This is a genomic window from Streptomyces pilosus (assembly GCF_014649835.1).
Classification (GTDB): domain Bacteria; phylum Actinomycetota; class Actinomycetes; order Streptomycetales; family Streptomycetaceae; genus Streptomyces; species Streptomyces pilosus.
The window spans coordinates 1-57,443 of sequence record NZ_BMTU01000009.1; the positions used below are offsets into that span (position 1 = coordinate 1).

Here is a 57,443-nt window from a genome sequence, read left to right on the forward strand (position 1 = left end):
TGCACCGACCTCACTCGCGAGGAGATGCCGGGTGCGCTGGCGGCCGCGGAGGTCGAGCGCCCGCCCAAGCGGCGCGACCTTTCCGTCGCTGCGATCCAGGAAAGGGTTGGGGACGCCCGGACCAACCCCGACGCGGAGTACGGCGTCCGCCTGAACCGGGCCCTCTTCATGTGAGCCCCTCCGGGGGTGCCCCGACTCGCACGTCGACCGTCGAGCAGCACGCCCCCCACTCCCAATGCCTTGGCCCCGACGTCGCCGACGTCGGGGCCAAGGCATGCGGGCAGCGCAAGGTGTTACGGCGCTGCCCTGACACGCGCTGTCAGAAGGTGCGCGCGGCCACCTTCACCCGCTGGGCCGTCCGCAGCGCCTCCTGGAGCTTGCCAGCGGGCAGCGGCGCCGCAGGGGCCTGCATGATGCGCTCGGCCGGCACATCGGGATCTGCCAGGTAGATGTGGGTGTAGGCGCCGGCCTCGGGCTCGAAGCGCCAGCTCTCGTCCAGGGTGCCGGCGTCCACCGTGTCGAAGCCGAGCCGACCGATCAGCTCGGCCGCCCGGACCTTCGCGTCGGGGTTGTTGCCGGCGATGGGCAGGGTGCTACGGTCCGGAGCCCCGGCGGGCCGGGCCAGCTGGGGGATGTGGTGGGCCAGGATGTTGTTGAACGCCTTGACCAGCAGCGCGCCGGGCAGGAGCTGCTGCTCCAGCTCGGCCGTGGTCACTTCCTCGGAGTCGAGTTCGGCGATCCGGCCGTCGCGGTGCGGGTAGTAGTTGCCGGTGTCCAGCACGGTCCTGCCCGTCAGGAGGCCGGCGGGCAGGTCGTGGTACGCGGTCAGGGGAATGCTGAGTACGGTCGCCTCTCCGGCGCGGGCGGCCTCTTCGACGGTGCCGGCCGTGGCGCGCGGCCCCAGTTCCCCGACGAGATCTGTCAGGCTTTCGGGGCCGCGTGAGTTGGCGATCACCACGTCGATGTCCGCGGCCACCGCCAGTCGTGCGATCGCGGCCCCGATGTTGCCGCTTCCGATGATTCCCAGGGTCGGCATCGTTGCTCCTTGCTTCGTTGGTGTGCCCGGTACCGAGCGGTCCGGTCAGGTTCTCGGTGATGATCGTCCGCGGCGCTGCGTGCTGGACGCAGCAGGGCACGCAGCGTCGCCCCATGCCCAGGGCCCGCGATCAGGCCCTGTATCCCATGCCTTCCTCGACGTGCCGCACGGTCACTGGGTCAGCGGTGTGTGGGTGCCGAAGGAACGCCGGTGATACGTGAGCGGTCTCAGGGATCCCTCGCCCGGCTCCGCGGCCGTCACGTGGGCGAGCAGGACGGTGTGGTCGCCGGCGTCGACGCAGTCGGCCACCTCGGCGGCGATCCATGCGGCGGCGCCCGGCAGCCGTGGCAGTTCCCCGCTCGGCGCCCAGTCGATTCCGTCGAACTTGTCGGGTGCGGAGCGGGCGAAGACGGAGGCCAGATCGGCCTGGTGCGCACCGAGGACGTTGACGCCGAAGCGGCCGCTGCGGCGGACGATCGCCAGCAGACGCGAGCGTTCGTCCAGCGACACCAGCACCATGGGAGGCGTCAGGGACAGGGACGCGAAGGCGCTGACCGTGGTGCCGTGCGGGCGGCCGCCGTCCAGGGCGGTGACCACGGTGACCGGAGTCGCCACGGCGGCCATGACGTCCCGGAACGCCTGCTGCGCCGTGGCGCCGGATCGCAGAGACGCGCTGGTGGACATCACCGGGCCGCCGTTTCCGAGACGCGCGTGTCGAGACCGTACTGCTCGCGGGCGTGGAGGTGGTCGCGCAGGGTGGGGCCTTCGTAGTCGAGATGGAACAGGCCGCGTTCCTGCAGGAGGGGGACGACCTGGTCGACGAAGGCGTCGACGCCGTCGTGGTAGCCGTCGATGGCCAGGGAGAAGCCGTCGCAGGCACCGGCCTCGAACCACTGCTGCATGTGGTCGGCCACGTCCTCGGCGGTGCCGGCCACGACCGGGTGGTAGTCGATGACGCCGTGGGCGAGTACGTCACGCAGGGTCCAGCCCTCCCGTGCCACCTGAAGGGCGCGGGCGGAGCGCGGGTCGTGCGGGCTGGGTACGGCGTCGGCCAGCTGGCCCGCGGTCAGCGGCTCGTCGATCTGCCCGTGGTCGAGCGGCAGGCCGATCATGGCGCCGAGGTAGCGGACGCGTTGGCGCAGGTCCACGGATTCGTCCAGGAACCGCCGCCGGTCGAGGGCGGCCCGGCGGGAGGCGGCGATGGCCGGCATGAAGCCGGCGAACATCTTCACCTCGTCCGGGTCGCGTCCGGCGCGTTCGGCGGCATCGCGCAGTGCCTGGCGCTGGGCCCGGCCGTCCTCGATGGTGTAGGGATTGGCGTAGACGCCGTCGGCGTAGCGGCCGGCCAGCTCCAGGCCGTGGCTGCCGCCGCCCGCCTGGAAGATGACCGGCTGGCCCTGCTCGGAGGGCGGGATGGGCAGTGGGCCGCGGGAGGCGACGTGGCGGCCCTGGAGATTCACCGGCTGGATCTTGTCCATGTCGGCGAACCGCTTGCCGTCCACGTCCAGAACCCAGGCGTCCTTCTGCCAGCTGCCCCACAGCGCCTGCACGATCTGCACGACCTCGTGGGCCCGCTCGTACTTCTCCGCCCGCGGCGGGACAGCGCGGCCGAAATTCGCCGCGGCGGCGGGGTCGGAGGTGGTGACCGCGTTCCAGCCGGCCCGGCCGTGGCTGATCACGTCCAGCGCCTTGAACTGGCGGGCGAGGTTGTAGGGCTCGTTGAAGGTGGTGGAGGCGGTGGAGACCAGCCCGATCCGCTCCGTCTCCCGCGCGATGGACGTCATGACCAGCAACGGATCGATCGCGAAATGCGGGACCTGGTGTTCGAGGTCCACATCCAGAACCGGAGTGTCCGCGAAGAACAGCAGCTGAATCTTGCCTCGCTCGGCTGCCTGCGCGTACCGCACGAACTGGTCCATGTCCGTATAGCTGCGCAGGTTCGCCCCAGGAAGACGCCACGCCCCGGGTTCGGCTCCGTAGCCGCTGGTGAACTGCATGCACAGGAGCATCTGACGGCTTGACACGACTGGCCCTCCAGATGAGACATAAAACGGAGAGCATCTCCGATTAGGCCTCGACAATACGGAGACTTCCTCCGTATTGTCAAAGCGGCCAGGCCGGGCAAAGAAGGGAGCAGCCGAGATGCAGGAGTCCTGGGTGTACAGGCCAACGACGTCCCTCTGAGCCCGAGTGGCGAGGGTGGCGGGCAGTTGTGTCCCTGGACTCGATCGCCGACGCTTGCGAGTCAGCCGGAGGGCCGCGGCGTGCGGTGCCGGAAGGGGGGCCGCCGAAAGTGTCCTGGTAGGTGGCAGCGGAGAACGTATGGGACCCCGGCGGGTGAGACCCGCCAACAGTCATAACCTTCATCGTTCGCATGGTCATCGTGCCGGCGATACTGTTCCTGCTCGGCGGCCGGGTCAGCTCGCAACCCACAGCGGTCGCCCCAGGAGGGGCAGGGCGGTCCACGTCAGGTGTGCCGCTCCCGTCAGCATGCCGGAAGCGGTCGACCGGAGGTGAGGGAGCGCTCGTCAACCCGGATGCCGACGCTGTCGGCTCGCCGCCAGCGGGGGAGCCGCGCTCCGAAGAGGAGCGCGGTCCGGACAGATTTGGCTTCGATGCGAGGCTCCTGGCCCTCTCCATGCGCGGCAAGGACAAGATCGCCCTGGACGGCCGAGTGCGGAGCTCCGGGGAGCAGTGGGCGGACCACCGCAGTCCCACCAGTGGGGCTGGCACGCGCATGGACACTTGCGGGACTGCGGAGGGCCGGTCCCGGCCGACGGTGAGCGGAACATAGACCGTGATCGCCGGTTGGCCAAACCGGCGATCACGGCAACCCTTGGAGTGGTTCGTCAAGCCCTGGCGACTTCTCTGTTCCAGAGAAGCTCCGACACTGAAGGAAAGCGGGCAGTTCTGTCTTATCCGATCAAGAAGCTCGTCCCTGATGCCAAGGGGAAGGTTCGGTACCGTTTTGTGGTCGACGCAGGCCCTGATCCGATCACCGGGAAGCGAAAGCAGGTGACGCGTACCTTCGGCACGCTGAGGGAGGCGAAGGCGGAGTACGCGAGCATCGTGCATCGTCGCTACGAGGCAGAGCGGGCACCGTTCAGTCAGGTCACGGTGGACGAGTGGCTCGATCAGTGGCTGGCCATGAAGGCCGAGGATCTGGAAGAGAGCACTGCCTACAGCTACACCATGACCTTGGCCCGCGTCCGCGGAAGGCTCGGGCGCATCCGGCTCCAGGACCTCACCGAGGACCATGTCGAGGCATGGATGCGATGGGCGCTCCAAGAGGGGCGCGTACGGAGAGGGAAGACGGGCACCGGCCTGGGGGCGACCTCGGTCGAGATGTCGCTGGCCCGGCTGAAGGAGGCGCTCGACCGGGCGGTGACACGGGGTCTGGTCGAGGTGAATGTCGCTCGTGAGGTGACCGTTCCCCGTAGGGCACGGAAGGCAGAGCGCAGGGCCAGGGAGGCTGTGCCGCCGTGGAGCGTCGCGGAAGTACGCGCCTTTGTTCGTGCGATCGCAGGTGACCGCCTGCAGGCACCGTTTCTTCTGGCTCTGATGGGGCTTCGGCCGGCGGAGATCTGTGGCATGCGCTGGGCGGACGTCGACCTGGACGAAGCCACGGTGTCCATCACCAACACCCGGACGGTCATGGGGAACGACATCGTGGTGGAGAAGGACGCCAAGTCGCTTGCCGGTGAGCGGCAGCTTCCTCTGCCGGCTCCGGTTGCGGCTGCTTTGACCGCGTTCCGGGCTGATCAGGCAGCCGAAAAGACGGCGGCCGGGCAGGGGTACGAAGACAGCGGCTACGTTCTCGTGGACGCTCGGGGCAGAGCGCTCAACGGACGGCAGCTGCGTGAGCGGGCCTACAAGGTCATGGACCGCAGCGGGCTGCGCCGGGTCCGTCTGTACGACGCCCGTGCGAGCTGCCTGACGTACCTGGCGAACCACGGGGTCCCGGACCACCTCCTCGCCCGGTGGGCCGGTCACGCCGACATCCGGACCACGAAGCGCTGGTACGTGAAGCCGGATGTGGAGGATCTGCGGCCGGCGGCGGAGACGTGGGGAGGTCTGGCGGGTGGCTCCGCCCCCGTTCACGAAGAGAATGTGAGATGTGGGAGCGTGAACGGGTGAGTGAGAAGAACGTCGACAGCATGCAATACCGCTTTGACGGGCCGGAACAGGCCCCGGTCCTGGTCATGGGGCCGTCCCTCGGTGCTACATGGCACATGTGGGACCGGCAGGTTCCCGAGCTGACGAAGCAGTGGCGTGTGTTCCGGTTCGACATGCCGGGACACGGAGGCGCCCCCGCCCACCCCGCGGGCTCCGTCGCCGATCTCACCGCGCGGCTGCTCGCCACCCTCGACAGCCTCGGCGTCCAGCGGTTCGGGTACGCGGGCTGCGCGCTCGGCGGCGCGATCGGCATCGAGCTGGCGCTGCGCCGCCCCGAGCGGCTCGCGTCGCTCGCGGTGATCGCCGCCTCGCCCCGCTTCGGCACGGCGGACGAGTTCCGCCGCCGCGGGGTGATCGTGCGGACCAACGGCCTCGACCCGATCGCCCGCTCCGCGCCCGAACGCTGGTTCACCGGCGGGTTCGCCGCCGCCCAGCCCGCGATCACCGAGTGGGCCGTGCAGATGGTGCGCACCACCGACCCCGGCTGCTACATCGCCGCCTGCGAGGCGCTCGCCTCGTTCGACGTGCGTGCCGAACTCGGCAGCGTCGGCGTGCCGACCCTGGTGCTGGTCGGCTCCGAGGACCAGGTCACCGGCCCCGCCGAGGCCCGCACCCTGGTCGCCGGCGTTCCGGACGCCCGGCTGGCCGTCGTGCCCGGCGCCTCCCACCTGGTGCCGGTGGAACAGCCGGCCGCCGTCACCGACCTGCTGGTGCGGCACTTCTCCACCGCCTGGCAGCCCGCCTTCGAGTCCGCCACCGGTCAGACCGCGCTGCCGGCGACGGCCGTCGCGGTGCCCGGACAGCCCGCCCCGGCCGTCGTCCCCGCGCAGCCCGCCCCCGTCGCCGAGATCGCCCCGGCGGCGGTGCCGCAGCAGCCGCACGGCAGGCCCGACCCGTACGACAGCGGGATCAAGGTCCGCCGGGAGGTGCTGGGCGACGCGCACGTCGACCGGGTGCTGGCCGGGACCGACGACTTCTCCGGCGACTTCCAGGAACTCCTCACGCGCTACGCCTGGGGCGAGGTCTGGGACCGTCCCGGGCTCGACCGGCGCACCCGCAGCTGTGTCACCCTCACCGCGCTCGTCGCCGGCGGCCACGCGGAGGAACTGCCCGTGCACATCCGGGCCGCCCTGCGCAACGGGCTCACACCGGCCGAGATCAAGGAGGTGCTCCTCCAGACGGCCGTCTACTGCGGCGTCCCGGCGGCGGACCGGGCCTTCCGGGTGGCGCAGCAGGTGGTCCGCGAGGAGACCACGCCCCAGGAGTGAGCCGGGGCGCTCCGCCCCGCCGCGCGCGGGGGCAGGATGGGGGGATGAAGCTCACGAAGAAGTCGCACTCCTGCGTCCGGCTGGAGAAGGACGGCCGCGTCCTCGTCGTGGACCCCGGAGGGTTCAGCGAGGAGGACGCCGCCCTCGGCGCGGACGCCGTCCTGGTCACGCACGAGCACCCCGACCACTTCGACGAGGGCCGGCTGCGGGCGGCGCTGGAGGCGAATCCCGCGGCCGCGATCTGGACGCCGAAGTCCGTCGCGGACCGGATCGCGCCGGCGTTCCCCGGCCGGGTGCACACCGTCGGGCACGGCGACACCTTCACGGCGGCCGGCTTCGACGTGGAGGTCCACGGCGAACTGCACGCCGTGATCCACCCGGACATCCCGCGCGTCACCAACGTCGGCTACCTCGTCGACGGCGGGAAGCTCTTCCACCCGGGCGACGCGCTCACCGTCCCGGGCCGTCCCGTCGAGACGCTGATGCTGCCCGTCATGGCCCCCTGGAACAAGATCTCCGAGGTCATCGACTACGTCCGCGAGGTGAGGCCGCGGCGCGCCTACGACATCCACGACGCCCTGCTCACCGACCTCGCCCGCCCGATCTACGACCGTCAGATCGGTGCTCTCGGCGGTGCGGAGCACCTGCGGCTCGCCCCGGGCGGCGCGGCCGAGCTGTGACCGGGCCGGCGGCGGTCGGGCGTTGTCGGACCCTCCGGGTAGGTTGGAGGACATGCGCATCGCCACCTGGAACGTGAACTCGATCACCGCCCGCCTGCCGAGGCTCCTGGCCTGGCTGGAGAGCAGCGGCACCGACGTGCTGTGCCTCCAGGAGGCCAAGGTCGCCGAGGCCCAGTTCCCGGTGGAGCAGCTGCGCGAGCTGGGCTACGAGTCGGCGGTCCACGCCACCGGCCGGTGGAACGGCGTGGCGGTGCTCTCCAGGGTCGGCCTGGAGGACGTCGTCAAGGGACTGCCCGGCGACCCCGGTTACGACGGCTCCGTGGAGCCCCGCGCCGTCGCGGCGACCTGCGGCCCCGTGCGCGTCTGGTCGGTGTACGTGCCCAACGGCCGCGAAGTGGACCACCCCCACTACGCGTACAAGCTCCAGTGGCTGGAGGCGCTGAAGGCGTCCGTGGCCGGGGACGCGGCGGGCGCCCGCCCGTTCGCGGTCCTCGGGGACTACAACATCGCCCCGACCGACGACGACGTCCACGACCGGGCCGCGTTCGAGGGCTCCACCCACGTCACTCCCGCCGAGCGTGCCGCCCTCGCCTCCCTGCGCGAGACCGGCCTGTCGGACGTCGTGCCGCGCCCCCTCAAGTACGAGCACCCGTTCACCTACTGGGACTACCGCCAGCTCTGCTTCCCCAAGAACCGCGGGATGCGCATCGACCTGGTGTACGGCAACGAGCCGTTCGCGAAGGCGGTCACCGACTCCTACGTCGACCGCGAGGAGCGCAAGGGCAAGGGCGCCTCGGACCACGCGCCGGTCGTGGTGGACCTCGACGTGTGACGGAGCGCCGACGCCCGACCCCGCGCGCCTGTGGTGCACACGGCGGTACGAATGACAGGCTGGAGGTATGAACATCCCTTTCCTGGGCAGCAGGCGCCGGAAGGGCGGGGTTCCCGGTCCCGAGGGCATCGCCGAACTCCTGGCCGAGTGCGAGCTGTTGCGCTCCCAGGCGTATCGGGCGGGGGTCCGGCTGGACGACTCCCCGGCCTCGTTGGAGGCTCTGGACCAACTCGAGCCGGGCTGGCGGGACGACGAGGAGCGGTCGGCCTGGCTGGGCAACGACGCGGGGCTGTACCTCGGCACCGTCATCGTGCGCACCGTGCCGGGAGCCGCCTGGGAGATCCGCGCCGACGGACAGCCGGTCGTACGGCTCGCCTCCGGCCGGGAGTTCGACGTCGTGGACTCGGGACACCAGTGGGCGGCCAGCGGCGTGCCCGAGCTGTCCCAGCTCTACGCGGAGGTCGCCGAGGACTGAACGCGCGGCCGGCCGGCCCGTGACCGGTCCGTCCCAACACCCGCCGCGCGCACGGCCGATGGCGGCCGACCGCACGGCGCACGCCCCCTCCCGCGACCACCGCGCCCGGACACCTCACGGCGACGACCCCGCGGGCCGCGACCCGTGGGGGTCGGGGCACCGCCGCCGGCCCCGGGGGCGGCGCACACCTCCCGGACGCCCCGCGCCACGCCCGGCGATCGCTCCGCCGGTCCGGTCGGCGACCGCACCGGGAACGTCCCCCGGCGGCCCCCGGACACCGAGCGGGTGACGCCCCGCGACCCGCCCGCGCGGACCTCGACTACGATGTTTCCTCCGTCCCCTCGGGGGAGGGGACTTCGCGCGGCAGGAGCGCGGACGCCGGTTCCGGAAGGGGTCCACCACGGACCTCGCCCGCGAGGCGGCGGTCACATCGGCCAGTCCCGTCCGGCGGCAGCCGGAGATCACTGCCCGGGTGGCGAACCGTCGTCATGACGGGGCGCCCGCCCCGGGACAGAAGGTCAGCTGCGCGCCGGACGGGGGGTGCCGGCCCGTGTCACTCCGCCCGGTGCGTCGCGCGCGCCGCCGGAGCGGCGAGCGGGGTCCGCGCCTGTTTGGTGACGTCGCCGACCAGTTCGACCACATCCGGGCCGTAGGCCTGCGAGTTGATCACCTTCAGCAGCAGCACGAAGGAGTTCGCCCCGTGCTTGCGGGCCAGCCGCTCGTGGTGCTGGGCGAGATAGCGGGTGGCGGCCTGGTTGGTGATCGCGCGCTGGCCGCAGAAGAGGAACACCGGCCGCGCCTCCCGCCGTTCACCGGCGGTCAGCCGGGCCAGCAGGACGTATTCGGTGACGCCCGGCTCCATGCGGTAGCGGTCGGGGCCTATCTGGAAGGCGCCCCGGTCCGGGCCCGGCTCCGGATCGACGTTGACCCGCACCCCCGGCAGCATCGCCGCCATGTGGGCCACCATCCGCCGGTTCGAACCGGGACCGCCGACGCAGAACTCGGTCCGCTCGCCGAAGCCCTGGTGCGCCGCGTCCTGCGTGACCACCTGGACGTGCGCCCCGCAGTCCTTGATGAGCGCGGAGAGTTCGAGCAGCGCGAACACGTCGAAGCGGTGCACCGCCGGTTCCGCCGTCGCCGGATCGCGGTTGACGACGAGCAGCGACTCGGAGTTGTCCGGCAGGCCGAGGAACGCCTGCTTGCGCCGGAGTCTGCGCTTCCACAGGGAGGTGCGGGCGAGCCAGCCCAGCGCGGCACAGAGGCCCGCGGCCAGCACACCCAGAACGATGGTGCCTACGTCGTCGGTCATGGGCGCGCATGGTAGCGGTCCGGCGCGAACCCGTGTTCGGTACACGGGTGGCGGAATCGCCCCCGGCCGCAGGCGCGGCACACCCCCACGACGTACCTGACGCGGGCATGGCGGCGAACTAAGCTGCACGGACGGCCCTTTTACGGAGGTGCGGATGCGTCGTCCCGTGGCACGGAAACTCGCAGTCCTGGCGGCCGGTGCCGCCGTGATGTCGGTGGGGGCCTTCGCGCCGCCCGCCGGGCACGACAGACCCGTCCGGCCCGCCCCGCACGCACCCAAGACCCCGGTGGCGGTCGGGTACGGGGGCGCGGTCTCCAGCGTCGACGCCGACGCCTCGGCCGCCGGGATCGAGGTCCTCAGGAAGGGCGGCAACGCCGTCGACGCGGCCGTCGCCACCGCCGCCGCGCTCGGCGTCACCGAGCCCTACTCGGCCGGCATCGGCGGGGGCGGCTACTTCGTCCACTACGACGCCCGGTCCCGCACCGTGCACACCCTCGACGGACGCGAGACCGCCCCGCTGACCGCCGACTCCCGACTGTTCCTGGAGAACGGCGCGCCGATCCCGTTCGCCGAAGCCGTCAGCAGCGGTCTCGCGGTCGGCACCCCCGGCACGCCCGCCACCTGGCAGCGGGCGCTCGACCGATGGGGCAAGCGCGGCCTGAGCACGGTCCTGGAGCCCGCCGAACGCCTCGCCCGCGAGGGCTTCACCGTCGACGACACCTTCCGCGCGCAGACCGCCGCCAACGAGACGCGCTTCCGTCACTTCCCCGACACCGCCGAGCTGTTCCTCCCGGGCGGTGAACTCCCGGCCGTCGGATCCACGTTCAAGAACCCCGACCTGGCCGGCACCTACCGGGAACTGCGCCGCGAGGGCGTCGACGCCCTGTACCGGGGCGCCATCGGCCGGGACGTCGTCGACACGGTCAACGCGCCGCCCGTGGCCCCCGGCTCCGGCTGGAACGCCCGCCCGGGCGACCTGTCCGCCCGCGACCTCGCCGCCTACCGCGTCAGGTCCCAGCCGCCCACGAAGACGTCCTACCGGGGCCTGGACGTCTACTCCATGGCGCCCTCCTCCTCCGGCGGCACCACGGTCGGCGAGGCCCTCAACATCCTGGAGCGCACCGACCTGTCCCGGGCGAGCGAGGTGCGGTACCTGCACCGCTTCCTCGAAGCGAGCCGCATCGCCTTCGCCGACCGGGGCCGCTGGGTCGGCGACCCCGCCTTCGAGGACGTACCGACGAAGGAACTGCTCTCCCAGCGGTTCGCCGACTCGCGCGCCTGCCTCATCGAGGACGACGCCGTCCTCACCAGTCCCGTCGCCCCCGGCGACCCCCGTGACCCGAAGCCCTGCGCCACCGGCGGCACGGCCGTGCCGACGACGTACGAGGGCGAGAGCACCACGCACCTGACCACCGCCGACCGGTGGGGCAACGTCGTCGCCTACACCCTCACCATCGAGCAGACCGGCGGCAGCGGCATCACCGTGCCCGGGCGCGGGTTCCTGCTGAACAACGAACTGACCGACTTCTCCTTCGCCCCGGCCGACCCGGCCGTGCACGACCCGAACCTGCCCGGCCCCGGCAAGCGGCCGAGGTCCTCGATGGCGCCGACCATCGTGCTCGACCGGCACGACCGGCCGGTGGTGGCGCTCGGTTCGCCCGGCGGCTCGACCATCATCACCACGGTGCTGCAGACCCTCACCGGCTTCCTCGACCGCGGGCTGTCCCTGCCCGACGCGATCGCCGCGCCGCGCGCCAGCCAGCGCAACACCGCGCAGACGGACCTCGAACCCGGCCTCCTCGACAGCGAGGTGCGGCACCGTCTGGAGGCGATCGGGCACTCCTTCCGGGCGAACCCGGAGATCGGCGCGACCACCGCCGTCCAGCGGCTGCCGGACGGCAGGTGGCTCGCGGCGGCCGAGAAGGTCCGCAGGGGCGGCGGATCGGCGATGGTGGTCCGCCCGGCACGCTAGCCGCGCCGGGGGCGCCCCCGCCCGGGAGGCGCCCCCGCCGTCCGGCTCACAGTTCGGGCGTCGGCGTCTCCTGCGTACGGAACGTCAGGCGCCCGTCCTGCGCGTCCACCGTCACCCGGCCGCCGTCCTGGACGCGGCCGTCCAGGAGCAGCCGGGAGAGCTGGTTGTCGACCTCCCGCTGGATGGTGCGGCGCAGCGGCCGGGCGCCGTACTCGGGCTGGTAGCCGCGCTCGGCCAGCCAGTCCACGGCCGCGTCGGTGAAGTCGATCGCGATGTTCTGCCCCTTGAGCCCGCGGCGGGTGCTCTCCAGCAGCAGGTCCGTGATCTGCCGCAGCTCCTCGGAGGTGAGCTGGCGGAACACCACGATCTCGTCGATGCGGTTCAGGAACTCCGGCCGGAAGTGCTCCCGCAGCGGCCGCAGGATCTGCTCGCGCCGCGCCTCCTCGTCGGCGTCCGCCCCGCCGGACGCGAAGCCGAGGGTGGCGCCGCGCCGGGTGATCGCCTCGGAGCCCAGGTTGCTGGTCATCACGATGACCGTGTTGGTGAAGTCCACCGTGCGGCCCTGCGAGTCGGTCAGCCGTCCGTCGTCCAGCACCTGGAGCAGGATGTTGAAGACGTCCGGGTGGGCCTTCTCCACCTCGTCCAGCAGCAGCAGCGAGTACGGGTGCCGGCGGACCACCTCGGTGAGCTGACCGGCCTCCTCGTGCCCCACGTAGCCGGGCGGGGCGCCCACCAGCCGGCTGACCGTGTGCCGCTCCTGGTACTCGCTCATGTCGAGCCGCACCATCCGGTCCTCGCTGCCGAACAGCGCCTCGGCGAGCGCCCGCGCCAGCTCCGTCTTGCCGACGCCCGTCGGCCCGAGAAAGAGGAAGCTGCCGATCGGCCGGTCGGGGCTGGCAAGCCCCGCGCGGGAGCGCAGCACGGCGTCGGAGACGACCCGCACCGCCTCCTCCTGGCCGACGACCCGCTGGTGCAGGTGCTGCTCGAGACCCAGCAGCCGGTCCTTCTCCTCCTCGGTGAGGCGGCTGACCGGGATGCCCGTCTGCCGGGCCACCACCTCGGCGATCGCCTCGGCGTCCACCCACAGGCTCTGGCCCTCGTCGACCTCGTCGCCGCCGCCGGCCTGGGCGATCCGCTCCTTCAGCTCCCCGATGCGGTCCCGCAGCCGCATCGCCTGCTCGTAACTCTCGTCGGCGACCGCCTGGTCCTTGTCGCAGGTGAGCTGCTCGACCTCGCGCTCCATGGCGCGCACGTCGGTGCCCTTGGTGCGGGCCCGCAGCCGCACCCGCGCACCCGCCTGGTCGATGAGGTCGATGGCCTTGTCCGGCAGCCTGCGGTCGCTCAGGTAGCGGTCGGACAGCTCGACGGCCGCCACCAGCGCCTCGTCGGTGTAGCGCACCTGGTGGTGGGCCTCGTACCGGTCCCGCAGGCCGCGCAGGATCTCGATCGCGTCCGCGGGCGTGGGTTCCGGCACCATGATCGGCTGGAAGCGGCGGGCCAGCGCGGCGTCCTTCTCGATGCGGCGGTACTCCTCCAGCGTGGTCGCCCCGACGACGTGCAGTTCGCCGCGGGCGAGGGCCGGTTTGAGGATGTTCCCGGCGTCCATGGAGCCGCCTTCGCCGCCGCCTCCGGCGCCGACGACGGTGTGCAGCTCGTCGATGAAGACGATCAGCTGGTCGGAGTGGGAGCGGATCTCCTCGACGATGTTGTTCATCCGTTCCTCGAAGTCGCCCCGGTAACGGGTCCCGGCGACCACCGCGGTGAGGTCGAGGGCGATCACGCGCCGGCCGAGGAGCACGTCGGGCACGTCCCCCTCGGCGATCCGCTGGGCCAGCCCCTCGACCACCGCGGTCTTGCCGACACCCGCGTCACCGATCAGCACCGGGTTGTTCTTCCCGCGCCGGGAGAGCACCTCGACGGTCTGCTCGATCTCCTCCTCCCGTCCGATCACCGGGTCGATACGGCCCTCCCGGGCCATCGACGTCAGGTCACGGCCGTACTTGTCCAGGGTCGGGGTGCCGGTGGCGGGCCGCGGGCGCTCGGCGCGCGGCTGCCGGTCCTCCGGTGTCTCCGGCGGGGGAGAGGGGGCGTAGCGGGCAGCGTGCAGGATGTGCCCGGCGGCCGAGTCGGGATTGGCGGCGAGGGCGCTGAGCACGTGCTCCGGGCCGATGTAGCCGACGCCGCTCGCCCGGGCCATCTCGTGCGCGTCCAGGAGCGCGCGCTTGACGGCGGGGGTGAGGGACAGCGAGGTCGGCGGCGGGGCGTCGCCCGGGGCGTGCTGGGCCGGGCCCGACCGGTCGTCGATCTCGGACGCCAGCGAGTCCGGATCGGCGCCCGCCCTGCTGAGCAGACTCCGGGTCGGCTCGGCGGAGAGGGCGGCGCGCAGGAGGTGCTGGGTGTCCAGGTCACGGCTGCCGTGCTCGGCGGCGTACTGCGCGGCGCCGCGCACCAGTTCCCGTGCGGGCTGGCTGAGGAGCCTGCCGATGTCGATCTGGCGGGGGCGCTGTCCGCCGAAGAAGCGGGCGAGGAATTCTGCGAACGGGTCACCCTCCGGGCCGACGAAACCACTCGTCATCGTCATCCGTTCCTTCGCTGGGTCGACGTGCCGGAGCCGGGTGACCCGGCAGGGGCTCGCTCATGCCCACGATGACACGATCCGTGGGGGCGGGCATGTTCGCCGGCGCGGGCACCCCCGCCGGGGCCGTCGGGGCGTGCGGCTCCCCGCCGGGCCGCGCGGCTGCGGCACCCGGGCCGTGAGGAGACGGTGGCCCGCTCGGGCGATCGCCACCACCAATTACTATACCGGTATTAGAATGGTGCCCATGGTGCGTACCCCCTTGACCCCCGAAGAGCGCGAACGCGGCGAGCGGCTCGGCCGGCTGCTGCGCGACGCGCGCGGCAGCCGCAGCATGACCGAGGTGGCGGCGGGTGCCGGCCTCTCCGCGGAGACCCTGCGCAAGATCGAGACGGGCCGGGCCCCGACCCCCGCGTTCTTCACGGTGGCCGCCCTGGCGAGCGAGCTCGGCCTGTCGATGGACGAACTCGTGGGCCGCTGCGCGCCGCCGAGCGCGTCGATCGCCGCCTGAGCCGGGCCGGCCGCATCCCGCCGGAAAACTCTCCGTAGCGCCGCCGTAACACGGCGGGTGTTGTCTACGGGTCCGAGTACTCCGGATCTGACGGGGAGTGGGGTATGGCGTCGGAGCAACTCCCGGACGGCATGCGGGAGTTCGCGGACCTTCTGCGGGCCCTGCTGGCGCGCGTCGACCGGCACGGAGGCTGGTGCCTGGTGTTCCGGCAGCGGGACCCCGAGGGCATGCGGGCCTGCGCCGAGGGGCGGGAACCGCCGCCCTGGGACGTGGTGGAGTCCCTGCTCCACGACCTCGCCGCCGCCCACGGCCCGGCGGCCGCCGAGGCCGAGGTGCCACGGGCCCGTGCCCTGTACGCGGCCGCGCTGGCCGCGTACGACGCCCGGCCCGGTGCGCGGGAGGCCCTGCGCGGGCGGCTGGACGTCGTGCTGCGCGAGCAGCGCCACGCGGCGGAGCGCAGGACCGGACTCGCCCGCAGGCTCGCCGCCGCCGCCACCGCCGAGGGAGCCCGCGCCCTGGGCACCGACCTCGCGTGGGCCGACGACGACCACCGGCGCGCGGCGGCCCGCTGCGCGGAGATCACGGCCCGCCTGCGCGCCCTGGACCGGCACGCCGCCCGGGCCGAGCCCTTACCGCCGTCGCCCGCACGCCACGAGAGCCACTTCCGCGCCCCCGACCCCGACCGTGCGCCCGCCCCGGACCGAGCCCCCGCTCCCGGCCGTGCGCCCGCTCCGGACCGCGCTCCCGCCGCCGGCCGTGCGCCCGCTCCGGACCGCGCTCCCGCCGCCGGCCGTGCGCCCGCTCCGGACCGCGCTCCCGCTCCGGACCGCGCTCCCGCTCCGGACCGCGCTCCCGCCGCCGGCCGTGCGCCCGCTCCGGACCGTGCCCCCGCTCCCGGCCGTGCGCCCGCCCCGGACCGTGCCCCCGCTCCCGGCCGTGCGCCCGCCCCGGACCGTGCCCCCGCTCCCGGCCGTGCGCCCGCCCCGGACCGCGCTCCCGCCCCCGACCGTGCGCCCGCCCCCGCACCGGGCCGGGCCGGCGCCGGTTCCGCGAGTGCCCCTGCCCCGAAGTGGCCCTCGGCCGGGGCGCGCGGGCGGCGGCGGGGCGGCGCCCGGTTCGCCGGGGTGGAGGAGGAGGCGGGAGCCGTCACCGTGCCGCCCGTCGCCGTCCCGGCCGTCACCGCCTCGCGCGGGGCGCGCTTCGCCGGGGTCGCCGAGGGGCCGGGGGAGGGGACGGAACCCGGGAGCGGGACCCCCGGCGGCGCGGCCGACCGGCAGGAGGTCGACCGTGCCGTGGCCGAACTCGTGGGTGCGGCTGCGCCGCGCGGGACGTAGCGGGGAGGCCCACGCGCTGCTCACCGAGGCCGCGGCCTCGCCCGCCGCACGGTTCCCGCTGTTCGCCGAGGCGATGCCGGCGGCCGGGCTCGGCGCCGACTGGACCACCCTGCTGTGGGAGGCCGCGGCCGCCCTGCCCGCCGACCGGCTCGTCGCCGCCGCCGACGCCCTCACCGGGGCGGGCCGCGCGGCGGACGGCGGGCAGCTCCTCCGGCACGGTGTCGTACGCCCGGCCGACGAGATCGGGCGGGCGGCGCTCACCCTGGACGCGCAGGCACGGCACCGCGAGGCGCGGGCGCTGCTCGACGCCTGCGTCCGCATGCGCACCCCGGCGGACGCGGCCCGCACGGCCGCCGCCGACCCGCGCAGGCTCGTCCCGCTGCTCCTCGCCGTCTCCCGGGGCGTCTCCGAGACACGGCACCGGGACCTGCTGCACGCCCTGCGCGTCGCGGGACTCGCCGTCTGACCGGGAGCCGGCCCCCGGCCGGCTCACCCACCGGGGTGTCAAACACGATCGACTCGCGCGGCCTCGGCGACGATGGTCTTGGCAAGGCCGTCCGAGGGGCTTACGTTCGTCCCTCTACGACCTGTTTCTACGGGTGTGGAGGCGCTGACGTCGCGTCGAAGGAGCAGCTCATGACCCACGTCGTACGTGCCGCTCTGGTCCAGGCGACCTGGACCGGCGACACCGAGTCCATGCTGGCGAAACACGAGGAGCACGCCCGCGAGGCGGCCCGGCGGGGCGCGAAGGTCATCGGATTCCAGGAAGTGTTCAACGCCCCCTACTTCTGCCAGGTGCAGGACCCCGCGCACCACCGCTGGGCGGAGCCCGTCCCGGACGGTCCCACCGTTCGCCGGATGCGGGAGCTGGCCCGCGAGACGGGCATGGTCCTCGTCGTGCCGGTCTTCGAGGTCGAACAGCCCGGCCACTACTACAACACCGCCGCCGTGATCGACGCCGACGGCACCGTCCTCGGCAAGTACCGCAAGCACCACATCCCGCAGGTCGAGGGGTTCTGGGAGAAGTTCTACTTCCGGCCCGGCAACCTGGGCTGGCCCGTCTTCGACACCGCCGTCGGCAAGGTCGGCGTCTACATCTGCTACGACCGCCACTTCCCCGAGGGCTGGCGACAACTCGGCCTCAACGGGGCACAGTTGGTCTACAACCCGTCCGCCACGCACCGCGGTCTGTCGTCCCACCTCTGGCGCCTGGAGCAGCCGGCCGCGGCCGTCGCCAACGAGTACTTCGTCGCCGCGATCAACCGCGTGGGGGTGGAGGAGTACGGGGACAACGACTTCTACGGCACCTCGTACTTCGTCGACCCGCGCGGACAGTTCGTCGGGGACGTCGCCGACGACAGCAAGGAGGAACTCGTGATCCGCGACCTGGACCTCGGCCTCATCGACGAGGTGCGGCAGCAGTGGGCCTTCTACCGCGACCGCCGCCCCGACGCCTACGAGGGGCTGGTGCGGCCGTGACCGACGATCTGCTGGGCCGCCACCGCTCCGTGCTCCCCGACTGGCTCGCCCTCTACTACGAGCACCCCATCGAGATCACCCACGGCGAGGGAAGGCACGTCTGGGACGCCGGGGGCAACCGCTACCTCGACTTCTTCGGCGGCATCCTCACCACCATGACCGCCCACGCCCTGCCCGAGATCACCAAGGCGGTGAGCGACCAGGCGGGGCGGATCGTCCACTCCTCCACCCTCTACCTCAACCGGCCGATGGTGGAACTCGCCGAACGCATCGCCAAGCTGAGCGGCATCCCGGACGCCCGGGTCTTCTTCACCACCTCCGGCACCGAGGCCAACGACACCGCCCTGCTGCTCGCCACCACCTATCGGCGCAGCAACACGGTCCTGGCGATGCGCAACAGCTACCACGGCCGCTCCTTCAGCTCGGTCGGCATCACCGGCAACCGCGGCTGGTCACCCACCTCGCTCTCCCCGCTCCAGACGCTCTACGTGCACGGCGGGGTGCGCACCCGGGGTCCCTTCGCCGCGCTCGACGACTACGACTACGTCGCGGCCTGCGTCGACGACCTCAAGGACCTCCTCGGCCACACCCGCCCGCCCGCCGCCCTGATCGCCGAACCCGTCCAGGGCGTCGGCGGTTTCACCTCGCCCCCCGACGGGCTGTACGCGGCCTTCCGCGAGGTGCTGCACGAGCGGGGCATCCTGTGGATCGCCGACGAGGTACAGACCGGCTGGGGCCGCACCGGCGAGCACTTCTGGGGCTGGCAGGCCCACGGCCGCAGCGGCCCGCCCGACATGCTGACCTTCGCCAAGGGCATCGGCAACGGCATGTCCATCGGCGGCGTCGTCGCCCGCTCCGAGATCATGAACTGCCTGGACGCCCACAGCATCTCCACCTTCGGCGGCACCCAGATCACCATGGCCGCGGGCCTTGCCAACCTCACCTACCTGCTGGAACACGACCTCCAGGGCAACGCCCGCCGGGTCGGCGGCCTGCTCATCGAGCGGCTGCGGGCGGCCGCCGCCCAGGTCCCGGCCGTACGGGAGGTGCGCGGCCGCGGACTGATGATCGGCATCGAGCTGACCGTACCCGGCACCGACCGGGCCGACCCCGAGGCGGCGTCCGCCGTCCTGGAGGCGGCCCGTGAAGGCGGCCTGCTCATCGGCAAGGGCGGCGGACACGACACCAGCGCCCTGCGCATCGCACCGCCGCTGTCCCTCAACGTGGCGGAGGCCGAGGAGGGCGCCGACATCCTCGAACGTGCCCTGCGGAGCATCCGGTAGGAGCGGTACCGAACAGAAGGACGCTGCCATGACCACCTGGGAGCCACCGGCACCGGCCCTCTCGGTCCGGCAGGTCCTCGCCCTGGAACGGGTGCTCGCCGGGGAGCCCGAGGTGGTGGCCGGCGCGGGCCGGCTGGACCGGCCGGTGCGCTGGGTGCACGTCGCCGAGGCGCCCGACGTCGGCGTGATGCTCAGCGGCGGCGAGATGGTGCTCACCACCGGCGTCCTGCTCACCGGTGACGAGGACAAGCAGACCGAGTACGTCCGCTCCCTGCACCGTGCGGAGGCGTCCGCCGTGGTCCTCGGACTCGGCCGGGCGTTCCCGGCCCCGCCGGAGGCCATGCGCCGCGCGGCGGAACGGTGCGACCTGCCCCTCGTGGTCCTCCACCGCCCCTTCCCCTTCGCCCAGTTGACCGAGGAGGTGCAGTCCCGGCTGGTTCGGCGGAAGTTCGCCGCCGTCAGTCTCTCCGAGGCCGTGCGCACCGAACTCACCGCGCTGATCACCACCGGCGCCCCGCTGCAGCGCCTGCTCGACGAGGTGGCCCGGCACAGCGGCTGCCCCGTCGTCGTCGCCAACGTCGCCCACCGCGTCCTCGGCACGGCGGGGGAGCGGCCGGCCGTCGACGACGTCCTGCGCGACTGGGAGCGCGTCGCCCGCCAGGCCGGCGCCGGCGAGGGCGACGGCTGGATCCGCGCCGAGCTCGGCGGCCGGGGCGAGCGGTGGGGCAGCATCGTGCTGTGCGGCTACCGGGGCGACACCGCCACCGGGCGGCTGCTCGCCGACCGCGCCGCCGAGGCCCTCGTGCTGCACCGCATGCTCGGCGGCACCGCCCCCACCTGGGAGGAACAGTCCGCGCAGGGCCTGCTGACCGACCTGGTCAGCGGGACCGTACCGGCCGGGCACCTGCTGCCCCGGGCGCGCGCCGCCGGGCTCCCGGTGAACCGGCGCACCTTCGTGCCGCTCGTCGTGCGGGGCGGGGACGCGGCCCGGCTGGACCGCGTGCTGCGCCTGCTGGGACTCCCCGGGATCGCCGCCGAGCTGGCCGGCACGGCGACCGCCGTGCTGCTCAGTCTCGCCCGCGACCAGGACGCCGACGCCCTCGCCGCCCACTTCGCGGCACGGCTGCGCGCCGAACCGGGCGCCGCGCCCGTCGTGGTGGCGGCGGCCGGCGCCCGCACCTCCTTCGACGAGGTGCCCGCCGGGCTGCGCGAGGCCCGGCACGTCGCGGACGCGGTGGCGGACTCCGCCGCCGCGCTCGGCCTGCCGCCCGTGGTGCGTCTGCGCGACGTCCATCTGCGCGGGCTCGTACGGCTGTTGCGGGACGACCCCCAGGTGCAGTCGTTCGCGGAGCGGGAGCTGGACGGCCTGCTGGGCGAGCCGGACGAGGACCTGCTGTCCGTGCTGCGCACCTACCTCGCCACCGGCCGCAACAAGTCCCGCACCGCCCAGCTCCACCACGTCTCGCGGCCCGCGCTCTACCGCCGCCTCGAAGCGATACAGGCCCGCCTGGGCGTGGACCTCGACGACTTCGAACAGGCCGCCTCGGTACACATCGCGCTCCTCGCGCACGACGCGCAACAACGCTGAAACAAGCGCCCCACCTGCGACAACCGGGGTGAGACACGGGCCCGTCGAAGGATGACACGGTGACACGCCGCACCCCCGCGGACGTGACACGGTGCACCTCACGGGCAGGCCCGTCCCCTCCCTAGGCTCGCCGCACACCGAGCGACCGGAGGTCCCGATGAGCCGAGTGATCCGAGCCGCCGTCTTCCAGACCGCCTGGACCGGCGACAGGGAATCGATGATCCAGGTCCACGAGCAGGCCGCCCGCGACGCCGCCGCCCAGGGCGCCCAGGTGCTCTGCTTCCAGGAACTGTTCTACGGACCGTACTTCTGCCAGGTGCAGGACCCCGCCTTCTACGCGTACGCCGAACGCATCCCCGACGGCCCCGTGGTCCGGCGCTTCCAGGCCCTCGCCCGGGAACTGGGCATCGTCCTGGTGCTGCCGATGTACGAGGAGGAGCAGCCCGGCGTCCTCTACAACACGGCCGCGGTGATCGACGCCGACGGCTCCTACCTCGGCAAGTACCGCAAGACGCACATCCCCCAGGTGAAGGGGTTCTGGGAGAAGTTCTACTTCCGTCCCGGCAACAGCGGCTGGCCCGTCTTCGACACCGCGGCCGGCCGGATCGGCGTCTACATCTGCTACGACCGGCACTTCCCCGAGGGCTGGCGCGCGCTCGGCCTCGCGGGAGCCGAGATCGTCTTCAACCCCTCGGCCACCTCACGCGGCCTGTCCGGCTACCTCTGGCAGCTGGAACAGCCCGCGGCGGCCGTCGCCAACGAGTACTTCGTCGGCGCCATCAACCGGGTGGGCGTGGAGGAGTACGGCGACAACGACTTCTACGGCACGAGCTACTTCGTCGATCCCGAGGCCCGGTTCGCCGGCGAACCGGCGAGCGACAAGGAGACCGAACTCGTCGTCCGCGACCTGGATCTGGCCAAGCTCCGCGAGGTCCGCGACCGCTGGCAGTTCTACCGCGACCGCGCTCCGGGGGCGTACGGCCCGCTGACCGCACCCTGACAGCACCGACCACGCGAGGAGAGGGAGCCCCATGAGCAGCCGTACCGTCATCCGCGGCGGCCTCGTCATCACCGCCTCCGACGAGATCCACGCCGACGTCCTGATCGAGGACGGCCGCATCGCCGCCCTCGCCGCCTCGGGCACCCCCGCCGCCCGGGCGTTCACCGCCGACCGGACCATCGACGCCACCGGGAAGTACGTCATCCCGGGCGGCGTCGACGCGCACACCCACATGGAGCTGCCGTTCGGCGGCACCTTCGCCTCCGACACCTTCGAGACCGGCACCCGGGCCGCCGCCTGGGGCGGCACCACCACCGTCGTCGACTTCGCCGTGCAGAGCGTCGGCCACTCCCTGCGCGAAGGGCTGGACGCCTGGCACGCCAAGGCCGAGGGCAACTGCGCCGTCGACTACGGCTTCCACATGATCGTCTCGGACGTCAACGCCGAGACGCTGAAGGAGATGGACCTGCTCGTGGAGGAGGGTGTCACCTCCTTCAAGCAGTTCATGGCCTATCCGGGTGTCTTCTACTCCGACGACGGCCAGATCCTGCGCGCCATGCAGCGCTCCGCCGAGAACGGCGGACTGATCATGATGCACGCCGAGAACGGCATCGCCATCGACGTCCTCGTCGAACAGGCCCTCGCCCGCGGGGAGACCGACCCCCGCTTCCACGGCGAGGTCCGCAAGGCACTCCTGGAGGCCGAGGCCACCCACCGCGCCATCCGGCTCGCCCAGGTCGCCGGCGCCCCGCTGTACGTCGTGCACGTCTCCGCCACCGAGGCGGTCGCCGAACTGGCCCGGGCCCGCGACGAGGGCCTGAACGTGTTCGGCGAGACCTGCCCGCAGTACCTGTTCCTGTCCACCGACAACCTCGCCGAGCCGGACTTCGAGGGCGCCAAGTACGTGTGCAGCACCCCGCTCAGGCCGAAGGAGCACCAGGCGGCGCTCTGGCGGGGCCTGCGCACCAACGACCTCCAGGTGGTCTCCACCGACCACTGCCCCTTCTGTTTCGCCGGCCAGAAGGAACTCGGCCGCGGCGACTTCTCCAGGATCCCCAACGGCCTGCCGGGCGTGGAGAACCGCATGGACCTGCTGCACCAGGCCGTCCTCGACGGGCACATCTCCCGCCGCCGCTGGATCGAGATCGCCTGCGCCACCCCGGCCCGGATGTTCGGCCTCTACCCGAAGAAGGGCACCCTCGCCCCGGGCGCCGACGCCGACGTCGTGATCTACGACCCGGCCGCCGAGCAGGTCATCTCCGCCGACACCCACCACATGAACGTCGACTACTCGGCCTACGAGGGCACACGGGTCACCGGTTGCGTGGAGACCGTCCTCTCGCGCGGCGTCCCCGTCATCACCGGCCGGGAGTACACCGGGCACGCCGGACACGGTGTCTACACCCCGCGTTCCACCTGCCAGTACCTCACCTAGGAGCACCGCGCATGGACTTCGGACTCGTCCTCCAGACCGACCCGCCGGCCTCGCGGGTGGTCAGCCTGATGCAGCGCGCCGAACGCAACGGCTTCACCCACGGCTGGACCTTCGACTCCGCCGTGCTGTGGCAGGAACCCTTCGTCATCCACAGCCGGATCCTCGCCCACACCACGACACTGAAGGTCGGCCCGATGGTCACCAACCCGGGCACCCGCACCTGGGAGGTCACCGCCTCCACCTTCGCCACCCTCAACGACATGTACGGCAACCGCACCGTCTGCGGCATCGGCCGCGGGGACTCCGCGATGCGCGTCGCCGGACGCAGACCCAACACCCTCGCCCGGCTCGGCGAGGCGATCGACGCGATCCGGGACCTCGCCGAGGGACGCGAGAGCGAGGTCGACGGGCAGCCGCTGCGCATCCCGTGGGTGCGGGACGGGAAACTGCCCGTCTGGATGGCCGCGTACGGGCCGAAGGCGCTCGCCCTCACCGGGCGGAAGGCCGACGGCTTCATCCTGCAGCTCGCCGACCCGTACCTGACCGAGTGGATGGTGAAGGCCGTCCGCGCCGCGGCCGCCGAGGCGGGGCGCGATCCCGCCTCCGTCACCATCTGCGTCGCCGCCCCCGCCTACGTCGGCGACGACCTTGCGCACGCCCGCGAGCAGTGCCGCTGGTTCGGCGGCATGGTCGGCAACCACGTCGCCGACCTGGTCGCCCGCTACGGCGAGCACTCCGGCATGGTCCCCGAGGCGCTGACCGCCTACATCAAGGAACGGCACGGCTACGACTACAGCCACCACGGGCGGGCCGGCAACCCGTCCACGGACTTCGTCCCCGACGAGATCGTCGACCGGTTCTGCCTGCTCGGCCCGCCCGAGGCGCACATCGAGAAGCTGAAGGTGCTGCGCGAGCTGGGCGTGGACCAGTTCGCCGTCTACGACATGCACGACGCGCAGGAGACGACGATCGACGCGTACGGCGCGGAGATCATCCCGGCACTCGACCGCTGATCCGGTACCACCGCCGAAGGGCACGCCCATGACCGCGACCGTCCCGCCCACGCCGTCCGACAGACCGATACCCGACCCGGCGGGACGCGTCGAGCTCCCGCCGGGCACCCGCCTGACCGACAGCCGCTTCGTCAACGACGACCTGCTGCCCGTGCCGCTGGCCCGCCGCCGCTGGACGACGTACAACTTCACCGCGCTGTGGGTGGGGATGGCGCACAACATCCCCTCCTGGCTGCTCGCCTCCGGCCTGGTCGCGCTGGGCATGGACTGGAAGCAGGCGGTGTTCACCATCGCGCTCGCCAACGTCATCGTGCTCGCGCCGATGCTGCTCACCGGACACGCCGGCCCCAAGTACGGCATCCCGTTCCCGGTGCTGGCCCGCGCCTCGTTCGGGCTGCGCGGCGCCAACCTGCCGGCGATGATCCGGGCCGCGGTGGCGTGCGCCTGGTTCGGCATCCAGACCTGGATCGGCGGCCAGGGCATCTTCGTGCTGCTCGGCAAGATCTTCGGCGGCTGGGCGGAGGCCTCCGAGGTCGGCGGCCAGCCGTGGACGCTGTGGGTGTGCTTCGTGCTGTTCTGGGCGCTCGAACTGGCCATCATCCACCGGGGGATGGAGACCCTTCGGCGGTTCGAGAACTGGGCGGCGCCCTTCGTCATCGTCGGCGCGTTCGTGCTGCTGGCCTGGATCGCGCACAAGGCCGGCGGTGTCGGCCCGCTGCTCGACCAGCCGTCGCGGCTCGGCTGGGGCGCGGACTTCTGGCCGGTGTTCTTCCCCTCCCTGATGGGCATGATCGCCTTCTGGTCGACCCTGAGCCTGAACATCCCCGACTTCACCCGCTTCGGCGCCGGCCAGCGCGCCCAGGCGTGGGGGCAGACACTCGGACTGCCCACCACCATGACCCTGTTCGCGCTGCTGTCCGTCTTCGTCACCTCCGGCTCCCAGGCGGTGTACGGGGCCCCGGTGTGGGACCCCGTCGCCCTCGCCGCCCGGACGGACAACGTCTTCGGACTGCTCTTCGCGCTGGTGACGGTGCTCGTCGCCACCATCTCGGTGAACATCGCGGCCAACGTGGTCTCACCGGCGTACGACCTGGCGAACCTGGCGCCGCGCGTCATCAGTTTCCGCACCGGCGCCCTGATCACCGGGGTCGTCGGCGTGGTGATCATGCCGTGGAAGCTCACCGAGACGCCCGAGCTGTACATCTTCACCTGGCTCGGCCTGGTCGGCGGGCTGCTCGGCACCGTCGCCGGCATCCTCATCGCCGACTACTGGATCGTCCGCCGCACCGCCCTTGACCTGCCCGACCTGTACACGCCCGGCGGGCGGTACTGGTACACCTCCGGGTGGAACCTGCGCGCGGTCGCCGCCTTCCTGGCCGGCGGCGTCCTCGCGGTCGGCGGGTCGCACTCCGCCCCCGGCAAGGGTCCCTTCCCGGAGGACGGACTGATCCCCTTCCTGAAGCCCCTCGCGGACTACGGCTGGGCGGTGGGGCTCGCGGCGTCGCTCGCGGTGTACGTGGCGCTGATGGCGGGGCACCGGCGCCCGTGAGGCCGCGGGCTATCGCGCCGTGCCGAAGTCCTGCGTCCAGTAGTTGCCGGGCTGCGCGAGACCGACACCGATCTCCTTGAAGGAGCAGTTGAGGATGTTCGCCTTGTGGCCGGGGCTGGTCATCCAGCCGTTCATCACCTGCTCGGGCGTGGAGTAGCCGTAGGCGACGTTCTCGCCGTAGGTGCTCCAGGTGTAGCCGGCGCGGGTGATGCGGGCGCCGGGGTCGGAGCCGTCCGAGCCGGTGTGCGACATGGTGCCGCTCGCCGCCATGTCCTCGCTGTGGTCCTGCGCGGCCCGGGTCAGGGTGGAGTTCACCTTCACCGCGGAGCAACCGACCTTGGCACGCTCGGCGTTGACGAGCTCCACGACCCGGGCGACGGGGCCGGAGGCGGCCGGCGCCGAAGCGGTGGCGCTCGGCTCCGGGGCGGCTGTCGTCGGCTTCGGGGTGGCTGTCGTCGGCTTCGGGGCGGCCGTGGTGGGCTTCGGAGCGGGGGTCGTGGGCTTCGGGGCCGTGGTGACCGGCCGGGTGGCGGGCGCCGCGGGGGCCGCCGTCCTCTCCGGCCGGTGCGACGGCTCGCGGGACGCCCGGGACGGCTCGGAGCCGTCCGGCTCGGTGGCACTCGGCTTCGGGGTGCCGGGCTTCGGGGCGCCCGGGCTCGCGGCCGGCGTGTCCGACGGCACCGGCGACGGCGTGCCGTGCTGCTGGCCGCTCCACTGGCGGTACCAGTCGGGGCCGCCCCACCTGTCGTGGTCCGCGGCCCGGGCGGCGCCGTCACGGCTCTGCCGTTCCCCGCCGCCGGCGCTGCCGGGCCAGTCGGTACAGGCCATGGCGACCGAGGGTATGCCTATGACGCCGACGGCGACCGCCGTGACGACCGTGCGGCGGTACTGCTTGTGATGGCGGTGCTTTCCCATGAGTGACCTCACCCCTGCTGTCCGGAGGCTGGTCATTCTTGGGACGGCCCGGCGCGGGGCGCAAAGGGCGCTCCTACTAGGGCGGCTCGTAGCGCCGCGGGGGCCTTGCGGTGCCCGCGGGAGCGTGCCGACCCCCGGTGGCGTGCCCCTCGCGGCACCTGCCGTCCCGTCAGATGGCCCCGGGCGGCGCGGCAGTCCCGGCACCCTGCTCTCCGCCGGACCGCGACCCGTCCCGGCCGAGGGCGTTTTCACGGCAAGACGGACAAGTCCCCCAAGTCGCCGGAGCGGTTCCTACTAAGCGACCCGCACAGATCGGGATCGCGGTGTGACAGATGTCACGGAACCATCAACTCCGGATCACTTCGGCGCGTTCCCCAGGGCGGCGACCGCCTCCTTGGCGGCCTTGATCGCGCCCTTGTTGATCTCGTCCGTGGCCGGCGCCTTCTTCGACTCGAAGTCGCTGCCGTTGTAGGTCACGATCACCAGGGCGTTGGAGGCCCGGACGAGTACCACGCCCTCACGCGTCTGCTGCTTGTCCTCGGTGGTGAGGTTCACGACGGAGTAGGCGGCGTCCCCGAGCCCGGGGACCGCGCCCCCGCCGCTCCTCTCCTCCAGCCGCCCCTGGTACGAGCGTTCCGCCGCCTCGTCCGACTCCAGCACCTCGTAGGACACGTCGAGCCAGCGGTACTCGTAGCCCTTCAGGGCGTTCCAGGAACAGGTGCGGCGCAGCGCGGAGTCCGTGGACGGTATCTCCTTGCCGGCCGTCTTGGCGCCCGGCACGAGGGACTTGACGCTCTTCTCGGTGACGCTGCCGCAGGGCGCGGGCGCGGCGGCGTAGGTCTTCGCCACCTGGGTCTCCGACGGCGCGGCCGCGGACTGGGTCCGCGTCTTCTCGGTCGGCTTGTTCTCGGCGGCCTGCGGCGCGGCCAGCGGGCCGGAGGACAGCGCCCATCCCGCCGCGGCGAGGACGACCACCGGGGACAGGCGCGCGGTCAGGGCGATCGGCAGAGGAAAGGAACGCACGGCGCACTTCTCGTGGGGTTGGTGCGGAAGGGGTCCGCACTGCGGACGGGACGCCAGTGTCACACGCATCGGTGTGGCGCGGAAGGGCCAACTCGCTCCGTAGGCGCGTGGTGACGGGCGCGTACCGTCCGCGGCGGCCGGCCGCTCCGACTGCGCTGCGGAAGAGACGATCTGGGGGTGCGTCAGGGGACGCGGGCGATCCACTCCGGCGAGGTGAACTTCGTCCGCGCCAACTCACGCGCGCGGGCCAGCTCCTCGTCCGTCACCTTGCCGGCGGCGAGCCCGTACCGGGCGCGGAAGGAGTCGATCATCCGGTCGATGACGGCCTCGCGCGGCAGACCGGTCTGCCGGCGCAGCGGGTCCACCCGCTTCTTCGCGCTCCCGGTGCCCTTGTCGGACAGCTTCTCCCGCCCGATGCGCAGCACTTCGAGCATCTTGTCCGCGTCGATGTCGTACGCCATCGTCACGTGGTGCAGCACCGCTCCGGGACCGCCGTCCTGACCGACGAGCCGCTTCTGCGCGGCGCCGGCGATCTTTCCCTGCTCGGTGGCGATGTCGTTCAGCGGCTGGTACCAGGCGCGGATCCCCATCTCGCCGAGCGCGCCGAGCACCCAGTCGTCGAGGTAGGCGTAGCTGTCCTGGAACGACAGCCCCTGCACCAGCGCCTCCGGCACCGACAGCGAGTACGTGATGGTGTTGCCGGGCTCGACGAACATCGCGCCGCCGCCGGAGATACGGCGCACCACCTCGATGCCGTGGCGTCCGGCGCCCTCGGCGTCCACCTCGTTGCCCAGCGACTGGAAACTGCCGATGATCACCGCGGGGGCGCCCCACTCCCACACCCGCAGCGTCGGCGGACGCCGGCCGGCGGCGACCTCGGCGGTCAGCACCTCGTCCAGGGCCATGTGGAGCGCGGGGGACTGCGGGGCCTCGTGGATCAGCTGCCAGTCGTAGTCGGTCCAGTCGGTGGCGTGGGCCAGCGCGCGGCGCACCGCGATGCCGACACCCTCCGAGGTGAGCCCGTACATCACGGTGCCCTCGGGGAGGGCCGCGTCGATCCGGGCGGCCAGACCGGCGGCGTCGGTGTCGGCGGGGGCGCCGTCCAGGGCCCGGTTCACGGCGTCCAGTGCCTCGTCGGGTTCGAGGAAGAAGTCACCCGCCACGCGCGCGCGGCGCAGCACGCCGTCCTCCACGTCCACGTCCACGACGACCAGCTTGCCGCCGGGAACCTTGTACTCACCGTGCACGGCTCCGCCTTTCGTTCCCTGCCGACGACTCCAACACCGGCGACCGCGGACATGTTCCCCCGGGCCCGCGGGCGCACGGTGGGAAGGCTCGCCGTACGCCCGCGGGCCCGGGCCCCGGCGGGTGCGACCGGAAGCCCCCCTCGGGCAAGTGCCGTGTTTGCGGGAGCGTTTCGGGCTGGAAGAGTGCCGACCGGAGCCGGTGTGCGCCGGCCGCGGACATCACTCACGGGGGATCGGCATGACGGAGACCGGTACGGGACCCGCGCCCACCGGGCAGGTGGCGGCACTGGCCCGGGCGCGCGGACTGGGCGCGTGGGTGGAACGGACCTTCCTCCCGAAGAAGGGCCTGTTCCTCCGCAAGTGGGAGGGGTCGAGGCTGTACTTCTTCGTGGGCGGCCTCGTCATCACGGGGCCCGGGGACTTCGCCGCCGCGTACGACTGGCGGACGGCGAGCGTGCTGCAGAGCGTCACCTCGGTCAACGGCGTGGTCCAGGAGGCCAGGTACACGGTCTTCGACCGGAGCGGTGCCGCCGTGGGACTGGGACGCGGCGGCGACATGCTCTTCCCGCGGCAGCACGCGGGGCTCGGCATCACCTCCCTGGTGAAGGGCGCGCCCTTCACCTTCGAGGGCGACTGGGGACCGTACATCCAGCAACGCATCGCCGAAGAGCGGGGCGCCGAGGTCCTCGCGGACCTGGAGCGCGGCGGGACCGTGCCGTTCGGTGCCGTCACCCTGAGCCGGAGCGGCGTGACGGTGCAGGAACGCTCGGCGGCCTGGGACGGCCTCGGTGACATCAGGGCGTCCGACGGCCAGGTCCTCTTCCCGGACGCAGGCGGGCGCCGGCAGGCGCTGCCCTCGGTCCCGGCCACACACGTGGCCAACCTGGTGCTGTTCCTCGCGGTGTGCCGGCATGTGGGCGCGGCCTGACGGAGACCGGCGGGGCGGGGGTTCCCCCTGCCCCGCCGGCGACGCCGGCAGGCGCCGGAGGGGTCGGACGGAGGCCGTCGGACGGGGCGGTCAGACGGGGGCGGGGGTCTGCGCCGGGGCCGGCTGGGGGTGGACGCAGTGCCAGCGGTGCCCGTCCGGACCCCCGGACGCCTCCGGGAACGCGGTGGCGCACGCGTCGTCCGCCTTCCAGCAGCGGGTGCGGAAGGGGCAGCCGGAGGGCGGACGGGTCGCCGAGGGCACCGGGCCGTGCAGCACGATCCGTTCGGGGCGCTCCAGCAGGCTGGGCGTGGCCGACAGCAGCGCCTCGGTGTACGGGTGGCGGGAGGCGCCGGAGACCTGGGCGGCCCGGCCCTCCTCCACGACACGGCCCAGGTAGAGCACCGCGATGCGGTCGGCGAGATAGCGCACGGTCTGCACGTCGTGGGAGATGAAGACCATGCTCAGACCGAGCCGCGAGCGCAGGTCCACCAGCAGGTTGAGGATCTGGGCGCGCACCGACACGTCCAGGGCGCTGGTGGGCTCGTCGGCCACGATCAGCTCCGGCTCCAGGGCGAGGGCGCGGGCGATCGCCACGCGCTGGCGCTGGCCGCCGGACAGCTGGCCGGGCAGCGCCTCCAGGGTGTGCCCGGGCAGGCCGACCAGGTCCAGCAGCTCCTCCACCCGCCGCTCGCGCTCGGCGCGCCCGCCGCGCTGGTGCACGTCCAGCGGGTCGCGCAGGATCCGGCGCACGGACAGCCGCGGGTTCAGGGCCGTCGAGGGGTCCTGGAAGACGACGCCGACGCCGGCACCGAACCGGCTGCGGCGCTCCCCGGCGGGCATCCGCCAGAGGTCCTGGCCCTTGAAGTGCACCTGCCCCTCGGTGGGGCGCTGGAGTCCGGTGACCACCCGGGCCAGGGTGGACTTGCCGCAGCCCGACTCGCCGACCAGGCCGAGGATCTCGCCGCGCCGGACCTCCAGGGAGGCGTCGGTCAGGGCGTGCACGGCGTCCCGGCGCAGCAGGCCCCCGCTGCGCGCACGGTGCCGGACGTGGACGCGGTCGAGCCGGACGAGCGGTTCCATCGTGGTGTCCTCCGGGGTGGTCATCGGGCACCCTCCAGCGACTTGGCCGACGGGCGCGCGGGCGCCGGGTGGTGGCAGGCGAACAGGTGGTCCCGCGCACCCTCGCGGTCGGCGGCGGGCGGCGGGGTGGTGGCGCACAGCGCGGTGGCGGCGGTACAGCGGGAGGCGAACCGGCAGCCGGCCCCGAACGACTTGGGCGCGGGCACCACACCGCGGATCTGGTGCAGCCGCTCCGCCCCCGCCTCCAGCGAGACGACGGAGCCGAGCAGCCCCCGGCTGTAATGGTGGGCCGGGTCCGTCAGCAGGGAGCGGGTGTCGCCGGCCTCGGCGACCTGACCCGCGTACATCACGGCGACCCGGTGGGCGAGGTCGCCGACCAGGGCCAGGTCGTGGGAGACCAGGACCATGGCGAACCCGAGCTCGTCGCGCAGCCGCACCAGCAGTTCCACGACCTGGGCCTGCACGGTCACGTCGAGCGCGGTGGTCGGCTCGTCGGCGATGAGCAGGCGCGGGCTGCGGGAGAGCGCCATGGCGATGAGCACGCGCTGGCGCTGGCCGCCGGAGAGCTCGTGCGGGTAGCTGCGCAGGGTGCGCTCGGGGGAGAGGCCGACCAGGTCCAGCAGCTCGGCGGGGGTGCGGGTGCCGCCGCGCGAGGTGAGCCGCTTGAGCTGGGTGCCGATCAGCACCGACGGGTTCAGCGACGACATGGCGTCCTGGTAGACCATCGCGATCTCCGGACCCATCAGGGACCGGCGCTCCTTGGGCGACATCGTCAGCAGGTCGCGGCCGCGGTAGAGGATCTCGCCCTCGACCTCGGCGTTGCGTGCCAGCAGCCCCATGATCGCCAGGCTGGTGACGGACTTGCCGCAGCCGGACTCGCCGACCAGACCCAGGGTCTCGCCCTCGCGGACGGCGAAGGAGATGCCGTCCACCACGCGGATGTCGCCGTAGCGGTCGGGGAAGCGGATCGACAGGTCACGGACGACCAGCAGGTCGGCGGCGTCCTCGGCCAGCGGCGGAACGGCCGGCTCGGTCGCCTCGATCCGGGCGGCGAGCCCGGCGAGCGCGGCGTCGGCCGCGGCCCGGTCGGCGGCCGGCTCGGCGGCGGCGGTCCTCTCGACGGTGTCGCCGCCATCGGCACGGGCCTTGTCGGGGGAGGCGGCGGCGTCCGTCATGCCCTCCGACAGCACGTTCAGCGCGAGCACCGTGATCAGCAGGCACAGGCCCGGGAAGAGGGTCGCCCACCAGCCGCCCGAGAGCAGGATCTGCCGGCCGTAGGCCAGCACGCTGCCCCAGCTGGGGTCGGGGTCCTGCACACCGGCGCCGATGAAGGACAGGCTCGCCTCGAAGATGATCGAATCGGCCACCATGACGGTCGCGAACACCAGCACCGGCGCGGCACAGTTGACGGCGACGTGCCGGGCGACGATGTAGTGCCGCCGGGCGCCGATCACCTGCTCGGCGGCGACGTAGTCCTCGCCGTACTGCTCCAGCACGTTGGCCCGTACGACCCGGGCGAGCGAGGGGGAATAGACGAAGGCGATGGTGAAGATGATGACCGGAACGCTGGGCCCGAACACGGCGACCAGCACGGCCGCCAGCGCGATCGGCGGGAACGACATGACGACGTCCAGCGTGCGCATCACCGACTCGTCGGCGAACTTGCGCGAGGTCGCGGCCAGGGCGCCCAGGGACGAGCCGATGGCCAGCGCGAGGAGGGTCGCGCCGAACCCGATGACGAGGGAGTAGCGGGCGCCGTGCACGACCCGGGCGAACACGTCGCGCCCGGCCCGGTCGGTGCCGAACCAGTGGTCGGCGCCGGGCGGCTGGGCCGGGACGCCGGTGGCGAGCGGGTCCTGGGTGAGCAGCGGCGCGAAGAGCGCGCCCAGGACGACCACGAGGAGGACCCCGAAGGCGATCCGGGAGGGCAGGGGCAGGCGACGCAGGCGGGTGCCGGGCCGGAGCCGCCCGGCGAGGGAGCGTGGGGCGAACATCACACCGTCCTGATGCGCGGGTTGACGAGCAGGTAGAGCAGGTCGACGATCACGTTGACCACGAGGAAGGCGACGGCGATGGTGAGCACCGTGCCCTGGACCAGCCCGACGTCGCCCCCGTTGACGCCCTCGAGGATCAGCTTGCCCATGCCGGGCAGGTCGAAGATGGCCTCGATGACGACGGCGCCGCTGAGCATGTAGCCGACCTTGACGCCGAGCACGGTCAGCGGGGTGATCAGGGAGTTGCGGAGCACCGACCGGATGATCAGGAACGGCGGCAGGCCACTGCCGCGGGCGGTGCGCACGTAGTCGCGGTCGAGTTCGGCCACCATCGAGGTGCGGATCAGCCGGGCCAGCGAGGAGGCGACCGGCAGGGCGAGGGCGACGGCGGGCAGGGCGAGGCTGCGCAGCCAGCCGGAGAAGGAGTCGGCCGGGTTGACGTAGCCACCGGTCGGCAGGACCTCCATGTTCAGCGCGAACTGCTGGATGAGCAGCACACCGAGCCAGAACGAGGGCAGGGCGATGCCGACCATCGACAGCACCCGGAAGACCTGGTCGGGCCAGCGGTCGCGGTGGACGGCGCTGATGACGCCGAAGACCAGGGCCAGCACGATGGCCAGCGAGAGGCCGAGCAGCGTCAGCTGGAGGGTGAGCGGGAACGCGGTGGCGATCCGGTCGGCGACGGGCTGGCTGGGCGCCACGGTGACGCCGAGGTCCCCCTGCACCAGATCACCGAGGAAGGCGACGTACCGGACGGGCAACGGGTCGTTCAGGCCGTGCTCCTCGGCGAACGCGGCACGCGCCTCGGGACTGGCGCTGTCGCCGAGCGCGTTGTAGGCGGGGTCGGCCGGCGAGAACTGCAGGACGACGAAGACCAGCAGGGCGATGCCGAGGATCATCACCGGCATCATCGCGACGCGGCGCAGCGCGAGCCGGAGAAAAGCAACCATCGTGAGGTTCCTAGGGATTGGGGCGGGGGCCGCCGCCCGGTGGGGCGCGGCGGCCCGTCGGCCTGGGCGTGCGGGGTCAGGCGCGGCCGACGTCGATGAACGACAGTCCCGTGGTGGGCAGCGGCTCGAACCCCGTCAGCGCCCCCTCCCGCCAGGCGGTGGGCAGCTTGCGGTGCAGCACCGGGTACAGGGCGGCCTCGTCGGCGACCAAGTCGGTCACCTGCCCCCACAGCTCCCCCCGCCTGGCCCCGTCGGCCTCCGCCGCGGCCTTGTCCAGCAGCGACTTGACCTGCTTGTAGGCGGCGCTGCCCGCCCAGCCGTAGCGCTTCTCCGGCCAGAAGCCGTAGTAGAACCAGCGCAGCAGCAGGTCGGCGTCGTTGCCGAAGACGGACGGGTCGCCCGGTGCGGCCAGGGCCTCGAAGTCCCCCTTGTCGATCTTGGCGTACTGCGCGGCGGACTGCTGGATGTCGAGCTTCGCCTCGACACCGACGGCCGCCCAGCTCTCCTTGATCAGCGGCGCGATGTCCTTGACCCAGCCGTTGTCGGTGAGCAGCAGCGTGAAGGAGAGCTTGCCCGCGCCCGCCTCGGCGAGCAGCTTCCTGGCCCGGTCCGGGTCGTGCCGGTAGACGGTGGCGGCCTTCCGGTGGTCCGGATGCGTGGCCGGCACGTATCCGTCGGCCGCCTCGGCGTTGCCCAGCAGGGCGGTGGAGATGATCTTCTCGGTGTCGAGGGCGTAGTGCAGGGCCTGGCGCACGCGCTTGTCCGCGAAGCGCTTGTCGGCGGTGTTGAACATCAGGAAGAGCAGCCCGAAGGACTGGACGGACTTCACCCTGTCCTTGCCGGTGATGCCCTGCACGTCGATGTAGGGGACGTCCTCGATGGCCTGCACCCTGCCGGACTTGAGCGCGCTGACCCGGGCGGAGGGGTCGGAGATCAGGCGCCAGACCAGCTTCTTGGCCTTGGCGGGGTGGGGGCCGTTGTACTTGTCGTACGCCTCCATGACGATCTTGTCCTCGCGGACCGCCGACACGAAGCGGTACGGACCCGAGCCGACCGGTTCGGCGTCGAACGCCTTGGGGTCGGCGCCGGCGATCCTCTTCGGCACGACGCGCACCACGGATATGCGCGAGGGGAAGAGCGCGAAGGGGTGTTTCAGGCGGAACTCGACCGTGCTCTCGTCGACCGCCTCCACCTGGTCGATGAAGGGCACGAACTGGGCCATCAGCGAGGCGTTCCCGGGGTCCAGGACCCGCTCGAAGCTGAACACCACGTCGTCCGCGGTGACCGCCGAGCCGTCGTGGAAGGTGGCACCCTTGCGGAGGGTGGCCCGGTAGGTGGTCGCGTTGATCTTCTGGGGCATCCCGGTGGCCAGCGCCGGCCGGGCGACGAGCGTGGCCGGGTCGAGGTCCACCAGGCCCTCGAAGATGTGCATGTTGGCGGCGAAGGGGGTCGCGCCGGAGGTGATCATGGGGTCGAAGCCCGTGGAGAGGGGATAGGAGAGCCCGGCCTCGATGGTGCCGGTTCCGCCGCCGGAGGCGCCGTCGCCGGTGCTGCCCGGGCCTCCGCAGGCGGACAGGCCGGCGGTGACCGCGGTCGCCACGCCGATGGCGCTGGTGTATCTCATGAAGGTACGGCGGTCGACGCCGGCTGCGCTGCGCGGGGACAAGGGACCCTCCTGGCGGGGAAGAACATGACGGGCGAGGATGCGGAATGGCTGGTTCTGTGCGACGGGGCTGGCGCGAACGTACCCCGCCGAGGATGCGTCAGACGTCTGATGTCTGATGCTTGATAGCGTGGGAACGTAGTCGGGCCAGGGAGAGGGGTCAAGAGGTGGCGGTGGGACAAAAGGCGATTCGGCATGACGCGCCGGAGCCGAGGGCGGCACGACAGCCGTTGCGGCAGGAGGTCGTGGACGGCATCAAGTCGTACATCCTGCGCAATCAGTTGCGCCCCGGTGATCCGCTGCCGACCGAACCCGCCCTGTGCGAGGCGCTCGGTGCCAGTCGGTCCAGTGTGCGGGAGGCCATCCGCATCCTGACCGCGCTCGACATCGTCGAGGTGCGGCACGGGCACGGCACCTATGTGGGCCGGCTGAGCCTGTCCGCCCTGGTGGAGAGCCTCGCCTTCCGCGGCCTGCTCAGCCCCGACGACGACTTCCGGGTGATGAGCGACCTCGTCGAGGTCCGCGAGCTGTTCGAGCGCGGCATGGCCGAGCAGCTCGTGCGGGCCCTCGGCGACGAGGAGATCGACCGGCTGGCGGCCCTCGTCGACCAGATGCGCAGGGCGGGCGCCGGTGAGGGGCACGGCTTCGTGGAAGCCGACCGCGCCTTCCATGCGCTGCTGGTCGCCCCGCTCGGCAACGACCTCATCGCGCAGCTCTCCGCGGCGTTCTGGGACGTCTACGTCATTGTCGCGCCGCACCTCGACGTCTTCACGCACGAGCACGAGGCGGCCACCATCGCCAACCACCAGCGCATCGTGGACGCCCTGCGGGGCCGGGACGCCGCCGAGTTCGCGGCGGCCCTCACCGAGCACTACGCGCCCGTGCGGCACCGGATCGCGGAGGCCCGGGCCCGGCGCTGACCGGTGACTTCGCGCGGCGGAGGCGGCCCCGTACCGGGGCCGCCTCCGCCGCTTCGCGCGCGGTGCCCGGGCGCCGGTGACGTGCGGCGGGCCGGCGGTGAGGGCACTTGACGGCCGACGAGCGGATCTCTACTGTCCCAGGACAACAGACATCAGACGTCTGCTCTCAGCTCCCTCCGCTGCGCTGCGCCGTGCGCACGCCTCACCCGACGGGGCCCCTCCTCCATGCCACTGACGGACCTCACCCTCGCCCAGTGCCTGGCACTCCGGCCCGAGCTCGACGAACCCGCCGACCTCGACGCGTTCTGGGACCGGACCCTGCGCACGGCCCGAGCGGCCGGCGGATCCCCGCGGTTCACCCCCGTGGACTCCGGCCTGACCCGGATCACGACCTACGACGTGTCCGTGCCCGGCTTCGCGGGCGAGCCCGTACGGGGCTGGCTGCACCTGCCCGCCGGAGCCGACCGGCCGCTCGGCTGCGTCGTGGAGTTCCTCGGCTACGGACGAGGCCGCGGCCTGCCGCACGAGCAGGTCCTCTGGGCGAACGCCGGCCACGCGCACCTCATCATGGACACCCGCGGCCAGGGCTGGTCCACCGCCGGCGGCGACACCCCCGACACCGTCTCCCTGAACGGCGACGTCCCCGGCTTCCTGACCCGCGGCGTGGACAGCCCGGACCACCACTACTACCGGCGCGTCTACACCGACGCGGTGCGCTTCGTCGACGCCGCCCGCGCCCACCCCGCGGTCGACCCCGACCGGGTCGTCGTCACCGGACACAGCCAGGGCGGCGGCATCGCCCTCGCGGTCGCCGGGCTCGTCCCGGGCCTGGCGGGCGTCATGCCGGACACCCCGTTCCTGTGCGACATCCGCCGCGGCGCCCAGGTCGCCGGCGCGCCCCCCTACACCGAGATCGCGGACTACCTGAGCCTGTACCGCGACCGCACCGAGACCGTCCTCACCACCCTGTCCTACGTCGACGCGGCCCTGCTGGCCGCCCGCGCCACGGCCCCCTCGCTGTTCTCCATCGCCATGATGGACGACATCTGCCCGCCCTCCACCTGCTTCGCCGCCTACCACCGCTACGGCGGCACCAAGGACCTGCGGGTCTACGAGTTCAACGGCCACGAGGGCGGCGGCGGCCACCACCGGCGCGAACAACTCACGTGGGTCCGCGCGCTGTTCGGCTCGTCCCGTGAGCTCGACGACCCCGTTCCCCCCAGCCTGCACGATCTCCGGCTCGCCTGACCCCACACCCGAGAAGAGGCCCGTTCATGCAGCGCAGAGTCACCCTGGCCACCATCACCGCCGGCGCCGCCCTGGCCCTGCTGGCCGCCGGCACACCCGCCGCGCACACCGCCGCCCGGCAGGCCGCCCCCGCCCCCGGCACCCTCACCTCGCAGAACATCGCCACCGCGGGCACCGGCTCGCCCCACTACCGCATCCCCGCCCTCACCCGCACCACCAAGGGCACCCTGCTCGCCGCGTACGACGCCCGCCCCACCCTCGCGGACCTGCCCGGCAACCTCGGTGTGGTCCTGCGCCGAAGCACCGACGGCGGCGCCACCTGGCAGGCCCAGCAGGTGATCCGCAAGGAGGCCGCCCCCAAGGGCTTCGGCGACCCCAGCCTCCTCGTCGACCGGGAGACCGGCCGCGTCTTCGTCTTCTACGCGGCCTCCGTGAACCAGGGCTTCTTCGGCTCCGCGACCGGCAACGACGAGAGCGACCCGAACGTCCTCCAGGCCGACTACAGCTACTCCGACGACGACGGCCTGACCTGGAAGCACGAGCGGATCACCGCCGAGATCAAGAACCCGGCCTGGGCCGGCATGTTCGCCGCCTCCGGCGAGGGCATCCAGCTGCGCCACGGCGCCCACAAGGGCCGCCTGATCCAGCAGTACGCCATCCGCAGCAACGGCGCCAACTACGCGGTCAGCGCCTACAGCGACGACCACGGCACCACCTGGAGGACGGGCACCCCGGTCGGCCCCGGCGGCGACGAGAACAAGACCGTCGAACTCTCCGACGGCCGCGTCATGCTCAACAACCGCTCCGCCCCCTACCGCACGGTCGCCCACTCGACCGACGGCGGTGTCACCTACACACCGTTCCAGCAGGACAGGGAACTGCCCGACCCCGCCAACAACGGCGCGATCATGCGCTTCGCCCCCGACGTGGCGGCGACGCACCCGCGCGCCCAGTGGCTCATGTTCAGCAACACGGCGACCACGAACAGCCGCAGCAACCTCACCGTACGGCTCTCCTGCGACAACGGGCAGAACTGGCCCGTCCGCAAGACCGCGGAGGCCGGTTCGGCCGCCTACTCGACCATCACCCCCCTCGGCAGCGGCACCATGGGCGACGACCGGGTCGGCATGCTGTGGGAGCGCGCCAACTACCAGCACATCACCTACTCCTCCTTCGACCTGCAGTGGCTCGGCGGCGTCTGCGCGCCCGTCACCATTACCCCGCCCGCCTCCCTGCCCGCGGGGAGGACCACCGAGGTCACCGTCCGCGTCGTCAGCCAGAACGACAAGGACCTGCCCTCCGGATCGGTCTCCCTCGCCCTGCCCTCCGGCTGGAGCGCCCCGGCCGTCACCGTGCCCGCGCTCAAGCCCGGCCAGGGAGCCAACATGAGGATTCCCGTCACCGTCCCGGCGAACGCCACCGCGGGCGCCGTGCCGACGACCGCCACCTACCTCGTGCGCGGCTCCCAGCGGTCCTACGGTGACCACAGCCTCACCGTGACCGCCCCTTAGCACCCCCGCCGCCGGGCCGCCCGCACGCCACCGGCCGCGGGCGGCCCGCCTCCGCCCCGCACCACCGTCCGCACAGCCCAGGAGTCACCATGTCCCCGTCCCAGCCCCTCCGCGGCGTCGTGCCGCCCGTCTGCACCCCCCTGGACGCGTCGGGCGACGTCGACACCGTCTCGCTCACCCGGCACGTGGAACACCTCGTGAGCGGGGGAGTGCACGGGCTGTTCGCCCTGGGCTCCAGCAGCGAGGTCGCCTTCCTCACCGACCGGCAGCGGGAGGTGACCCTGCGGACCGTCGTCGAGGCGGCCGCGGGCCGCGTCCCCGTCCTCGCCGGCGTCATCGACATGACCACGCCCCGCGTCCTCGTCCACGCGCGGGCCGCCCGGGACGCGGGCGCCGACGCCCTGGTCGCCACCGCGCCCTTCTACGCCCGCACCCACCCCGTCGAGATCGCCGGCCACTTCCGCACCCTGCGCTCCCGCGTCGACCTGCCCCTGTACGCCTACGACCTCCCCGTCTCGGTGCACAGCAAGCTCTCCGTCGCCCTGCTCGGCGAACTCGCCGAGGACGGCACCCTGGCCGGCCTCAAGGACAGCAGCGGCGACGAGGGCGGCCTGCGCCGGCTCCTCGTCCGGCTCGGCGGACGCCACGGCCGCGCCGACGGACCCGCCCCCGCCTTCAGCATCCTCACCGGTTCCGAACTCACTGTGGACGCCGCCCTGCTGGCCGGCGCCGACGGCGTGGTGCCCGGCCTCGGCAACGTGGACCCGGCCGGCTACGTACGCCTCTACGACGCCGTGCGCGGCGGCGACCTCGACGGCGCCGTCAGGGAACAGGAGCGCCTGGTCGAGCTGTTCGGCATGGTCGACGCCGGACCGGAGGACGCGATGGGCCGCAACTCCTCCGCCATCGGCGCGTTCAAGCACGCGCTGCGTCTGCTCGGCGTGTTCGCCGAGGGCACCACCGCCGCCCCGCAGGTCCAGCTCGGTGACGCCTCCGTCGCCCTCGTCGAGGAGCGGCTGCGCGGCGCCGGCCTGCTCCCGGTCCGATGACGGCACGCGAACCGGGCGGCGCACCGGTGATCGGCCTCGACCTGGGCGGCACGAAGATCGCCGCCGCCCTCGTCGCGGACGACGGCACCGTCCTTGCCCGGCATTCCCTGCCCACCCCGGCGACGGCCGGGGCGGAGGCGGTGCTCGACGCGCTGGCCCGGGAGGCCCGCGCGGTGTGGGCACCGGCGGCCACGGCGATCGGCGTCGCCGCCGCCGGCGTCATCGACCCGGCCGGCGGCACGGTCACCAGCGCCACCGACACCATCCGCGGCTGGGCGGGCACGGCCCTGGCCGCCGGCCTCGCCGCCCGCACCGGCCTCCCCGTTGCCTGCGACAACGACGTCCGCGCGGCGGCGGCCACGGAACTGTCCGGACCGTACGCCGGCGGGAACGGCCCCGGGACCACGATGATCTACGCCGCCGTCGGCACCGGCGTGGGCGGCGCGATCGCCGTGGACGGGCGCATGCTGCACGGGGCGGCCGGGATCGCCGGACACCTCGGACACCTCCCGAGCCCCGAGGCCGAGGGCCTGCCCTGCACCTGCGGCGCCACCGGGCACCTGGAGGCGATCGCCGCCGGCCCCGGCATCACCGCCCACTACACGCGGATGAGCGGGCTCCCCGCCGACCGTCTCGAACAGGTCGCCGCCCGCGCGGCCGAGGGTGAGCCGCACGCCACCGCGGCCATCGTGCTCGGCGCCCGGGCCGTCGGCCGCGCCCTGGGCGGCCTCGCCAACGCCCTGGGGGCCGACCGGGTGGTCGTCGGCGGCGGAGTGCCCCGCATCGGCGCCCGCTACCTGGACGCACTGAACGCCGCGTTCACCGCGGAAGTCATGCCCCCCTTGCGGAAGCTGCGGCCCGTCCCGCCGCGCGGCGGAGCCGACGCCGCCGTCCTCGGCGCGGCCGCGCTGACCCGCACCCTGACCCTGCACCACCCCCACACCACCGGAGCCCCGCGATGACCCCGCCCCTGGCCGACGCCCTCGACGGCCGGCTGATCGTGTCCTGCCAGGCCCCGCCCGGCGACCCGATGCGACACACCGACACCCTGGTCCGCATGACCCTCGCCGCACAGGCCGGCGGAGCGGCCGCCGTACGGGTCAACGACCCGGAGGTCGTCGCGGCCGCCGTCGCCGCCGCCGACCTCCCGGTGATCGGTCTGTGGAAGGACGGCGACAGCGGTGTCCTCATCACCCCGACCGTGCGTCACGCCCTCGCCCTGGTGGACGCGGGCGCGGCGGTCGTCGCGGCCGACGCCACCGCCCGCCCCCGCCCCGACGGCAGCACCTTCGCCGACCTGGTCGGGGCCGTCCACGCTGCCGGCGCCCTCGTCATGGCCGACGTGTCGACCTTCGACGAGGGCCGGGAAGCCGCCGCGCGGGGCGCCGACTTCGTCGGCACGACCCTCTCCGGCTACGTGCCGGGCTCGCCGGTTCAGAGCGCGCCCGACCTCGACCTCGTCGCCGGCCTGGCCGCCGCGATCGACGTCCCCGTGATCGCCGAAGGCCGCATCGCCACCCCGGAGCAGGCCGCCCGCGCCCTGCGGGCGGGCGCCCTCAGCGTCGTCGTGGGCACCGCCATCACGGCCCCGACGGCCCTGACCCGCGCGTTCGCGTCCGCTCTCACGCCCTGACGGATCCCGGGCCGGGGGCCGGGCGGCGAGGCACCTCACGGCGGGCGGGACGCCCACCGGCCTCCCGCCGGACCCGGCCCGGGCCGCGCCCCCTTCACCCATCCCTGACACGCCCGCGCCCCTGCCGCGCGCACCCGGTCGATAGCCTGCTGCCTGTTCGAGGCCCGAGGTCACCGGCGCGCGCACCGAGGTGAGAGATGCAGTTCACCACCCGTCCCACCCTCCAGGGCACCTTCGGCATGGTGTCCTCCACGCACTGGCTGGCCTCGCAGTCGGCGATGGCCGTCCTGGAGGACGGCGGCAACGCCTTCGACGCGGCCGTGGCCGGGGCCTTCGTCCTGCACGTCGTCGAACCGCACCTCAACGGACCGGCCGGCGAGGTGCCGATCCTGCTGGCGCCGGCCGGCGGGGAGGTGCGGGTGCTGTGCGGGCAGGGCGTCGCACCGGCCGGGGCGACCGTCGCCCACTACAAAGGGCTCGGCCTGGGCCTGGTCCCGGGCACCGGACCGCTCGCCGCTGCCGTCCCCGGCGCCTTCGACGCCTGGATGCTCCTGCTGCGCGACCACGGCACCAAGTCCCTGGCCGACGTGCTGAAGTACGCCATCGCCTACGCCGAGGACGGGCACCCGCCCGTGGAGCGCGTCGGCGAGACCGTCGAGACGGTGCGCGAGCTGTTCGAGACGGAGTGGACGTCCTCCGCCGAGGTGTACCTGCCCGGCGGACGCTCCCCGCGCCCGGGTGAGCTGCTGCGCAACCCCGCCCTGGCCGCCACCTGGAAGCGGCTGCTCGCCGAGGTCGCGGGGGCGGGGGGAAGGGAGGAGCGGATAGAGGCGGCGCGGGAGGTGTGGCGCACCGGGTTCGTCGCCGAGGCCCTGGTCCGCCAAGCCGCGCGTCCCACCCTGGACACCAGCGGCGAGCGCCACCGCGGCACCCTCACCGCCGCCGACCTCGCCGGCTGGTCCGCGACCTACGAGGCTCCGGTGACGTACGACTACGGCGGCTGGACCGTGTGCAAGGCCGGCCCCTGGAGCCAGGGCCCGGTCCTGCTCCAGCAGCTCGCCCTGCTGCCGCCGGAGCTGCCCCCCTACGGGTCCGCCGACTACCTGCACCTGCTGATCGAGGGCTGCAAGCTCGCCATGGCCGACCGTGAGGCCTGGTACGGGGACGCCGCCGGGGTGCCCCTGGACGACCTGCTGTCGGCCGGGTACAACGCCGAACGGCGGACCCTGGTCGGTCCCCGCGCCTCCCACGACCTGCGCCCCGGCCGCCCCGGCGGACGCGTCCCGCGGCTCAGCGCCCACGCGCGCGGGGTGGCCACCGAGGACCCGGGCGTCGGTTTGACGGGCGTCGGCGAACCCACCGTCGCGAAGAGCCCCACCTCCCCCGTGCCCGGCGAACCGGAGGTCACCGCGGACGGCGGCACCCGCGGCGACACCTGCCACCTGGACGTCGTCGACCGCTGGGGCAACATGATCGCCGCCACCCCCAGCGGCGGCTGGCTCCAGTCCAACCCGGTCGTGCCGGAACTGGGCTTCCCGCTCGGTACCCGGCTGCAGATGACCTGGCTGGAGGAGGGACTGCCCAACACCCTCACCCCCGGCCGCAGGCCCCGGACCACCCTCACCCCGTCCCTCGCGCTGCGCGACGGCGTGCCCGTCATGGCGTTCGGCACGCCCGGCGGGGACCAGCAGGACCAGTGGCAGCTGCACTTCTTCCTCGCCGTCGTGCTGCGCGCCCGGGTCCGCGGCGGACTCGACCTCCAGGGCGCCGTCGACGCCCCGAACTGGCACAACGACAGTTTCCCCGGCTCCTTCTACCCGCGGGGCATGCGCCCCGGCAGCGTCACCGTGGAGTCCCGCACGGACCCCACCGTGGTGGACGCGCTGCGCCGCCGCGGCCACGAGGTCACCGTCGGCGACGCCTGGTCGGAGGGCCGGCTCTGCGCCGTCGCACGGGACCCCGCAGGCGGTGTCCTCTCCGCCGCCGCGAACCCGCGCGGCCAGCAGGGCTACGCCGTGGGCCGCTGAGCCCACACACCGGCCGGCCGGCACCCCATTTTCATGCCGGATCCACCCGGGGTGCACCGGGAGGGACGGGAATGTCAGCGGCGCGTGCTCTCATGGAGGAATGATCGAGAACAACGACGAAACCATCGAGGAGTTTCTCACCCGGCACGCCTCCGACGTGGAGGACGCCGTGCGCAAGGCCGCCGCGCAGGAGATCATGCCGCGCTGGCGCCGCCTCGCCGACCACGAGGTGGACCGCAAGGCGGGCCCGCACGACCTGGTGACGGACGCCGACCGCAACGCCGAGCTGTACCTCACCGAGGTGCTCGCCGCCCTGCTGCCCGGCTCCGCGGTGGTGGGTGAGGAGGCGGTGCACGCCAACCCGGCCTCCTACGAGGCGATACGGGGCGACGCGCCGGTCTGGATCGTCGACCCCGTCGACGGGACCCGCCAGTTCGTGCACGGCGAGCCGGGGTTCTGCACCCTGGTCGCCCTCGCCCGGCGCGGAGTCGTCCACGCCTCCTGGACCTACGCCCCCGTTCACGACCAACTCGCCACGGCCGTCCGCGGACACGGCGCCCACCTCGACGGGGAGCGGCTGCGCGCCGGCTCCCCGGAAGCCGGCCGGGACCTGCGGGTGGCCACCTCCCACCCGGACTTCACCACGGACGCGCAGAAGCGCTCCCTGCTCGGCCTGTGGACGGACGGGGTCGCACCCCGCCCCTGCGGCTCGGCCGGTCTCGAGTACCTGGCCGTCGCCCGCGGCGAGTCCGACGCCACCGCCTTCGGCTGGGAGGCGGCGTGGGACCACGCGGCCGGGCTGCTCCTGGTGGAAGAGGCCGGTGGCACCCACCTCACCCGCGCGGGCCGGCCCTTCGACATCCGGGGCGGCAACACCCTGCCCTTCACGGCGGCCCGGGACGCCGCCACCGCGCGCCGGGTGGTGGACCTGCTGGCGGACGCGGCCTGACCCGACGGCCCCCGGGGGGACGCCGGAGCCCCGGCATATCCTGAACCCCCAGTGGCCGCCCGCCGACAAAGGAGTCCGAACGTGCCGTCGATGCTCGATGCGGTCGTGGTGGGGGCGGGGCCGAACGGGCTGACCGCCGCCGTGGAGCTGGCCCGGCGCGGCTTCTCGGTGGCCCTGTTCGAGGCGAAGGGCACCGTGGGCGGCGGCGCCCGCACCGAGGAACTCACCCTCCCCGGCTTCCGCCACGACCCGTGCTCCGCCGCCCACCCCCTCGCCGTCAACTCGCCCGCGTTCCGCGCCCTCCCGCTGGAGCGCTACGGCCTGGAGTGGCTGCACGCGCCGCTGCCCATGGCCCACCCGTTCCCGGACGGCACGGCGGCCGTGCTCTCCAGGTCGGTCGCCGAGACGGCCGCCTCCTTCGGGCCACGTGACGCCGGCGCGTACCGCCGCCTGGTCGAACCCTTCCTGCCCCGCTGGGACACCCTGGCCCGCGACTTCATGTCCCTGCCGCTGACCGCGCTGCCCCGCGACCCGGTCACCCTCGCCCGCTTCGGCCTCGTCGGGCTGCCCCCGTCGACCTGGCTCACCCGCCGTTTCCGCGACGAGCGGGCCCGCACCCTGTTCGCCGGTCTCGTCGCCCACGTCATGGCCCCCCTGAGCGGCTTCGCCACGGGCGCCGTCGGCCTGGTCTTCGCCCTCGCCGCGCACGCTCGCGGCTGGCCCGTCGCCCGCGGCGGCTCCCAGGCGCTCTCCGACGCCCTGGCCGCGTATCTGAAGGACCTCGGCGGCAGCGTGCACACCGACTACGAGGTCAAGCGGCTCGACGACCTGCCGCCCGCCCGCGCCTACGTCTTCGACACCTCGCCCACCGCCCTCGCCCGCATCGCCGGCTTCGGCGACCACTACGCGGACTACCGCTACGGCCCCGGCGTCTTCAAGATCGATTACGCCCTGGACGGGCCCGTCCCGTGGACCGCGCCCGAGGCCCGCACGGCCGGCACCGTGCAGATCGGTGCCGACAGCGGCGAGATCGCCGCCGCCCTGCGCGCCGCCTCCCGCGAGGGCCGGGCCCCCGACGCTCCCTTCCTCATCACGGTGCAGCCCGGTGTCGCCGACCCCACCCGCGCACCCGCCGGGAAACACGTCTTCTGGGCCTACGGCCACGTGCCGAACGGCTGGACCGGTGACCTCACCGACGCCGTCGAACGCCAACTGGAGCGCTACGCCCCCGGCTTCCGCGACCGCGTGCTGGCCCGGGCCACCGCGGGACCGCCCGAACTCGCGGCCCGCAACGCCAACTACGTCGGCGGCGACATCGCCACCGGCGCGGCCTCCGGCCTCCGGCTGCTGCTGCGCCCCAAGCTGTCCCTGTTCCCCTACGCCACCCCGCACCCGGCCGTCTTCATCTGCTCGTCGGCCACCCCGCCCGGCCCCGGCGTGCACGGCATGTCGGGCCACAACGCGGCCAGGGCCGTCTGGAAGAGGCTGCGCCAGACATGACCGCCACGATCACCTTCGTCCGGGGCGACATCACCCGCCAGAGCGCCGACGCGATCGTCAACGCGGCCAACTCCTCGCTGCTCGGCGGGGGAGGCGTGGACGGAGCCATCCACCGCCGGGGAGGCCCCGAGATCCTCGCCGCATGCCGCGCGCTCCGCGCCGCCCGGTACGGACGGGGCCTGCCCGTCGGGCAGGCGGTGGCCACCACCGCGGGCCGCCTCGACGCCCGCTGGGTGATCCACACCGTCGGCCCGGTCCACCAGGGGCCCGGCAGCGACCCCGCACCGCTCGCTTCCTGCTACCGGGAGTCGCTGCGCGTGGCCGGCGAACTGGGCGCCCGCACCGTCGCCTTCCCCGCGATCTCCACCGGCGTCTACCGCTGGCCGATGGACGACGCGGCCCGGATCGCGGTGGAGACGGTGCGGAACACGCCGACGGCCGTCGAGGAGGTGAGGTTCGTCCTCTTCGACGACCGGGCCTACGAGGCGTTCGCCGCGCAGGCGGGCTGAGAACACGGTCCGCCCCCGTCACGTACGGCCGCCGCCGCCCTCCTCGAGCCGGTGGCGCCGCAGGCTCGCGCCCGGGGTGCCGCTGTCGGCCTCGGCGGCGTCCGCGAGGGCCTGGGCCGCCGCCTCGGCCGCCTGGGCCGTGTCCTCGGAGGCCCGGGTGGTGCTGTCGTCGGCCGACGGCTTCTCGCGGGTGGCCGGTGACGGCGGCAGCACCTCGGTGAAGGCCCTGGACACCCCCTGCAGGGCCGAGGTGATCTCGCTCGGGATCACCCAGAAGTTGTTGCCCGAACCCTGCGCGAGCTGCGGGAGCGCCTGCAGGTACTGGTAGGCCAGCAGCTTGGGATCGGGGTCGTTGCGGTGCACGGCCTGGAACACCTCGTCGATCGCACGGGACTGGCCCTCGGCCTCCAGGATCGCCGCCGTCCGGTTTCCCTCCGCGCGCAGGACGGCCGCCTGCTTGTCGCCCTCGGCGGTGAGGATCTTCGACTGGCGCTGCCCCTCGGCCCCCAGGATCGCGGCCCGCTTGTCCCGCTCGGCGCGCATCTGCTTCTGCATCGCCTCCTTGATGGACTGCGGAGGGTCGATCGCCTTGATCTCGACCCGGTTGACCCGCAGCCCCCACTTGCCGGTGGCCTCGTCCAGCACCCCGCGCAGCTGGCTGTTGATGGTGTCCCGTGAGGTGAGGGTCTTCTCCAGGTCCATGGACCCCACCACGTTGCGCAGGGTGGTGACGGTGAGCTGCTCGACGGCCTGGAGGAAGCTGGCGATCTCGTAGAAGGCCGCCCGCGGGTCGGTGACCTGGAAGTACAGCACGGTGTCGATCTCGACGACCAGGTTGTCCTCGGTGATGACCGGCTGCGGTTTGAACGACACCACCTGCTCCCGCAGGTCGATCAGCGGGTGCACCCGGTCGATGTAGGGGATGACGAGGCTGAGTCCGGGGGTGAGCGTGCGGTGGTAGCGGCCCAGCCGTTCGACGTTGCGGGCGCGGGCCTGCGGCACGATGCGGACCGCTCGCACGACGGTGAAGATCGCGAACAGCGCGATGATCAGGCCGGCGATGAGAGGGGCGGAGATGTCCATGGCTTCAGTCCCTGGGGTAGACGAGCGCGGTGGCGCCGCTGATCTCTATGACGTCGACGGTCCTTCCCGTGCGGATGACCAGGGTTTCGTCGTAGCTGCGCGCCGTCCACTCCTCGCCGTCGATGCGGACCCTCCCGCCCGTCCCCGTCACCTCCGACAGGACGTAGGCGGGCTTGCCGATCAGGGCGTCCGTGCCGAAGCGCATGGTCTGGGGCCGTTCCATGTGGCGCAGCGCGAGCGGACGGACGAACAGCAGCGTGCCGGTGGCCACCAGGGCGTACACCAGGAGCTGGAGCCAGAGCGGCAGCCCGGCCGCGGCGACTCCCGCGGTGGCCAGCGCGGCCGCGCTCAGCATCCCGAGCGCGGCGGTCAGAGTGAAGATCTCCGCCACGGCCAGCACGGCCGCGACGATCAGCCAGATCAGCCAGGGATCCATGACGCGCCTCTTCTCACCGGTGCGGGGTCGAGGGCCAGACCTTTGCTCCCACTTTAGGTGCGGGCGGGCCGGGTTCCGAGGGGTGTGCGTCAGGATGCCCGCCCCGGCCGGGCAACCATCAGGACCGCACAAATCCGGACGGGATCATTGCTTCGGTTGTGTTCGAGTCCTAGGGTGTGGCTGGCTCAGTAGTCGCTCCGTCACCAACCGTCGTGGTTCCTCCCCGGAGCACCGTCCCCCGCCCGGCGACGCGGCGACGGGGGGATCCGACGCGCCCTCAGTCCGCGCAGCGCCCTGTCGTACCGAGGAAGGCCACGGTCCATGCCGCACCCCCACGTGTCTCCCGCCGACCGGCCCACCCGCCCCGCCCGGCCGGTCGTCAGCCGCCGCCGTCTCCTGGAGTCCGGCGCCGCCGTCCTCGGCGCCCTCGCCCTGTCCAGCCCGCCGGGCGCCGCGCACGCGGCGGCCGGCCGGCGGGCCGCGGCCGACGCGCCCCCGGAGTGGAACGACTTCGGTGTCTTCACCGTCGGCACCCAGCCGCCGCACACCACGCTCATGCCGTACGCCGACCTGAGTCAGGCACTCGCCGGCGACCGCACCCGCTCGCCCTACCGGCTGAGCCTGGACGGCACCTGGAAGTTCGCCTACGCCGACCGCCCCGACGACCGGGACCCCGACTTCCACCGCACGGACACCGACGACAGCGACTGGGAGACCCTCCCGGTGCCGTCCGTGTGGCAGCTGCACGGCCACGACTTCCCGATCTACCTGAACATCACCTACCCCTACTGGGGCCCCAACGGACGCGGCGAGGACCCCCAGCCGCCCGCCGCCCCCACCCGCTACAACCCGGTCGGCCAGTACCGGCGCACCTTCACCGTCCCGCGCGACTGGGCGGGCCGCCGCACCCTCCTGCACTTCGAGGGCGTCAAGTCCGCCCACTACGTGTGGATCAACGGCGAACTCGTCGGCTACGACGAGGACTCCTACACGCCCTCCGAGTACGACATCACCGACCGTCTGAAGCCCGGCACCAACCAGATCGCCGTGGAGGTGTACCGCTACGCGGACGGCGACTGGCTGGAGGACCAGGACATGATCCGGCTGAGCGGCATCTTCCGCCCGGTCCACCTCTACTCCGTCCCGGCCGTGCACCTGCGCGACTTCAAGCTGGACACCCCGCTGGACGACAGCTACTCGGCCGCCGAGCTGGCGGTCACCGCGAGCGTCCGCGCCGTCGGCGAGGCCGGGAGCGGCCGGTACACCGTGGAAACGCAGTTGTACGACGCGCGCGGCCACGCCGTCTGGTCCCGCCCGCTCCAGCAGACCGCCGACCTCGCCGCGGCCCCCGCCGGAGCGGACGTCACCGTGCGGGCCTCGAAGGCCGTGGCCGCGCCGAGGCTGTGGTCGGCCGAGCAGCCGTACCTCTACACGGCCGTCCTCCGGCTCCGCGACCCGGCCGGCGAGGTGGTGGAGATTCTGTCCCACCGGGTGGGCTTCCGCGAGTTCGCGATCCGGGACGGGCTGATGCGGATCAACGGCCGGCCCGTCTCGTTCCGCGGCACCAACCGCCACGAGATGCACCCGGCCCGCGGCACCGCCCTCACCCGCGAGGACCTGGTCGAGGACATCCGCCTCATCAAGCGGACGAACATCAACTCCGTCCGCACCTCGCACTACCCGAACAACCCGCTGTGGTACGAACTCGCCGACGAGTACGGCCTCTACCTCGTCGACGAGACCAACCTCGAGACCCACGGCATCCGTTCCGAGTACCCCGGCAGCCACCCCGGGTGGACGGCGGCCTGCGTCGCCCGCGCCCGGAACATGGTGCACCGCGACAAGAACCACCCCTCGGTGGTCATCTGGTCGCTCGGCAACGAGGCCGGAGGCGGCAGCACCTTCACCGCGATGCACGACTGGATCCGCTCCTACGACCCCACCCGCGTCATCCAGTACGAGGGCGACGACCGCCCCGGCGTGAGCGACATCCGCTCCCGCATGTACGAGAGCCCGGCACGGGTCGAGGAGCGCGCCCGGGACACCACCGACACCCGCCCGTACGTCATGATCGAGTACTCCCACGCGATGGGGAACTCCAACGGAAACTTCCGGAAGTACTGGGACGTCGTCCGCCGCCATGACGTCCTCCAGGGCGGCTGGATCTGGGACTTCGCCGACCAGTCCCTCCACACGCCGGTCCCGGCCCGCACCCTGCTCACCGAGTCGGGCCCGGCCGGCCTGCGCGGCGAGATCCTCGCCACCCGCGGCACCCTCGACCGCGACCGGGGCCTGTCCGGCATCACGGTCTTCGAACGCGACGACAGCCTCGACCTCACCGGCTCCCTCACCCTGGAGGCCTGGATCACCCCGGACGTGCTCGGCTACCACCAGCCCGTCATCGCCAAGGGCGACACCCAGTACGCGCTGAAACAGACCGACCGCAGGCTGGAGTTCTTCATCCACGCCGACGGCCAGTGGATCGCCGCCAACTGGACGCTGCCGGACGGCTGGACCGGCCGCGAACACCACGTCGCCGGGGTCTTCGACGCCGACGCCGGGACCCTGAGTCTGTACGCCGACGGCGCGCTGCGGGCCACCCGCGCCACCGACCGGCGGCCCAGCAGCAACACGGCCCCCCTCTCCCTCGCCTCCGACGCCGACAACCAGACCCGCGAGTTCAGCGGCACCCTCCGCCGCGCCCGCGTCTACGCCCGCGCCCTCACCGCCGCCGAACTGGCCGACGACGGCCGCGGGCCCGGCGACGACGGCGTACGGTTCTGGTTCGACGCCGCCACCGTCCGGACCGAGCGGAAGCGTCCCGCCGCCAGGACGTTCCTCGCCTACGGCGGCGACTGGGGCGACAACCCCAACGACGGAGCGTTCGTCGCGGACGGCATCGTCACCGCCGACCGCGCCCACACCGGCAAGGCGGCCGAGGTCAAACGCGTCTACCAGGCGATCCACGCCGCCCCGGGCGCCCGGCCGGGGGACGTCACCCTCACCAACGAATACCTGTTCACCCACCTGCACGACCTCGACGGACGCTGGGAACTCGCCGTCGACGGCCACGTCGTACGGCGCGGACGGCTCACCCGGGACCAGCTCGACGTGCCCCCGCGGTCCACCAAGGACATCACCCTGCCCGTACGCCTCCCCGCGGACCCGGAGCCGGGCACCGAGTACTTCCTCCACCTCGCCTTCACCACGAAGGAGTCCACGAAGTGGGCGGAGGCCGGCTTCGAGGTGGCCCGGCAGCAGCTCCCGCTCGACGCCGGCAGCCCGGCCGTGACACCGGCGCCCCTGCGGAGCGTTCCGCAACTGCGGCACGAGGAGCGGGAGAAGGACATCCGGATCACCGGCAGGGACTTCTCGGTCACCGTCGACAGGACCAGCGGCTCCCTCACCTCCTACGAGGCGCACGGCATCCCCCTCGTCACCTCGGGCCCCGTGCCCAACTTCTGGCGGGCGCCCACCGACAACGACCGCGGCAACGGCCAGCACCTGCGCAACCGGACCTGGCGCGACGCCGGCGCCCGGCGCGAGGTCACGGACGTCGCCGTACGGGTCCTCGGCGACCGGGCCGTCGCGATCACGGTCCGCGGCACCCTGCCCACCACCGTCGCCTCCACCTACACCACGCGGTACACGGTCTTCGGCAACGGCGAGATCAAGGTCGACAACACCCTCCACCCGGGCGCCGCGACCCTGCCGTACCTCCCCGAGGTCGGCACCCTGCTGTTCCTGCCGCGCCGCCTGGACCGCCTGCACTACTACGGCCGCGGCCCGGAGGAGAACCACTGGGACCGCAACACCGGCACCGACGTGGGCCGGTACACCTCCACCGTGGCCGGCCAGTGGACCCCGTACATCCGCCCGCAGGAGAACGGCAACAAGACCGACGTCCGCTGGGCCGCCCTGACCGACGGCCGGGGACGCGGCCTGCTGGTGTCGGGCGAACCCCTCCTGGAGATCAACGCCTCGCACTTCACCCCGGAGGACCTGTCGGCCGGGGTCCGCCACGACTACCAGCTGACCCCGCGGGACGCCGTCGTCCTGCGGGTCAACCACCGGCAGATGGGCGTGGGCGGCGACGACAGCTGGGGCGCCCACACCCACGACGAGTACAAGCTCTTCGCCGACCGCGACTACGCCTACACCTACCGGCTGCGCCCGCTGACCGACGTGAAGGCGGCGACGGCGGCCGCACGCCGGCCCACCGCGACCGAATGAGGAGGTCACACCCGCCGGAGCCCGGGGTATCCGGGCTCCCATGGGTGACATTCTGGTCGGGGCATGTTCGTGGACGGACCGTCAACTCGTCACGAGCGGCTGGTATCCGCGCGGACGGCGGGACGCCGAGGGCCGGCTGCGGCACTACGCCTCCCGGCTGCCCGTCGTCGAAGTGGACTCCGGCTACTACGCGTTGCCCCGCCGCCGCAACAGCGAACTGTGGGTGGAGCGCACACCGGACGGGTTCCGGTTCGACGTCAAGGCGTTCTCCCTGCTCACCGGCCACCCCACACCGCAGCGCGCACTGCCCGCTGACCTGCGGGGCCGGGCCGTGGACGACGCGCTGCTGGACGAGGTGTGGGAGAGGTTCGCGGACGCGGTCGAGCCGCTGCGCGCCGCCGGGCGGCTGGGCACCATACTGTTCCAGTTCCCGCCCTGGTTCGCGCCCGGATCCACCGCCGAGCGGACCCTCGAGGACTGCGCGCGGCGTACGGCCGGCTGGCCGCTCGCCGTCGAGTTCCGGCACCCGGCGTGGTGGGGGGCCGACCGAGCCGACGACACCCGCGCGCTGCTGTCCGCCCTGGGCGCCACCGCCGTCGGCGTGGACATGGCGCAGGGACTCACCGGTTCCCTGCCGCCCCTCGCGCCCGTCAGCCGGCCCGGGCTCGCCGTCGTGCGGTTCCACGGACGCAGCCCGGCCTGGGGGAGGGGCAGCAAGGAGGACCGCTTCCGCCACGACTACGAGGTGAGCGAACTCGCCGCCTGGGTGCCCCGGCTGCGGCGCGCGGCACGACGGGCCGGCGAACTGCACGTCCTGTTCAACAACTGCTGCGCGGACGCCGCCGTCCGCGCCGCCGAGACCATGCGCGGCCTGCTCACCCGGCCGGACCGCTGAGCGTCTCCCGGGACGCGGGCTCCTCTGCCGGCCGCGGAGCCCGGCCGCGGAACCCGGCCGCGGAGCCCGGCCGCCGTGCGATCCGGGCCACCGTGCGATCCGGGCCGCCGCAGTACGCGGCACGTCGATGTCGGATTCTCGCCAGACCGCGGGCTCCGCCGTGCCCGATCCTTGAGGCATGCGGATGGGAATGCACACCGACACCGAGCGCTGCGTACGCGCCGTGCGGTCGAAGGACGCGCGGTTCGACGGCTGGTTCTTCACCGCCGTCCTGACCACCGGGATCTACTGCCGGCCCAGCTGCCCGGTGGTGCCGCCCAAACCCGGGAACATGGTCTTCCACCCCAGTGCCGCGGCCTGCCAGCAGGCCGGTTTCCGCGCCTGCAAACGCTGCCGCCCCGACACCAGCCCCGGCTCGCCGGAGTGGAACCACCGGGCCGACCTCGTGGCCCGCGCCATGCGGCTGATCGCCGACGGCGTCGTCGACCGCGAGGGCGTCCCCGGCCTCGCCGCCCGGCTCGGCTACAGCACCCGGCAGGTCGAACGCCAGCTGCTCGCCGAGCTGGGCGCCGGCCCCCTCGCCCTCGCCCGCGCCCAGCGCGCCCAGACCGCCCGGCTGCTCGTCGAGACGACCGCCCTGCCGATGGCGGAGATCGCCTTCGCCGCCGGATTCGCCTCCGTGCGCACCTTCAACGACACCGTGCGCGAGGTCTTCGCCCTCTCCCCGACCGACCTGCGCACCCGCGCCACCCCGCGTGCCACCCCGAGCGACACCCGGTCCCGCGCCGCCTCCGGCGCGCTGTCCCTCCGGCTGCCGTTCCGCACGCCGCTCAACCCCGACAACCTCTTCGGTCACCTCGCCGCCACCGCCGTACCCGGCGTGGAGGAATGGCTCCCCCACAGCCCTATGGGCATGGGAGGTACCCCCATCGGCGCCTACCGGCGCACCCTGCGGCTGCCGTACGGGCACGGCGTCGTGGCGCTCGCCCCGCACCCCGACCACATCGCCTGCCGCCTCACGCTCACCGACCTCCGCGACCTCACCGTCGCCATCAGCCGCTGCCGCCGGCTGCTCGACCTGGACGCCGACCCGGTCGCCGTCGACGACCAGCTCCGCACGGACCCGGTCCTCGCGCCCCTGGTCGACAAGGCGCCCGGCCGCCGGGTGCCGCGCACGGTGGACGAGGCGGAGTTCGCCGTCCGGGCCGTCCTCGGCCAGCAGGTGTCCACGGCCGCCGCCCGCACCCACGCGGCCCGCCTGGTCACCGCGCACGGCACACCGGTCGACGACCCCGAAGGCGGCCTCACCCACCTCTTCCCGTCCCCGGAGGCACTGGCCGCGCTCGACCCCGGCACCCTCGCCATGCCGCGGTCCCGGCGCACCACCTTCACCACACTGGTGCGCCGGCTCGCCGACGGTGATCTGCACCTGGGCGCGGAGAGCGACTGGGCCGAGGCCCGGGCCCTGCTCCTCGCTCTCCCCGGCGTCGGACCGTGGACGGCCGACGTCGTCGCCATGCGGGCGCTCGGCGATCCGGACGCCTTCCTCCCCACCGACCTCGGCATCCGCCGCGCCGCCCGGGAGCTCGGCCTGCCGTCCACCCCGGCCGTCCTCACCGCCCGCGCGGCGGCCTGGCGGCCCTGGCGGGCGTACGCGGTGCAGTACCTGTGGGCGACCGACAGCCACCCGATCAACTTCCTCCCCGTCTGAGAAACCGAGGACACACAGCCGATGAAGCAGCACACCGTGATCGACAGCCCCTACGGCCCGCTGACGCTCGTCGCGGACGACGGGGTCCTGTGCGGGCTCTACATGACCGACCAGCGCCACCGGCCGGCGGAGGAGACGTTCGGGGTCGCCGACGACGCGGGCTTCGCGGAGGCGGAGGAGCAGCTCGCGGCGTACTTCGCGGGGGAGTTGCGGGCGTTCACGGTGGCACTGCGGCTGCGGGGCACACCGTTCCAGCGGCAGGTCTGGGAGCAGCTGGCCCGTATCCCCTACGGGGAGACGCGGACCTACGGGCAGCTCGCGGACGCCCTGGGCAACCCCAAGGCGTCCCGCGCGGTCGGTCTGGCCAACGGCCGGAACCCGGTCGGCATCATCGTCCCCTGCCACCGGGTCGTCGGCGCGAGCGGCGGCCTCACCGGCTACGGCGGCGGCCTGGAGCGCAAGCGACGCCTGCTGGACTTCGAACGCGGGACGGCGCTGTTCTAGACCTCAGGCCGCGATCCGGCGCAGCAGCCCGGGCAGTGCCGTCCCGATCGGCTCGCGGATCACCTCGTCCGCGCGCTCGTCGTACGGCGTCGGCTCCGCGTTGACGACGATCAGACGGGCCCCGTGGTCGGCGGCCACGTCCGCCAGACCGGCGGCGGGATGGACCTGGAGACTGGTGCCGACGGCGACGAAGACCGTGCAGGCCTTGGTGATCGCCACCGCCTCGGCGAGCACCACGGGGTCGAGCCGCTCGCCGAACATCACCGTCGCCGGCTTCAGGATGCCGCCGCAGTCCCGGCACGGCGGATCGTCCTCACCGGCCTCGACCCGGGCGAGGGCGTCCTCCGTCGAACCGCGCGCACCGCACCGGGTGCACACCACGCTCCGTACGCTGCCGTGCAGTTCGAGCACCTTGCGGTCCGGCATGCCGGCCCGCTGGTGCAGCCCGTCCACGTTCTGGGTGATCACCCGGACCGCCGTCCCGGACCGCTCCAGCTCGGTCACCGCCCGGTGCGCGGCGTTGGGTTCGGGCGCGAGCGCGAGGGTCTCGCGCCGCAGCTGCCACGACCGGCGGCGGATCTCCGGGTCGCCCATGTAGTACTCGTACGTCACGAGCTTCTCGGCCTCCGGATCGCGGCGCCACAGGCCGTTCGGCCCGCGGTAGTCCGGGATGCCGGAGTCGGTGCTGACACCGGCACCGCTGAGGAGAGCGACGAGAGGCTTGCCCATGAGCCGAGGGTAGAAGCCGCGCCGCCCGGCCGGCGAGCGGATATCGGCGGACGGCCACTCAGCCCACCCGGTACCCGTTCTCCAGTTCCGCCGTGCCGGAGCCGTCGGCGAGGACGTCCAGCGCGGCCAGGACCCGGCGGCCCAGGGAGCCGGGCAGATGGCCGGTCAGCTCCCCGCGCGGCACCAGCCGCCAGGACAGCAGCTCCGACTCCTGCAACCGGATCGACCCGAGCTCCTCCTCGTCCAGCACACCGCCGTCGTACAGGTACGCCACCAGCGGAGGCCGGCCCGGCCCCTTCACCCAGTCCACCGCCAGCAGCGCGCCCAGCTCCCGGTCGAGGCCGATCTCCTCCGCCGTCTCCCGCCGCGCCCCCTCGCGGGGGCTCTCCCCCTCGTCCGACTCGATCGTCCCGCCGGGCAGCGCCCACCCCTCCCGGTAGTTCGGCTCGACGAGCAGCACCCGGCCCCCGGCGTCGCGGAAGAGGGCCCCGGCGCCGGCGAGGACACGGGGGAGGGAGGCGATGTAGGCGGCGAAGTCCTGCAGGGGCTGAGTCGTGGTCATGCCGGAAGGGTACGGCGGCCGGCGGACGCCCCGTCCGGGCGCACGGCAGCACACGCCGTCCCGCGACCGGCACCGGGCGGCGCACACGCCGGGTGCGCGTACGCCGTGCCTCAGGACTCCGCCCGCGCCAGCCGCAGCGTCCGCTCCGCCAGCTCGCTGACGCGGACCCCGTCGAAGCCGAAGACGGCACTGCGGACCGTGTCCCGCAGGGGGTCCGTCCAGCGCGCCGGGATCGCCGGGGCGCCGCACATCACCCCGGCCACGGAGCCCGCCGTCGCCCCGTTGGAATCGGTGTCCAGGCCGCCGCGCACCGTCAGGGCGATCGTGCGGGTGAAGTCGCCGTCGCCGTACAGCAGACCGGCGGTGAGCACGGCCGCGTTCGGGACCGTGTGGATCCAGCCCAGGCCGGCCGTCTCCTCCTCGAGCGTCGTGAGCGTCTCCTCCCAGGCCAGCCCCGCCCCGTGCAGGGAGGCCACCCGGCGCACCGTGCGGGCCAGGCGGCTGCCCGCCGGGATCACCCCCAGCGCCTCCTCCAGCGCGTGCCGCACGGTGGGCGCCGTGAACGCCGCCGAGATCAGCGCCGCCGCCCACATCGCGCCGTACACGCCGTTGCCGGTGTGGGAGAGCAC

48 protein-coding genes (1 of these 48 running past the window's edge) are annotated in these 57,443 nt (G+C 73.3%); 31 read left to right on the forward strand and 17 right to left on the reverse strand.

Annotated features, from left to right (window positions below; genetic code table 11):
- Positions 1–319 precede the first annotated feature (319 nt).
- From IE118_RS21810 to IE118_RS21820, 3 genes are all read right to left on the reverse strand, one after another.
- Entirely contained in the window at positions 320–1,036 is a 717-nt protein-coding gene (locus tag IE118_RS21810) for an NADPH-dependent F420 reductase (protein WP_189559679.1), read from the reverse strand.
- A gap of 171 nt (positions 1,037–1,207) precedes the next feature.
- Positions 1,208–1,720 (reverse strand): flavin reductase family protein, encoded by a 513-nt coding sequence (locus tag IE118_RS21815; protein WP_051850986.1) that lies wholly within the window; start codon positions 1,718–1,720, stop codon positions 1,208–1,210.
- Entirely contained in the window at positions 1,720–3,033 is a 1,314-nt protein-coding gene (locus IE118_RS21820; RefSeq protein ID WP_229846892.1) for an NtaA/DmoA family FMN-dependent monooxygenase, read from the reverse strand. The genes IE118_RS21815 and IE118_RS21820 overlap by 1 nt, the downstream gene beginning before the upstream one ends.
- 973 nt (positions 3,034–4,006) lie before the next feature.
- Between IE118_RS21820 and IE118_RS21825 the strand changes: the two genes are divergently transcribed.
- From IE118_RS21825 to IE118_RS21845, 5 genes are all read left to right on the forward strand, one after another.
- On the forward strand, positions 4,007–5,173 hold the full coding sequence (locus IE118_RS21825; protein ID WP_189559680.1) for a tyrosine-type recombinase/integrase: 1,167 nt from the start codon (positions 4,007–4,009) through the stop codon (positions 5,171–5,173).
- A gap of 20 nt (positions 5,174–5,193) precedes the next feature.
- Positions 5,194–6,480, forward strand: coding sequence for a bifunctional 3-oxoadipate enol-lactonase/4-carboxymuconolactone decarboxylase PcaDC (pcaDC, locus tag IE118_RS21830; RefSeq protein WP_373303209.1), 1,287 nt, complete (start codon positions 5,194–5,196; stop codon positions 6,478–6,480).
- Between the two features lie 44 nt (positions 6,481–6,524).
- Positions 6,525–7,160 carry an MBL fold metallo-hydrolase gene (locus IE118_RS21835; protein ID WP_189559682.1) on the forward strand — a complete coding sequence of 212 codons (636 nt, stop codon included), beginning with the start codon at positions 6,525–6,527 and terminating at the stop codon, positions 7,158–7,160.
- Between the two features lie 52 nt (positions 7,161–7,212).
- Positions 7,213–7,992, forward strand: a complete 780-nt coding sequence (locus IE118_RS21840; protein WP_189559683.1) for an exodeoxyribonuclease III — start codon at positions 7,213–7,215, stop codon at positions 7,990–7,992.
- A gap of 67 nt (positions 7,993–8,059) precedes the next feature.
- Positions 8,060–8,467: a DUF6278 family protein gene (locus IE118_RS21845; RefSeq protein WP_189559684.1), complete on the forward strand. Its 408-nt coding sequence runs from the start codon at positions 8,060–8,062 to the stop codon at positions 8,465–8,467.
- Between the two features lie 553 nt (positions 8,468–9,020).
- On the opposite strand, the gene IE118_RS21850 is transcribed toward IE118_RS21845, so the two are convergent.
- Positions 9,021–9,776, reverse strand: a complete 756-nt coding sequence (locus IE118_RS21850) for a hypothetical protein (RefSeq protein WP_189559685.1) — start codon at positions 9,774–9,776, stop codon at positions 9,021–9,023.
- Between the two features lie 154 nt (positions 9,777–9,930).
- On the opposite strand from IE118_RS21850, the gene ggt reads away from it, so the two are divergent.
- Positions 9,931–11,748: a gamma-glutamyltransferase gene (gene ggt / locus IE118_RS21855; RefSeq protein WP_189559686.1), complete on the forward strand. Its 1,818-nt coding sequence runs from the start codon at positions 9,931–9,933 to the stop codon at positions 11,746–11,748.
- 46 nt (positions 11,749–11,794) lie between these two features.
- On the opposite strand, the gene IE118_RS21860 is transcribed toward ggt, so the two are convergent.
- Positions 11,795–14,323, reverse strand: a complete 2,529-nt coding sequence (locus tag IE118_RS21860; protein ID WP_189559900.1) for an ATP-dependent Clp protease ATP-binding subunit — start codon at positions 14,321–14,323, stop codon at positions 11,795–11,797.
- A 247-nt stretch (positions 14,324–14,570) separates the two neighbouring features.
- Between IE118_RS21860 and IE118_RS21865 the strand changes: the two genes are divergently transcribed.
- From IE118_RS21865 to IE118_RS21905, 10 genes are all read left to right on the forward strand, one after another.
- Positions 14,571–14,834 (forward strand): helix-turn-helix domain-containing protein, encoded by a 264-nt coding sequence (locus tag IE118_RS21865; RefSeq protein ID WP_189559687.1) that lies wholly within the window; start codon positions 14,571–14,573, stop codon positions 14,832–14,834.
- 104 nt (positions 14,835–14,938) lie between these two features.
- Complete coding sequence (locus IE118_RS34480; protein ID WP_268248960.1) at positions 14,939–16,168, forward strand: hypothetical protein; 1,230 nt, start codon at positions 14,939–14,941, stop codon at positions 16,166–16,168.
- Positions 16,122–16,634, forward strand: a complete 513-nt coding sequence (locus IE118_RS34100; RefSeq protein ID WP_229846910.1) for a hypothetical protein — start codon at positions 16,122–16,124, stop codon at positions 16,632–16,634. Before IE118_RS34480 ends, IE118_RS34100 begins: the two co-directional genes overlap by 47 nt.
- A 170-nt stretch (positions 16,635–16,804) precedes the next feature.
- Entirely contained in the window at positions 16,805–17,647 is an 843-nt protein-coding gene (locus tag IE118_RS21875; RefSeq protein ID WP_189559688.1) for a nitrilase-related carbon-nitrogen hydrolase, read from the forward strand.
- A complete protein-coding gene (locus IE118_RS21880; RefSeq protein ID WP_189559689.1) occupies positions 17,644–18,930 on the forward strand; it encodes an aspartate aminotransferase family protein in 1,287 nt (428 codons plus the stop codon). The genes IE118_RS21875 and IE118_RS21880 overlap by 4 nt, the downstream gene beginning before the upstream one ends.
- 28 nt (positions 18,931–18,958) lie before the next feature.
- Complete coding sequence (locus IE118_RS21885) at positions 18,959–20,518, forward strand: PucR family transcriptional regulator (RefSeq protein WP_189559690.1); 1,560 nt, start codon at positions 18,959–18,961, stop codon at positions 20,516–20,518.
- A 157-nt stretch (positions 20,519–20,675) separates the two neighbouring features.
- A complete protein-coding gene (locus tag IE118_RS21890) occupies positions 20,676–21,518 on the forward strand; it encodes a nitrilase-related carbon-nitrogen hydrolase (RefSeq protein WP_189559691.1) in 843 nt (280 codons plus the stop codon).
- Between the two features lie 31 nt (positions 21,519–21,549).
- Positions 21,550–22,953: a dihydropyrimidinase gene (gene hydA, locus IE118_RS21895; protein WP_189559692.1), complete on the forward strand. Its 1,404-nt coding sequence runs from the start codon at positions 21,550–21,552 to the stop codon at positions 22,951–22,953.
- A gap of 11 nt (positions 22,954–22,964) precedes the next feature.
- Positions 22,965–23,966, forward strand: coding sequence for a TIGR03842 family LLM class F420-dependent oxidoreductase (locus IE118_RS21900; protein ID WP_189559693.1), 1,002 nt, complete (start codon positions 22,965–22,967; stop codon positions 23,964–23,966).
- Between the two features lie 28 nt (positions 23,967–23,994).
- Entirely contained in the window at positions 23,995–25,515 is a 1,521-nt protein-coding gene (locus tag IE118_RS21905) for an NCS1 family nucleobase:cation symporter-1 (protein WP_189559694.1), read from the forward strand.
- Positions 25,516–25,524: 9 nt separating this feature from the next.
- On the opposite strand, the gene IE118_RS21910 is transcribed toward IE118_RS21905, so the two are convergent.
- From IE118_RS21910 to lplAB, 3 genes are all read right to left on the reverse strand, one after another.
- Positions 25,525–26,430: a CAP domain-containing protein gene (locus tag IE118_RS21910; RefSeq protein WP_189559695.1), complete on the reverse strand. Its 906-nt coding sequence runs from the start codon at positions 26,428–26,430 to the stop codon at positions 25,525–25,527.
- Positions 26,431–26,787: 357 nt separating this feature from the next.
- Positions 26,788–27,453: a hypothetical protein gene (locus IE118_RS21915; protein WP_189559696.1), complete on the reverse strand. Its 666-nt coding sequence runs from the start codon at positions 27,451–27,453 to the stop codon at positions 26,788–26,790.
- A gap of 182 nt (positions 27,454–27,635) precedes the next feature.
- The gene (gene lplAB, locus IE118_RS21920; RefSeq protein ID WP_189559697.1) at positions 27,636–28,700 is read right to left on the reverse strand and encodes a lipoate-protein ligase LplAB; all 1,065 of its coding nucleotides are present in this window, start codon (positions 28,698–28,700) and stop codon (positions 27,636–27,638) included.
- A gap of 238 nt (positions 28,701–28,938) precedes the next feature.
- On the opposite strand from lplAB, the gene IE118_RS21925 reads away from it, so the two are divergent.
- The gene (locus IE118_RS21925; protein ID WP_189559698.1) at positions 28,939–29,628 is read left to right on the forward strand and encodes a DUF6585 family protein; all 690 of its coding nucleotides are present in this window, start codon (positions 28,939–28,941) and stop codon (positions 29,626–29,628) included.
- 90 nt (positions 29,629–29,718) lie between these two features.
- Here the strand turns inward: IE118_RS21925 and IE118_RS21930 are convergent, their stop codons facing one another.
- The 4 genes from IE118_RS21930 to IE118_RS21945 form a co-directional block, all read right to left on the reverse strand.
- Positions 29,719–30,732, reverse strand: coding sequence for an oligopeptide/dipeptide ABC transporter ATP-binding protein (locus IE118_RS21930; RefSeq protein WP_189559699.1), 1,014 nt, complete (start codon positions 30,730–30,732; stop codon positions 29,719–29,721).
- The gene (locus tag IE118_RS21935; protein WP_189559700.1) at positions 30,729–32,702 is read right to left on the reverse strand and encodes a dipeptide/oligopeptide/nickel ABC transporter permease/ATP-binding protein; all 1,974 of its coding nucleotides are present in this window, start codon (positions 32,700–32,702) and stop codon (positions 30,729–30,731) included. Before IE118_RS21935 ends, IE118_RS21930 begins: the two co-directional genes overlap by 4 nt.
- Positions 32,702–33,652: an ABC transporter permease gene (locus tag IE118_RS21940; protein WP_189559701.1), complete on the reverse strand. Its 951-nt coding sequence runs from the start codon at positions 33,650–33,652 to the stop codon at positions 32,702–32,704. Before IE118_RS21940 ends, IE118_RS21935 begins: the two co-directional genes overlap by 1 nt.
- A gap of 76 nt (positions 33,653–33,728) precedes the next feature.
- Positions 33,729–35,276 (reverse strand): ABC transporter substrate-binding protein, encoded by a 1,548-nt coding sequence (locus IE118_RS21945; RefSeq protein WP_189559702.1) that lies wholly within the window; start codon positions 35,274–35,276, stop codon positions 33,729–33,731.
- Positions 35,277–35,482: 206 nt separating this feature from the next.
- On the opposite strand from IE118_RS21945, the gene IE118_RS21950 reads away from it, so the two are divergent.
- The 10 genes from IE118_RS21950 to IE118_RS21995 all read left to right on the forward strand — a co-directional run bounded on the left by IE118_RS21950 (position 35,483) and on the right by IE118_RS21995 (position 46,661).
- Positions 35,483–36,235 carry a FadR/GntR family transcriptional regulator gene (locus IE118_RS21950; RefSeq protein WP_189559703.1) on the forward strand — a complete coding sequence of 251 codons (753 nt, stop codon included), beginning with the start codon at positions 35,483–35,485 and terminating at the stop codon, positions 36,233–36,235.
- A 225-nt stretch (positions 36,236–36,460) separates the two neighbouring features.
- Positions 36,461–37,483: an acetylxylan esterase gene (locus IE118_RS21955; RefSeq protein ID WP_189559704.1), complete on the forward strand. Its 1,023-nt coding sequence runs from the start codon at positions 36,461–36,463 to the stop codon at positions 37,481–37,483.
- A gap of 26 nt (positions 37,484–37,509) precedes the next feature.
- Complete coding sequence (locus tag IE118_RS21960) at positions 37,510–38,994, forward strand: exo-alpha-sialidase (protein ID WP_189559705.1); 1,485 nt, start codon at positions 37,510–37,512, stop codon at positions 38,992–38,994.
- A gap of 89 nt (positions 38,995–39,083) precedes the next feature.
- Positions 39,084–40,043: a dihydrodipicolinate synthase family protein gene (locus IE118_RS21965; protein ID WP_189559706.1), complete on the forward strand. Its 960-nt coding sequence runs from the start codon at positions 39,084–39,086 to the stop codon at positions 40,041–40,043.
- Positions 40,040–41,005, forward strand: a complete 966-nt coding sequence (locus IE118_RS21970; protein WP_189559707.1) for an ROK family protein — start codon at positions 40,040–40,042, stop codon at positions 41,003–41,005. The genes IE118_RS21965 and IE118_RS21970 overlap by 4 nt, the downstream gene beginning before the upstream one ends.
- Positions 41,002–41,676: an N-acetylmannosamine-6-phosphate 2-epimerase gene (locus IE118_RS21975; RefSeq protein WP_189559708.1), complete on the forward strand. Its 675-nt coding sequence runs from the start codon at positions 41,002–41,004 to the stop codon at positions 41,674–41,676. The genes IE118_RS21970 and IE118_RS21975 overlap by 4 nt, the downstream gene beginning before the upstream one ends.
- A gap of 197 nt (positions 41,677–41,873) precedes the next feature.
- Complete coding sequence (locus IE118_RS21980; protein WP_189559709.1) at positions 41,874–43,703, forward strand: gamma-glutamyltransferase family protein; 1,830 nt, start codon at positions 41,874–41,876, stop codon at positions 43,701–43,703.
- Positions 43,704–43,803: 100 nt separating this feature from the next.
- The gene (locus IE118_RS21985; RefSeq protein WP_189559710.1) at positions 43,804–44,652 is read left to right on the forward strand and encodes an inositol monophosphatase family protein; all 849 of its coding nucleotides are present in this window, start codon (positions 43,804–43,806) and stop codon (positions 44,650–44,652) included.
- Between the two features lie 90 nt (positions 44,653–44,742).
- A complete protein-coding gene (locus IE118_RS21990; protein ID WP_189559901.1) occupies positions 44,743–46,152 on the forward strand; it encodes a phytoene desaturase family protein in 1,410 nt (469 codons plus the stop codon).
- The gene (locus IE118_RS21995; protein WP_189559711.1) at positions 46,149–46,661 is read left to right on the forward strand and encodes an O-acetyl-ADP-ribose deacetylase; all 513 of its coding nucleotides are present in this window, start codon (positions 46,149–46,151) and stop codon (positions 46,659–46,661) included. Before IE118_RS21990 ends, IE118_RS21995 begins: the two co-directional genes overlap by 4 nt.
- An 18-nt stretch (positions 46,662–46,679) precedes the next feature.
- Here the strand turns inward: IE118_RS21995 and IE118_RS22000 are convergent, their stop codons facing one another.
- Entirely contained in the window at positions 46,680–47,744 is a 1,065-nt protein-coding gene (locus IE118_RS22000; protein WP_189559712.1) for an SPFH domain-containing protein, read from the reverse strand.
- A 4-nt stretch (positions 47,745–47,748) separates the two neighbouring features.
- Positions 47,749–48,180: an NfeD family protein gene (locus IE118_RS22005; protein WP_189559713.1), complete on the reverse strand. Its 432-nt coding sequence runs from the start codon at positions 48,178–48,180 to the stop codon at positions 47,749–47,751.
- A 321-nt stretch (positions 48,181–48,501) separates the two neighbouring features.
- On the opposite strand from IE118_RS22005, the gene IE118_RS22010 reads away from it, so the two are divergent.
- The 4 genes from IE118_RS22010 (at position 48,502) to IE118_RS22025 (ending at position 55,523) form a co-directional block, all read left to right on the forward strand.
- Positions 48,502–52,413 carry a glycoside hydrolase family 2 TIM barrel-domain containing protein gene (locus IE118_RS22010; protein ID WP_189559714.1) on the forward strand — a complete coding sequence of 1,304 codons (3,912 nt, stop codon included), beginning with the start codon at positions 48,502–48,504 and terminating at the stop codon, positions 52,411–52,413.
- Between the two features lie 40 nt (positions 52,414–52,453).
- Entirely contained in the window at positions 52,454–53,308 is an 855-nt protein-coding gene (locus IE118_RS22015; protein ID WP_189559715.1) for a DUF72 domain-containing protein, read from the forward strand.
- A gap of 190 nt (positions 53,309–53,498) precedes the next feature.
- Positions 53,499–55,019, forward strand: a complete 1,521-nt coding sequence (locus IE118_RS22020) for an AlkA N-terminal domain-containing protein (protein ID WP_189559902.1) — start codon at positions 53,499–53,501, stop codon at positions 55,017–55,019.
- Between the two features lie 21 nt (positions 55,020–55,040).
- Positions 55,041–55,523, forward strand: a complete 483-nt coding sequence (locus tag IE118_RS22025) for a methylated-DNA--[protein]-cysteine S-methyltransferase (protein ID WP_189559716.1) — start codon at positions 55,041–55,043, stop codon at positions 55,521–55,523.
- 3 nt (positions 55,524–55,526) lie between these two features.
- On the opposite strand, the gene IE118_RS22030 is transcribed toward IE118_RS22025, so the two are convergent.
- The 3 genes from IE118_RS22030 to IE118_RS22040 all read right to left on the reverse strand — a co-directional run.
- A complete protein-coding gene (locus IE118_RS22030) occupies positions 55,527–56,252 on the reverse strand; it encodes an SIR2 family NAD-dependent protein deacylase (RefSeq protein WP_189559717.1) in 726 nt (241 codons plus the stop codon).
- Between the two features lie 58 nt (positions 56,253–56,310).
- Positions 56,311–56,814 (reverse strand): NUDIX domain-containing protein, encoded by a 504-nt coding sequence (locus IE118_RS22035; RefSeq protein ID WP_189559718.1) that lies wholly within the window; start codon positions 56,812–56,814, stop codon positions 56,311–56,313.
- 110 nt (positions 56,815–56,924) lie between these two features.
- Positions 56,925–57,443 carry the final stretch of an ADP-ribosylglycohydrolase family protein gene (locus tag IE118_RS22040; RefSeq protein ID WP_189559719.1) on the reverse strand. 564 nt of this gene lie beyond the right edge of the window, so the window shows 519 of its 1,083 coding nt (coding positions 565–1,083); its start codon lies off the right edge, out of view; the stop codon is at positions 56,925–56,927.

Bases quoted from the DNA above. Each gene is read 5' to 3' on its own strand.
- IE118_RS21810 (WP_189559679.1), bottom strand. From the start codon at position 1,036: ATGCCGACCCTGGGAATCATCGGAAGCGGCAACATCGGGGCCGCGATC.
- IE118_RS21815 (WP_051850986.1), bottom strand. From the start codon at position 1,720: ATGTCCACCAGCGCGTCTCTGCGATCCGGCGCCACGGCGCAGCAGGCG.
- IE118_RS21820 (WP_229846892.1), bottom strand. From the start codon at position 3,033: ATGCAGTTCACCAGCGGCTACGGAGCCGAACCCGGGGCGTGGCGTCTT.
- pcaDC (WP_373303209.1), top strand. From the start codon at position 5,194: ATGCAATACCGCTTTGACGGGCCGGAACAGGCCCCGGTCCTGGTCATG.
- IE118_RS21835 (WP_189559682.1), top strand. From the start codon at position 6,525: ATGAAGCTCACGAAGAAGTCGCACTCCTGCGTCCGGCTGGAGAAGGAC.
- IE118_RS21840 (WP_189559683.1), top strand. From the start codon at position 7,213: ATGCGCATCGCCACCTGGAACGTGAACTCGATCACCGCCCGCCTGCCG.
- IE118_RS21845 (WP_189559684.1), top strand. From the start codon at position 8,060: ATGAACATCCCTTTCCTGGGCAGCAGGCGCCGGAAGGGCGGGGTTCCC.
- IE118_RS21850 (WP_189559685.1), bottom strand. From the start codon at position 9,776: ATGACCGACGACGTAGGCACCATCGTTCTGGGTGTGCTGGCCGCGGGC.
- ggt (WP_189559686.1), top strand. From the start codon at position 9,931: ATGCGTCGTCCCGTGGCACGGAAACTCGCAGTCCTGGCGGCCGGTGCC.
- IE118_RS21860 (WP_189559900.1), bottom strand. From the start codon at position 14,323: ATGACGAGTGGTTTCGTCGGCCCGGAGGGTGACCCGTTCGCAGAATTC.
- IE118_RS21865 (WP_189559687.1), top strand. From the start codon at position 14,571: ATGGTGCGTACCCCCTTGACCCCCGAAGAGCGCGAACGCGGCGAGCGG.
- IE118_RS34480 (WP_268248960.1), top strand. From the start codon at position 14,939: ATGGCGTCGGAGCAACTCCCGGACGGCATGCGGGAGTTCGCGGACCTT.
- IE118_RS21875 (WP_189559688.1), top strand. From the start codon at position 16,805: ATGACCCACGTCGTACGTGCCGCTCTGGTCCAGGCGACCTGGACCGGC.
- IE118_RS21885 (WP_189559690.1), top strand. From the start codon at position 18,959: ATGACCACCTGGGAGCCACCGGCACCGGCCCTCTCGGTCCGGCAGGTC.
- IE118_RS21890 (WP_189559691.1), top strand. From the start codon at position 20,676: ATGAGCCGAGTGATCCGAGCCGCCGTCTTCCAGACCGCCTGGACCGGC.
- hydA (WP_189559692.1), top strand. From the start codon at position 21,550: ATGAGCAGCCGTACCGTCATCCGCGGCGGCCTCGTCATCACCGCCTCC.
- IE118_RS21900 (WP_189559693.1), top strand. From the start codon at position 22,965: ATGGACTTCGGACTCGTCCTCCAGACCGACCCGCCGGCCTCGCGGGTG.
- IE118_RS21905 (WP_189559694.1), top strand. From the start codon at position 23,995: ATGACCGCGACCGTCCCGCCCACGCCGTCCGACAGACCGATACCCGAC.
- IE118_RS21910 (WP_189559695.1), bottom strand. From the start codon at position 26,430: ATGGGAAAGCACCGCCATCACAAGCAGTACCGCCGCACGGTCGTCACG.
- IE118_RS21925 (WP_189559698.1), top strand. From the start codon at position 28,939: ATGACGGAGACCGGTACGGGACCCGCGCCCACCGGGCAGGTGGCGGCA.
- IE118_RS21930 (WP_189559699.1), bottom strand. From the start codon at position 30,732: ATGACCACCCCGGAGGACACCACGATGGAACCGCTCGTCCGGCTCGAC.
- IE118_RS21935 (WP_189559700.1), bottom strand. From the start codon at position 32,702: ATGTTCGCCCCACGCTCCCTCGCCGGGCGGCTCCGGCCCGGCACCCGC.
- IE118_RS21940 (WP_189559701.1), bottom strand. From the start codon at position 33,652: ATGGTTGCTTTTCTCCGGCTCGCGCTGCGCCGCGTCGCGATGATGCCG.
- IE118_RS21945 (WP_189559702.1), bottom strand. From the start codon at position 35,276: ATGAGATACACCAGCGCCATCGGCGTGGCGACCGCGGTCACCGCCGGC.
- IE118_RS21955 (WP_189559704.1), top strand. From the start codon at position 36,461: ATGCCACTGACGGACCTCACCCTCGCCCAGTGCCTGGCACTCCGGCCC.
- IE118_RS21960 (WP_189559705.1), top strand. From the start codon at position 37,510: ATGCAGCGCAGAGTCACCCTGGCCACCATCACCGCCGGCGCCGCCCTG.
- IE118_RS21965 (WP_189559706.1), top strand. From the start codon at position 39,084: ATGTCCCCGTCCCAGCCCCTCCGCGGCGTCGTGCCGCCCGTCTGCACC.
- IE118_RS21970 (WP_189559707.1), top strand. From the start codon at position 40,040: ATGACGGCACGCGAACCGGGCGGCGCACCGGTGATCGGCCTCGACCTG.
- IE118_RS21975 (WP_189559708.1), top strand. From the start codon at position 41,002: ATGACCCCGCCCCTGGCCGACGCCCTCGACGGCCGGCTGATCGTGTCC.
- IE118_RS21980 (WP_189559709.1), top strand. From the start codon at position 41,874: ATGCAGTTCACCACCCGTCCCACCCTCCAGGGCACCTTCGGCATGGTG.
- IE118_RS21985 (WP_189559710.1), top strand. From the start codon at position 43,804: ATGATCGAGAACAACGACGAAACCATCGAGGAGTTTCTCACCCGGCAC.
- IE118_RS21990 (WP_189559901.1), top strand. From the start codon at position 44,743: ATGCTCGATGCGGTCGTGGTGGGGGCGGGGCCGAACGGGCTGACCGCC.
- IE118_RS21995 (WP_189559711.1), top strand. From the start codon at position 46,149: ATGACCGCCACGATCACCTTCGTCCGGGGCGACATCACCCGCCAGAGC.
- IE118_RS22000 (WP_189559712.1), bottom strand. From the start codon at position 47,744: ATGGACATCTCCGCCCCTCTCATCGCCGGCCTGATCATCGCGCTGTTC.
- IE118_RS22005 (WP_189559713.1), bottom strand. From the start codon at position 48,180: ATGGATCCCTGGCTGATCTGGCTGATCGTCGCGGCCGTGCTGGCCGTG.
- IE118_RS22010 (WP_189559714.1), top strand. From the start codon at position 48,502: ATGCCGCACCCCCACGTGTCTCCCGCCGACCGGCCCACCCGCCCCGCC.
- IE118_RS22015 (WP_189559715.1), top strand. From the start codon at position 52,454: ATGGGTGACATTCTGGTCGGGGCATGTTCGTGGACGGACCGTCAACTC.
- IE118_RS22020 (WP_189559902.1), top strand. From the start codon at position 53,499: ATGCACACCGACACCGAGCGCTGCGTACGCGCCGTGCGGTCGAAGGAC.
- IE118_RS22025 (WP_189559716.1), top strand. From the start codon at position 55,041: ATGAAGCAGCACACCGTGATCGACAGCCCCTACGGCCCGCTGACGCTC.
- IE118_RS22030 (WP_189559717.1), bottom strand. From the start codon at position 56,252: ATGGGCAAGCCTCTCGTCGCTCTCCTCAGCGGTGCCGGTGTCAGCACC.
- IE118_RS22035 (WP_189559718.1), bottom strand. From the start codon at position 56,814: ATGACCACGACTCAGCCCCTGCAGGACTTCGCCGCCTACATCGCCTCC.